The sequence below is a fragment of the Amycolatopsis thailandensis genome (assembly GCF_002234405.1).
Lineage (GTDB): Bacteria > Actinomycetota > Actinomycetes > Mycobacteriales > Pseudonocardiaceae > Amycolatopsis > Amycolatopsis thailandensis.
The window spans coordinates 57,672-114,059 of record NZ_NMQT01000011.1 but is presented as its reverse complement, the minus strand read 5'-3'; the positions used below and the strand labels follow the sequence as shown (position 1 = coordinate 114,059).

Below are 56,388 nucleotides of genomic sequence, written 5' to 3'. Positions count from 1 at the left end.
CGAGCGACTTCCAAGTCGCCGCCAGCGCGACCATCACCGCCCACAGAACGGGCTGCACAACGTCGACGCCGGCAGGCAACAACTCCTGGGCCAGCACATCACGCAGGTTCCAGCCGGTCCACGGTTCCAGTGCCTCGGCGCACTCGTCCAGCCGCGTGGCGAACACCGCGGACGACGCCGCGAGGTCCACCGCCATCCCCGGCCATTGCGAGCCCTGCCCTGGGAAGACGAAGACCGTCTTCGCGTCTTCAGACGCCGGCCCGGCATCGGTGTCCTCCTCGGCCACCCGGGCCAGACCGGTGAGCAGCTCGGCACGGTCACCGCCGACCACGACCGCACGGTGCTCGAAGAGGTGGCGTGTGGTCAGCAGCGAATGCCCGACGTCGACCGGCCGGAGCTCCGGGTGCGCGCCGACGTACTCCTGCAACCGCCGGGCCTGCCCGCGCAACGCGTCCGCGGTCCGCGCCGAGAGCACCCACGGGACGACCCCAGGAGCCTCGGGCCCGGCGGACCGTGCGGGTTCGGGCACGTGTTCCAGGACGACGTGGACATTGGTGCCGCTGAACCCGAACGACGACACCGCCGACCGTCGCGGCCGGTCCGCGTCGGCCCAGGGCCGGGCCTCGGTCACCAGCTCGACCGCTCCCGAACTCCAATCCACACGGGACGTCGGCTCGTCCACGTGCAACGTCGGCGGCACAACGCCATGGCGCATCGCCTGCACCATCTTGATCACCCCGCCCACCCCGGCCGCGGCCTGGGCGTGCCCGATGTTCGACTTCAGCGAGCCCAGCAGCAGCGGGTGCCCGGCGGGCCGCCTGCCGTAGGTGCCCAAGATGGCCGTGGCCTCGATCGGATCACCGAGCCGGGTGCCAGTCCCGTGCGCTTCGACCACGTCGACGTCCTCGGCCGCCAGGCCGGCGTCGGCCAAGGCGTAGCGGATCACCTGCTCCTGCGCCGGACCGCTCGGTGCGGTCAGGCCGTCGGTCGCCCCGTCCTGGTTCGCCGCCACGCCCCGGACCACGGCCAGCACCCGGTGACCGCGGCGACGGGCCACCGAGAGCCGCTCCAGCAGCACCAGTCCCGCGCCCTCCGACAACGCGGTGCCATCGGCCGCGGCGGCGAACGGCTTGCAGCGCCCGTCCGCGGCCAGCGCCAGCTGCCGGATGAAGTCGACGATCGCCTGTGGCGTCGCGAACACCGCGACCCCACCGGCCAGCGCCAGCTCGCAGTCACCCGCGCGCAGGGCCCGGACCGCCAGCTGCAGCGCCACCAGTGACGACGACGAGGCGGTGTCCACCGTCACCGCCGGGCCCGTCAGTCCCAGCACGTGCGAGATCCGGCCCGAGACCATGCTCGTCGTCGCCCCGGTCCTCGCGAACGCCTCGATCTCCTCGGGGATGCGCGCAAGCCTGGCCACGTAAGCGCTGTCCATCGCTCCGGCGAACACGCCGGTGGCGCTGTCCCGCAGGGTGGCCGGGTCGATCCCGGCGTCTTCCAGGCATTCCCACGCCGTCTCCAGCAGCAGCCGCTGCTGCGGATCCATCGCCAGCGCCTCGCGCGGTGAGATCCCGAAGAAGCCGGGGTCGAACTCCGCGGCCGTGTCGAGGAACCCGCTCTCGAACGAGAACGTGCCTTCGGCATCCCCGGCGGCCCGGCCGAAGTATCGGACCAGGTCCCAGCCCCGGTCGGCCGGGAAGGGCCCGATGGCGTCCCGGCCCGAGGCCACGAGCTCCCACAGCTGCTCCGGCGAGTTCGCCCCACCGGGATAGTGGCAGGCCATCCCCACGATGGCGATCGGTTCACTCCGCGGACCCGGCTTCTGGGCGGGCATCGGCTGCTCCTTTCCGGATTTCGTCAGCGGCCGGAGGCCAGGTGGCCTCGATCGAGATCCCGCTTTCGGCCGTCCGTTCGCCGGGCGCGAGGTGCAACCGCGTCCCGGGAGCGCCCGCCGGAAGCAGCTCGTGGCAGGCACAGGTCAAGCTCGGCCAGTCGTCGGTGAACCCGGCGAAGCGGTAGGCGATCTCCATCAACCGGTTGCGCCCGGTCCGGCGGAAGTCACCGACGAGATGTGCGCCGTCGGCGCGGGCCGCGCCGGAAAGCCAGTTCAACAGCGCGGCGCCGGCACCGATCGGCACCAGCCGGCAGGACGTGGCCACCAGGCGCAGGTGCCACACACCGGGGCGCCGGGTCACGACGACGACACCGGCCTTGCCGTAGGCGCCGAACCGGTCGGTGACCTCGGCGATCAGGATGTCGGCCGAGCCGTCGGCCAGGATCGCGCGCAGGTCCTCGTGCGTGTGGACCACACCGGTCGCGTTCATCTGCGTGGTCCGCGCGGTCAGTTCCGCCACCCGGTCGAGATCCGCCGGCTCGGCTACCGCGATCTTCATGACCACGTCCAGGTCGCGGACGAAGTCGGCGTCCGTGCCGTCGAACTCCGTACGGCTCGTTTCCCGCCGGGAGGCGGCCAGGTAGGAACCACGGCGCCGCGCGGACTCCTCGGTGATCACCGCCGGGGTGAACTCGGGCAAGCCCGCCAGGGCGGCGATTTCGTCATGGCGGTAGCACCGCACCGAGGGCAGCTTCCTCGACACTTCCGCGAGCTCGACCGGGTTGTCGTCCACGAACGCCATCGCCGCCAGGTCGAAGCGGAGGTGCTCGGCCACGGTCCGCACCGATCCGGACTTCGGCCCCCACCCGAACTGCGGGAAGAGAAAGTAGTCCGCGATCCCCAAGGCCTCGAGCTTGGCCGAAGCGATGTCACGGTCGTTGCGGCTGGCCACCGAGTGCAGGATCCCTCGCCGGTCCAGGCACGTCAGCAGCTCGATCGCCGCCGGTTTGAGGACGACCTCGTCGGACTCGGCCAGCACGCCGTCCCACAGCGTGTCGTCGAGGTCCCAGACGAGGCACTTGACGATCATCCGTCAGCGCCCCGGGAGACGCCCCCGTGCGCCCGGACGACGTCTTCGGCCAGCATCAGCTCGCAGATCTCGTTGGTCCCCTCGATCAGTTCCAGCACCTTCGCGTCGCGGTAAGCGCGTGCGACGGGTCCGGAGTCTTCGACGCCCGCGGAGGCGAGGACTTGCACGGCCCGCGAAGCCGCATTCACCGCTTCACGAGCGGCCACGTGCTTGGCCAGTACGACGGCGACCGCGGCGTCCGGCTCCCGGGCGTCGAGCGCGCTCGACGCCCGGGAACAGGCGAGCGTGGCGACGTGCTCGGCGACGCGCAATTCGGCCAGGTGCCGGGCGACCAGCTGGTGCCGCGCGATCGGCCGGCCGAACTGGAGCCGGCGGACGGCGTGCCGGGCCGCCGCGGCGAGGCAGCTCCGCGCGATCCCGACGCCGCCCCAGGCGACCGACAACCGGCCGTAGGTCAGGGTCCGGCCGGCCAGGTGGTTCAGCGGAGCCCGTTCGCTGTGCGCCAGCAGCGCGGTCCTCGGCAGTTCGACCGACCGGAGCGAAACGTGGGCGTGCCCGGCCGCGCGGAAACCCAGCGGGGTGCCGGTCGCCGTGATCGTGACGCCCTTCGCGTCGGCGGGCACCACAACCGCCGCGCCTCCGTCACCGCACCGGCCGAAGACCACGAGGTGGCCGGCGTAGGTACCCGCGGTGACCCAGCGCTTTTCCCCCGCGACGGTCACGGAGTCCGGGCCGGTGGTGATCTCGGTCGACATCGCGGCGAGGTCGCTCCCTGAACCGGGCTCGGTGAACGCCACCGCGGCCACGGACCCGGTCTTCGCGAACAGAGACAGGTAGTGCGCCCGTTGCCCGGCGTCACCGAACAGGCGCACCGCGGCCGCAGCCATGCCGTGTGCGGTGAAAACGCTGCGAAGGGAACCGCAAACGATCCCGGCGGCGGCGGTCAGCTCGCCGTTCTCACCGGCGTCGGCGCCGAGGCCGCCATACTCGGCCGCCACCTCCGCGCAGAACAGACCCGACCGGGCCAGCGTGGCCAGGAGGTCCGCCGGGATGGTGCCCGCCCGGTCCCACTGCCCGGGTGCCGCGTCGGCGAGCAGACCGGCGAGCGTGGTCTCGTGCTCACTCGCCATCCCGGCCGCCCCGCAGCCTGCCGACCAGGCCGGCCATCGCCGCCACCGAGCGGAAGTTGTCCAGGGCGAGATCGGCGCCGATCACTTCGACGCCGAACTCCTCCTCGATGCGCACCACCAGCTCCATGGCGAACATCGACGAGATCAGGCCCCGGCCGAAGAGGTCGGCGTCGTCGTCGAGTTCGAGGCCGGTGCGCTCGCGCACGAATTCCCTGAGCCCGGCCCGGATCCGCTCGTCCGCCACGTGCGCTCCCTTCGTCAGAAGTCCTGGTTCCGGCGGACGATCGTCAGCCCGTCGCCAATGGTGAGAACGACCTCCTGTGCCCGTTCGTCCGCTTTGATCAGGCGGTTCACTTCGCGGACCGCCTCGGTTTCCGCGTCGGTGGCGGTGCGATCGGCGACCCGGCCGAGGCAGAACGTGTTGTCCAGGAGCACCAGGCCACCCGGCCGCACCAAACGCATGCACCGCCGGTAGTACGTCGGGTAGGACGCCTTGTCCGCGTCGATGTACGCGAGGTCGAATTCCGCTTCGGTGGCGACGAGCTCGGCCAGGGTCGCGCCCGCGTCGCCTAGCCGGAGGGTGATCTTGCCGGTGACACCGTTGCGATCCCAGTGCCGCTTCGCGATCCGCGTCCACCTCGGCACCGAGTCGCAGGTGGTGATGACGCAGTCCGGCCCGGCGGACAACGCCATCGCCAGGGTCGAGTAGCCGGTGAAGGTGCCGATTTCGAGAACCCGGCGTGCGTCGATCGTCGCGACGAGCAACGCCAGCAGCCGGGCTTGGGCCGCCGACGACACCATCCGTGCGAGCATCGGCATCCGGGTGGTCTCGTCGCGCACCGCACGCAGCGCCGGCGGCTCCGGGGTCAGCGAGTCGACGTAGGCGAGCAACCCGGCGGTCAGGGCGGTCCGGTCGGCCATCACGGCTCCCCGTAGCGGTAGAAGCCGCGGCCGGCTTTCCGGCCGACACGGCCCGACGCCGCCATTTCGGACAGCAGCCGGCACGGTCCGGGGAACTTGGCGCCGTCCTGAGCCGCTTGGGCTTTGATCGAGTCGACGAGGTTGTCGATGCCGATGAGGTCAGCCGTCCGCAACGGGCCCATCGGGTGCCCCAGCGCGGCTTCCACAAGCCGGTCCACGGACTCGGCGTCGGCCAAGCCTTCCTCGACGATCCGCGCCGCGTCGTTGATCATCTGGTGCAGCAGCCGGCTGGTCACGAACCCCACTCCGTCCCCGACGAACACTGGCGTACGGCCGACTTCGGCCAGCAGCGAGCCGACCTTCCGGACGACCCGTTCGGACGTCGCCTGCCCGCGGACCGCCTCGACCGTGCGGATGAGGTAGGCGGGGTTCATGAAGTGCACGCCGATCAGGTCTTCGGCCCGCGGGCACAGTTCGGCGAGGCCGGCGATCCGGAAGGACGAGGTGCACGACACGAAGACGGTGCCGGCCGCGACGATCGGCCCCGCTTCGGCGTAGACCGCGCGTTTGGTTTCGAAATCTTCGGTCACCGCTTCGACGACCACGGCCGTGGAGGCGATCGCGCTGAAGTCGCTCGTGACGGTCAGCTCGCCGGCCGCGTTCGCTTTGGGCAGACCGCCCAGCAGGCGGCCGTGCTTCATCGAGCGGCCGACGCGGCCGGGCAGGCTCTCGCGGCGTTCTTTGTTGCTTTCGACAACGATCACCGGCTTGCCGAACCCCGTGAAGAGCGCAGCGATCCCGGCCCCCATGCTGCCCCCGCCGACGATGGCGACGACGTCGGCAGGTCCCGTGCTGAGGTCGGTCTTTTCGCTGCTCATGTCCCGGCTTTCTCATCCACTCGCCGTATCGGCCAAGGGAAAGGCTCGAAGCCGGGACCGAAGTCGTCCAGGCCCCGTTTCACCTCGCGGAATGATCGCGCCGAGGTATCGCCTTTCGGGCAGCGAACATCGATGGATGGACGCTTCAACGCGCGTTTCGTTTGAGTGGAGAAAGAATCCTTCGATAGTCCTTATCGGACGACGAAAGCTTCCGGAGCGAACGTGGCAGCCGACAGGAGGCCCCATGCCCTCGAGCCTTGAAGAGTTCCGCAAGGCCCTGCTTACGGCGTTCCCCGGCTCGCCGACGTCCGACCGGTCCGGGTTCTCCCGGGAAGACTGGGCTCGTCTCGGCGAGCTGGGCCTGCTCGGTACCTCTGTCCCGGCCGAGCTGGGCGGCGGGGGGCAGACCGCACGGGCGACCGCGGAGCTGCTGACCGTGGCGGGAGAAAGCTGCCACGACACCGGCCTGCTGTTCGCCGCCGCCGCACACTCGTTCGCCTGCACGATGCCTCTGGCACGCTTCCGCTCGAACGGCGTCCACGACCGGTGGCTGAAAGCGATGTGCCTCGGCGAAGCCATCGCCGGCTGCGGAATGACCGAGGCCGACGCCGGCTCGGACACGGCCCGGCTCACGACCACCGCGACTCCGGTCGCGGGCGGGTACGTTCTGAACGGCACGAAAACCTGGGTCGGCAACGGACCGGCCGCGGACGTATATCTGGTCTACGCGACCACGGACCCGGAAGCCGGGCACCTCGGCACGACCGCTTTCCTCGTGGAGCGAACCGATCCCGGTGTGCGCCCCGGCTCGGCGCACGACAAGGCCGGGCTGCGCTCATGTCCGGTGAGCCCGGTGCACCTGACCGACTGCCTGGTCCCCGACGACCGGGTGCTGGGCGCGGTCGGCGCCGGCTCGGCGGTCTTCGCGTATTCGATGCTGTGGGAACGCAGCTGCCTCTTCGCGATCTACGTCGGACTGCACCAGCGCCTGCTCGGCCTGTGTGTCGACCATGCCCGGCGGCGACGCCAGTTCGGTCAGCCCATCGGCCGGTTCCAGGCCGTCGCCGACCGGATCGTGGGGATGAAGCAGCGGCTGGAAAACGGGCGGCTCCTGCTCCACCGCGCGTGCGTCGCCGTCGACGAAGAAGCGGACGACGCCGCCGGCCTGGCCGCCGAAGCCAAGCTGGCGATCTCCGAAGGCGTCGTGGCCTCGGCGCTGGAGGCGGTGAACCTGTTCGGCGGCGCCGGTTACCTGCGTGGCGAACCCGTCGAGCTGATCCTGCGCGACAGTCTCGCGGCCACGGTCTTCTCGGGGACGTCGGACATCCAGCGCCGGCTGATCGCGCGGGAGCTGGGCCTGTGAATCTCCGTGACCTCGTGCCCTTCGCCGCCCGGCGTACCCCGGACGCCCCGGCAGTCGCTGACCTGGCCACGACGCTCACCTACGCAGAACTCGAAGCCACCTCAGCCGCGTCGGCCGCCGCCCTGCACGCGCTGGGGGTCCGGCCCGGCGACCGGGTGGTGCTTTGGGCCGAGAAATCCGCCGAACTGGTCGCCGTGCTGCAAGGAGTGCTGCGCGTGGGCGCGGTCTATGTGCCCGTCGCGCCGGGGAACCCGGTCGAACGCGTGCGCCGGATCATCGACGACTGCGGCGCCGCCTTGCTCGTCACCGATCAGACGCCGGAGACGAACTGTCCGAAAGCGACTCCCGCCCAGGTGTCGGCCGGTCACGGCACGGCGGCGGCACCCGTGCCGGTGGGGCCGGACGACCCGGTGTACATCGTCTACACCTCGGGCTCGACCGGTGCGCCCAAGGGCGTGGTGATGTCCGACCGCGCGGCGCTCACCTTCGTCGAGTGGGCCGTCACCACCACCGGGTTGACGCCGGACGACCGCTTGGCCAACCACGCTTCGTTCAACTTCGACCTGTCCGTCTTCGATCTCTACGGCGCGTTTTCGGTGGGCGCGAGCGTGCACCTCATCCCGGAGGCGCTCACCCACGTCGCTCCCATGCTGGTGGACTTCGTCCGCGACCACGAGATCTCCGTCTGGTACTCGGTTCCGTCCGCACTGGTCAAGATGATCGAGGACGGCGAACTGCTCGCCCGGGGCCCGGGCCGGCTCCGGATGTGCGTCTTCGCCGGCGAACCGGTGCCGTTGCCGGCCTGCCGGCGACTGCTCACGGAGTGGCCGGCCACCACCGTGTTCAACTGGTACGGGCCGACCGAGGCCATCGTCTGCACGTCCCACCAGGTCACCCCGGCCGATCTGGAGCGCAGCACGCCCCTGCCGGCGGGCCGGGCCGCCTGCGGGAACGACGTCCGGCTCACCGTCGACGGCGAGATCGTCGTCGACGGCCCGACCGTGATGCTGGGTTACTGGGGCCGCGAGTCCCGCCGCGGGCCGCACCACACCGGTGACCTCGGCCGCTTCGACGCGGACGGCACCCTGCACTGCCTGGGGCGGCAGGACGACATGGTGAAGGTCCGAGGACACCGGATCGAGCCCGGGGAAGTCGAAGCGGCCCTGTCGTTGCACGAAGATGTCGCGCAGGTCGTCGTGTTCGGCTCCGGCTCCGGCGCCGAAGCACGGTTGCACGCGGTGGTACGGCCCCACGGTGAGCGGCGACCCGGTCTCGGCGCGCTCCGGCAGCACTGCGCTCGGTACCTGCCGCCGTACATGCGGATCGACTTCCTGCACCTGCGCGAGCACTTTCCCCTGAACCCGAACGGGAAAGTCGACCGGCCGCACCTCGTCCGTGAGGTGCTGCGCGAAGCCGAGCGCACCCGACAACGAAATCTGGAGGCTCCCCATGTCGTCTGAGGCCGATCGGGCCGCGGAGCTGCAGGCTCGGATCCTGGCGTTCGTACACGACGAACTCGCCAACGAGGCCGAGCGCGCACTGGTGACCGCGAGCGCGCCGCTGCTCGAAATAGGGGTCCTGGACTCCCTTCGCACCACGAGGCTCATCGCCTGGCTCCGCGAAGAATTCGGCGTGCGGGTGCCGCCGCTGGCGATGACCGGGAAGAACTTTCGAGACGTCGGCAGCATCACCACGCTCGTCCTCGACCTCCGGACCGCGGCATGACCGGCGAGGGAAGCCCGCCGGCCGCCGGCGGCGCGGATTTCGACGTGGCGGTGATCGGGGGTGGCCCGGGCGGCTCCACCGCTGCCTCGTACCTGGCCAAGGCCGGCTTGTCCGTGGCCGTCTTCGAGGCGCAGACTTTCCCCCGCGAACACGTCGGCGAATCCTTGGTCCCGGCGACCACGCCGGTGCTGCTCGAGATCGGCGCGATGGACAAGATCGAAGCCGCCGGCTTTCCCCGCAAGTACGGCGCCGCCTGGTCGGCGGCCACCGGCAACGCCGGCATAAGCCCGCTCGGGTTCCAGGTTCCCGACGACGGCTTCGGCAACGCGGATCTGCTGTTCAACGAGCGCGTGCAGCCAGGAGTGGACCGGGACTACACGTTCCACGTCGACCGGGGCCGGTTCGACCACATCCTGCTGAAGCACGCCGAAGAACTCGGCGCGAAGGTTTTCTCCGGTGTCCGTGTCCACGGCGTCGACTTCACCGACCGGGATCTTCCGGCTCTCGACATCGGGCTCGGGCCGGCACCCAGCCGGGTGCACGCCCGCATGGTGGTCGACGCGAGCGGCCGGTCGACGCTGCTGGGCCGCCAGCTCAAGGTCAAGGTCCCGGACCCGGAGTTCAAGCAGTACGCCGTGCACGCGTGGTTCGACGGGCTCGACCGGACCGCGCTCACCACCGACGAACGCCAAGCCGACTACATCTTCATCCACTTCCTGCCGCTGGAGGACACCTGGGTATGGCAGATCCCGATCACCGACACCATCACCTCGGTCGGCGTCGTGACGCAGAAAGCCAGGTTCAAGGAAGCCAAGGACGACCTCGAGCGGTTCTTCTGGAACTCCGTGGCCACGCGACCCCGACTGTCGGACGCCCTCCGGCGGACCGAACGGGTCCGTCCCTTCAAATCCGAAGGCGACTACAGCTACGGCATGCGCAAGGTCGCCGGGGACTCGATGGTCCTGATCGGGGACGCCGCCCGGTTCGTCGACCCCATCTTCTCGAGCGGTGTGTCAGTGGCGATGAACAGCGCCCGGCTCGCCTGCGCCGACATCGTCGCGGCCGCCGGCGCGGGCGACTTCCGCACCCACCGGTTCGACACCTACGTCGGCAAACTCCGGCGCGCCGTCTCGACCTGGTACGAGTTCATCTCCATCTACTACCGGCTGAACATCCTGTTCACGGCGTTCGTGCAGGATCCCCGCCATCGGCCGGACATGCTGAAGCTGCTGCAAGGCGACGTCTACGACGACGAAGAGCCGAAAGCACTGATCGCCATGCGCGAGTTCCTCGCGGTCGTCGAAGCCGATCCGACGCACCTGTGGCACGACAAGCTCGGCAACCTGCGGGTCAGCCAGGAGTCCCGATGTCTCTTCTGAGTCCCGGCCGCCAGGATCCGGTGCGGACACCTTGACCGCGCCAGTGGGCCAGTTCTTCTTCAGCCTCGCCGTCATCATCATCGCGGCGCGGATCGGCGGGGTGCTCGCCAAGCGACTCGGCCAGCCGCCGGTGGTCGGCGAGATCGTCGTGGGCATCGCGCTCGGTCCCTCGCTGCTCGGCCTGGTCGCCCCCGGTTTGGCCGCTTCGGTGGTGCCGGCGGCGGTAGCCCCGATGATCCAGAGCGTCGCCCAGCTCGGACTCGTCGTGTTCATGCTGCTCGTCGGCCTCGAGATCGACACCACCGCGCACCGCGGGAACACCGTCCTGGTCGCCTCGGCCGGGCTGGGCGCCGCCCTCGTTCCGTTCGGGCTCGGCGCGCTGCTTTCCCTCCTGCTCAGCGCCCGGTACCCGGCCGACGTGTCCGCGGCGGCCTTCACGCTGTTCTGCGGCGTGGCCCTTTCCGTCACCGCTTTCCCCGTGCTGTCGAGGATCGTCGAGGAACGCGGCCTGACCGGCACCCCGCTCGGCACGGTCGCCGTGTCCGCCGCCGCCGTCATCGACCTGATCGCCTGGGCCGCGCTCTCGGTGGTCACCGGACTGGCGGCATCCGGCCACGGGGCCGGTTGGCTACCGGTGCTGGGCGTCGGCTTCGCGCTCCTGATGCTGCTGGGGGTACGGCCGCTGCTGGCGCGGGCAGCGCGGTCCGGGCTTGTCGCCCGGTGCTCCTCGCCCACCCTCCTCGCCAGTGCCTTGGCCGCCGCGGCGCTGGCCGCGTGGTTCACCGAGTCCATCGGCCTGCACATCATGTTCGGGCCGTTCCTGGTCGGGCTCGTCATCCCCCGCACCGGCGACACCGCGCGGTTCCTCACCGACCGGCTCGGCGACGTCTGCGGTCGCCTCCTGCTTCCGGCGTTCTTCGTCGTCGGCGGCCTGGGCGTACACCTCGAAGCGCTGACGGTGAGTGATGCGGCCGTCTTGGGGCTGGTCGTCCTGCTGGCGGTCGCCGGGAAGGTAGCGGGCGGCGCGGTGCCGGCCCGGCTGGCGGGCTGGGACGGGCGCACCGCGACCCGGCTCGGTGTCCTGCTCAGCACCCGCGGTCTCACCGAACTGGTCGTCCTCTCGATCGGTCTCGCCGAAGGCATCCTGACGCACCGCCTTTACACGATCTTCGTGGTCACCGCGATCGTCACCACCGTGATCACCAGCCCGCTCTTGACCGCGCTCGAACGAAAACCCGGCCGCGGACGACGACCCGAGGAGACGATGGCATGCACCGAGCGGAACTGAACGTCCCCGACGCTTTTGCTCGCTATTGGACGGAGCTGGAAGAGGCGCTCGCCCGCACGGAAGCGCGGCGCTCGGCCGCCCCCGGCGGACCGACGCGATTCTCGCCACCGTTCCGGTTCCCGCCCCGCGGCGAGCTGCCGGACGGCGCCACCGCCGCCAGCGCCCTCGCCCTGGGTTCCCTCGGCGAATACCGCGGGAAGCAGTTGCGGTACCTCGATCTCGCGCGCAACCCTGGCACACGCACGACCAAGTCCTTCGGGTCGCTGGCCATCGTCCTGCGCGCGGTGGCACACACCCGCGCCACCGGCGAGCCGATCATGCTGGTCACGCCGTCGTCCGCCAACAAGGCAAGCGCGTTGCGCGACGCCGTCGGCCACGCCTACCAGGTCGGTCTGGCCACACCGCGCACGCTCCGCGTCAGCGTGGTGATCCCCGCGACCGGACTCCCCAAGCTCTGGGCGTCGACGTTGGACACCGACGCGAACCTGCGGTCCTCGAACCCGATCTGCGTCTGCGACGCAGAGGATCCCGAAGTGGTCAAAGAGCTGGTGCGCGAATTCTCCGGTCGCGACGCCGAGCGCATCGCGGGCGAGTCCGGCTTCCGGCTCTGGGAAAGCCAGCACATCGACAACTACCTCGTCGCGGACGTCGTCCGCGGTTTCGCCGAGTTCGACGCGTGGGGCGTCCCGCGGAACCCCCGACTCCACGTGCACGCGGTCTCGAGCGCGTATGGCCTCCTCGGCCACGCACTCGGCGCCCGGATCCGCGGTGCGGGAGCTCCGGCGAACTACCTGCTGATCCAGCACCTGGCGACGCCCGATCTCGTGCTGTGGAGTCACACCGGCCGGATGGACGAGGCCGATCTGCCCTCCTACACCTTCGACCCGACGACGAACCGGTACCGGCAGGACGAGTCGCCGTACTTCCCGCCGACGGTGGAGGACCTCCACGAGTGCGTCGAGCCGACGTTCTACACCCGCCGGCCGCCGACCGTGGACCAGATCGCCGACTGGTTGCCCGGCGCGAAGGGCCGAGGCATGGTCGTCTCCCGGGAGGAGTGCCGGTCCCGGTACCCGGAAGTGGCGGAGCGGCTGGCCGTGCACACCCAGGTCCGGCCCGCCGCCTCAGCGGCGGAAGTCCGCGAGTGGTCCACGATCATGGCCGTCACCGGAGCCATGAACGCGATCGACCGCGGGCTGGTGGCCGAGGACGAGATCGTCATTCACGGCTCCGGCTGCTACGACGCGACCGACGTCGGCACCCGCCCCAGCGAGTTCGTCAGGCCCGTCGCCTCCGCGGCCGACGTCGCCGACATCGTGACCCGCGCCTGCCTGCACCCGGCCGATGACGCCCGGCTGGTCCGGGCCTCGACCAACCGATAACCCCAACCGATAACCGAGGAGAACCCGATGAAGCGAACGTTCCTGCGCTCGAAGATCCACCGCGCGACCGTCACGGCAAGCGACCTCAACTACGTCGGCTCGGTGACCGTCGACATCGGCCTGCTCGAAGCCGCGGACATGCGACCCAACGAGCAGGTGTCCATCGTGGACATCACCAACGGCGCCCGGTTCGAGACCTACCTCGCCGAAGGGCCGCGCGGTTCGGGCGAAGTCGTCATCAACGGCGCGGCCGCGCGGCTCGTGCACTACGGGGACATCGTGATCATCATGACCTACGGCAGTTACGACGAGACGGAACTGGACGACTACGCGCCCACTGTCGTCCACGTCGACGACGCGAACAGGCCGATCAGCGCGCACGAAGCCGAGGACCTGGTCGACAAGCGGGCCGCGCACCCCTCCGTGCCGCGGCGCGACGCGTGAAGCCGGTCTCGCTCTGCGTCGTGGGAACGGGCGCGTTCGCGACGGGCATCTGCGTAAGCCTCGCCCACCAGTTGCGCACTCCCGCGACCCTGACGATCGCCGCACGATCACTCGCCGATGCACAGGCCCTGGCTGTCGAGAGTGGAGTCCGAGCTCGCGCGGCCGGTGGTGACCTGACGGTCGACGCCGAGTCCGTTCGCCTGGATTCCGTCGAGTCGGCGGCAGAATTCATCTCGCGCGTGCGGCCTGACGTCGTGGTCAACGTCGTTTCCCCACAGCCGCCGAGCGAACTGCACGATGCCACCGGCGCCTGGCCGAGCCTGGTCCGGGCGGCGGGCTTCGCCGTCACGCTGCCGCTGCAAGCGGTTCTGGCCGCGCGGCTCGCGGCCGCGATCGCTCAGGCCCGTCCGGATTGTTCGTTCGTCAACGCCGCTTACCCGGACGGCGTCAATCCGGTCCTGCGGGCGATGAAACTGCCAGTCCTGTGTGGACTGGGTAACGTTGCGCTGTTCGACGCCGCACTGCGAAACGGCCTTTCCCGGCCGTTCGGCGAACTGCGCGTCGTCGGTCACCATTGCCACCTGTCGGCGACACCCGGCGTCCCCGAGGCTCGCGCTTGGTTCGGCGAGCAGGAACTACTCGATGTCACCGCGTTGCTGGCCGCCGCCCGTACGCTCCCGCGCGCGACCGCCAATTCGATCGCGGCGTGCGCCGCGGGCACGTTCCTGCGGAAGCTCGTCTCCGACGAGCGCTTCAACACCAGCCTGCCAGGGCCGGACGGGCTCCCCGGCGGCTATCCCGTGACCGTGGACAGCGGCAAGATCTCCGTCGATCTCCCACGTGAGATCACTCTCAGCGAAGCCGTGGCACTCAACGAAGCGTGGTCCCGCACCGAAGGCGCTTGGGTGACCCACAACGGCGAAGTGCGCTTCTCCGGCGTCGCGGCGGACGCGCTCGCCCGTCACGGCCTGGACGACCTCGCCGGCGGTTTCGCGGTGGCCGATCTCGAAGACGTCGCCACCACCCTGGCCGAGGCGCGTGAGACACTGGGCGGGCTCCGTTGATCGGTATTCGTGAGGTTCACCCACAAGATGGCCTTCGCACCAGGCGCAGATGCTCCCGCGCCAACTCGGCGACGGCTTCGGCCGGAGGGATCGAGCGCTCGCTCGCGGTCAGCGTGCAGAGGTTGGGCACCTGCTCTTCCGCGTCCCGCTCCACCGAAGTGGGGTCGTTGAACGCCAGCACGTAGTCCTGAGCCGCGAAGGTGTAGGCGTTCCGCACCTGTTCGGCGTTCCGCTGCGCGGGCGTCAGTTCTCGTTCGTGTACGTACTCGAGAAGGTCCAACCACGGAACGGCCCCGGTCCCGTCAAGCCGACGCCGCCAGTACTGGTCCCGTGTCTCTCTCCTGCCACGCTCCGGGTAGCGCGCGCTCCGGTACCAGGTTTCGAGATCGGCGAAGAGCAAGCGAAGCCATTCTTCACTCATGCCGCCGTCACGCAACGCCGTGCCCACCGAACTCCACTCACGGAGATAGTCGTTGCGCGGCGAACGTGTTCCCCGCAGCACGCCCAGGACGGCTTGGGCATGCTCTTCCTCGATTCCCCAACGCTCGCTGACGTCGTCGTCCGTCGTCCACAGGGTCAGCAGGCGCGCGATCACGGCGAGTCGTTCGGGATCGCCTCCCGGATAGGAGTGGCAGGCGAAAAATTCCGCGTGCCGCAGTGGAACGAGATCACCGGGATAGCCGGGCGGGGTGAGAGTCGCGGCGCCCGCCCACTCCCGCAGGCGCCCCCCCGACATCCGCCAAGAGCGCCGGAGCGGGCCTCGAATCCCACGCCTCGGGGTACCACATCGTCACCTGAACAGGCGGAAAGGTCACCGTCGAACTCATCGTATTTCCCCTTCCCACCGCTGGATTCGCCCGGCCGACCGACTCTTGGCCGGTCGCCGGCAAAGGCTAGGCGGCAGACCGGCGAAGGTGTTACCGCGCGTTCCGCCTCACGAGACGTCGTTTCATCCGATGGGTCGTTTCACCCGGCGGAACCCTCGCTTCACGATTCGGCGGTCAGGTGTCACGGTTCTGTGCGGAGGTGACGCCCATGCTTGCCGGTAAATCAGTGCTCAGACGGCTGCTGTCGCGTCATCCGGCGCGTCGCGGGATCGTCTTCGACCTGCCCGAAGTGGTGTCCGGTGCGCAGGACAAGCTCGCCTCGGCGGGCGACACCTACCCGGTCAGCGTCGTCGGCGGCAGCTTTTTCGACGCGGTACCCGCCGCGGACGTCTACATCGTGTCCGTCGTACTGCACAATTGGAACGACACGGATGCCGGCCGTATCCTCGACAACATCGCCACGGCCGCGCGGGATCGCGCGAAACTCGTCCTGGTCGAGTTGGTGCTCCCGGAGGAAGCCGCCTCCGCGTTCATCGCGACGATCGATCTCACCATGCTGGCCATGCTCGGCGGGCGGGAAAGAACGGCCACCGCTTGGCGGGAACTGCTGAATCGACACGGATTCACCCTCGAGCGCGTCGTGCCGACCCCGACCGCGTTCTCCATCATCGAAGCGACGGCCCCCTGAGCGCGAGATCGCGCGAAAGCCGGGGAGGTGACATGAGAAATCGGTACGCGCGAGCTCGATACCTGAGCGGCCTGGATCCCGAGAAGGACTGCCATGAGATCCACCGGGTGCACTCGCGCCTGGAGTTCCCCTGGGATTACGGGCGCGGGCTGGAGATCGCGCTGTGGAAGGCCTGCTGCGTCCCGGCGGTGTCCGAACAACTCCATCGAAGCGGGCATGTCGAACACCTGAGCCAAAAACGCTACGACGACACCCGGATCCTGCTGGGTGAGATCGTGGCGAACGGGACCGAGTCACTCCAAGGACGCCAGGCCATCCGCCAGATCAACCGGGCGCATCGGGGTGTCACCTATGCCAACGAGGACATGTTGTACATCCTGTCGACCTTCATCTACGAACCGGTGCACTGGATCGACCGCTGGGGCTGGCGGCGGGTCACCGACGCCGAAAAGCTCGGCAGCTTCTACTTCTTCCGCAGGATCGGCAGACTCATGAACATCGATTCCCTGCCGGAGGATTACGACTCTTTTCTCGAGTTCAAGAACAAATTCGAGAAAAGATGTTTCCGTTATGCCGAAAGCAACCGGCAGGTGTCCGAAGCGATTCTCCGGCTGTACGTCTCGTGGTATCCCGGGCCGATCGCCCGGCTCATGTCGCCGGTGTTGCCTGCCCGGCTGGACGAGCGGGCGCGGCACGCGCTGGGCCTTCCGGACCCGGGATCGTGGGCGAGAGCCGCCAACACGGCGATCCTGACCGCGCACGCGTATTTCGAAAGGCTCGCTCCACGGACGGCCGCGAAGCTGACGTCCAGACCCGCGGCGCGCACCTACCCGGGCTACCCGGCCGGTTACGACCTCTCGAAGATCGGGCCGATGCACGACGCCGCAGAACCGTCGAAAGGACGAGATGGTGACCGAGTTCCCGTTCGGCACGGAGTTCTACATCGACGGAAAGTGGATCGAACCGACCTCCACCACCACGGCTGACGTCGTCGATCCGGCCACGGAGCGGACCATCGCACGGGTCAGGCTGGCCGGCGCGGAAGACGTCGACCGGGCCGTGGCCGCCGCGAAGTCCGCCTTCCCGACGTGGTCTCGGACCGACCCACGGGAGCGGTCGGCCCTGCTCCGGAGGATCTCCGAGGTGTACCGGCGCCGGTCCCCCGAACTCTCGGCGGCGATCACCGCGGAGATGGGGGCACCGGTGAAGCTCGCCGGCAAGGCGCAGGTGCCTGCCGGACTCGGGCATGTGCTGACCGGTATCGAAGTGCTGGACGACTACCCCTTCGAACGCCTGCGCGGGTCTACGGTGATCAGGCGGGAACCGGTGGGGGTCTGCGCGCTGATCACACCGTGGAACTGGCCGCTGAACCAGATCCTCTGCAAGGTCGTCCCCGCGCTGGCCACGGGCTGCACGATGGTGCTCAAACCCAGTGAGAGGGCGCCGCTGAGTGCGTCGCTGCTCGCCGAGATCCTCGCGGAGGCGGGTGTGCCGGACGGTGTCTTCAATCTCGTCCACGGCGACGGTCCTGGCGCGGGCACCCTGCTGGCCAAGCACGCCGACGTCGACATGGTGTCGTTCACGGGCTCGACCCACGTCGGCGTGCTCGTCTCCAGGAACGCCGCCGGCACGATCAAACGCGTCTCCCTCGAACTGGGCGGCAAGTCGGCGAACGTGGTGCTCCCCGACGCCGACCTGCCCGCGGCCGTGCGGACCGTGGTGGACGGTTGCTTCCGCAACACGGGGCAGAGCTGCAACGCCACCACCCGGGTGCTCGTCCAGCACGATCAGGCGGCGGAGTTGATCTCACTGCTGGAAAAGGCGGTCGAGGCCATCTCCGTGGGAGATCCCCGCTCACCGGGCACCGAACTGGGCCCGGTGGGGAACAAGGCCCAGTTCGAGAAGGTCCAGGCCCTCATCTGGTCGGGGATCGAAGAAGGCGCCAGGCTCGTCACCGGCGGGCTCGGCGCGCCCGACGGGCTGGACCTCGGCTTCTTCGTCAAACCGACGGTCTTCGCCGACGTCACCCCCGACATGCGGATCGCGCGCGAGGAGATCTTCGGTCCGGTTCTGGCCGTGCTGACCTACGAAGACGAGGAAGACGCCATCAGGATCGCCAACGACAGCGACTACGGCCTGTCCGGCGCCGTCCAATCCGCCGACCCCGAGCACGCTCTCGCGGTCGCGCGCCGCATCCGCACCGGGATGGTGGGGGTCAACGGGGCGGGGAGCGACCTGCACGCTCCCTTCGGTGGGTACGGACAGTCGGGCAACGGCCGCGAGTGGGGCGAGTACGGCTTCGACGAATACACCGAGCTCAAAGCCATCTTGGGCGCGGTAGCCCACGACTGACGACAGGAGCGAACGATGACATCGACGGCACAGCAGCACGAGCACAGCGGGCATGACCACGCCCACGGAGAAGGATGCGGCCACGTCGCCATCCCGCACGGTGATCACGTCGACTACGTCCACGATGGACACTTGCACGTGGGACACGGCGGCCATTTCGACGAATGCGAGCGTCCCGCGCACGAACCGTGCGCATCAGCAAGCGTGAGCGCTCCGCTCCCAAGCCGCAGTGTCGCATCAGGCCTTCCGCCGAGATCGGGCGTTGGCGCTCCTCGCGATGACGACGATCCACCTCGATGGCTTTCGCCACGAGGTCGTCGTCGATCCTGGACAAGCTTGACCGCTTCGTTGGCTGCCGGGATGAGTCGATCAGCTGAGTTCGTGCATCCGAGGGAGCGTCGGGAGCCGTCGACGCGGGCGCGGTCGGCGACGGTGCCGAAACAGCAGGTTGCTCGACAGACGGCGCCGTGCGCGCGATCTCTCGAAGTAGTGTTGGGCCGACGTCGGCCCAACCGATCAGCAGGAGCGGGCCGACCGCGTCGAACAGAGCTCGACCGATCTCCCCCGCGATGAGCGGCTCGGCCACGTTCAGAGCCAGCGTGACGACGCTCGAGACCAGCAGCAGTCGGCGCGCCGGCCGGATCACCTCCGCGGAGGCGCCACGCAGCGACAACTGCCGGATCACGATCAGTAGCGCCAGGACCGACAAGTCCACGGCGGGCGCGACCAACGGAGCGACCCACCCGGATACGCCAAGCCTGAGACCAAACGCCAGGACATTGCCGAAACCGAACAGGAACGTCAACCCCACGATGACGCCAACGATCACCGTGACCAGCTGCAGAACAGCGTCACGTTCAACTGGGAAACCAACAGCTTTGACAGACACGAAGTAGCTCCTCGTAACCAGCAATCGAAGATCAACTGGCGATATTCAGGCGACCAGAACGCGCCGCAACGCGTCCAAAGCCGCCCCAACGAGGAGGAACAGGCGGGGCTTCAGTCGTTAATGGGCGATGGCCCTCGGAGTGGTCTTCACCTACCCGTCACGGAAGGTGGCGTGCGGGTGCGGGAACCACTCCCCCAGCTTCGTCCGCTCGCTCGGGCTAAGTGCGACCGGCGACTTCGGGGATGCCGTCGGCTGGGGTGGGCGAAGCTCGCGGGAACGGTGCGGACGTCGACCGTTGCAGTGCCGGAGGTACTCGGCGAGCACGGCGCGCAGATGCCGCTCGCTCAGCATCAACATCCGGTCGGTGAACTCGGTTCTGGCCGTGAGCACAAACCGTTCCGCGTAGCAGTTCGCCGCGGGCAACGCGGAGGAATCCTTAACGCCTCCATGCCGACGTCGGCCAGGACGGCGTCGAACGAGGACGCGAACTGGCCAGCCCGAATCCATCACGAGGTTCCGGATCTGCCGAGTAGTCCACCAGCCGTCCGGATTCGTGGTCGTGCCCAGAATGTGGACGTAGCGTGACGCGCGTCGGTCAAGGTGAACGACGTGCTCTGGTACAGCGGCGTCGCCCGGGCGCCGGTCGCGGGATCCGGGCGAGCGCCTGCGTGGATCTGCCGGGTTTCTGAAAGGGCCGGGAGGTCATCCACGTTCCACCAGGACGTCGCTCCACCAGCGCTCGGCGACCTTCGGATGCGAACGCAGCCAGCCGACGAGCGCGTTCTCGCCGAACGCCGCGTGCAGCGGATTGTCCGCGTCCTGGCTGACCCCGCTGGCCTCCGCGGCCAGTTCCGGTGGCAGCCGCAAGGGTTCGACGACGGCGTCCAAGCGCGGGCCGAGGAAGAACGGCACCGAGAACCGCTCCACGCCGGCGGGCGGGCTGACCACGCGGTGACGTGTCGCCTTCAGGTAGCCCTGCGTCGCGATCTCCAGCATTTCGCCGATGTTGAACACGAAGCTGCCCGGGATCGGGGTGGCGTCGATCCAGCCGCCGTCGGCGGACTGGACTTGCAGGCCGCCGATCTCGTCCTGCTGCAACAGGGCGAGGTAGCCGTAGTCCTTGTGCGCGCCGACGCCCTGCTCCTGCTCGGCCGTGGGACGGCCGGGATAGCGGATGATCTTGACGTGGGTGGCGGCCTCGTCGTCGAACCAGGCGTCGAAGTAGCCTTCGTCCTGCCCTAGCGCGGCGGCGAGCGCGCGCAGGACTTCGCGGCTGACCCGCAACGCCTCCGCCTGCCAGGCCAGCGTCGTCTCCCGCAGGCCTGGGAGGCCCTCGGGCCATTGGTTGGGACCGATGAGCCGCTGCCAGGCGGGGCCGCCCGGTGGCACGGGCGCGCGTTCCGGGCCGATGTCGATCTGCTCCCGCCAATCGGGCTTACCACCGGTGTATTCGTGACCGGTCCGCGTGTAGCCGCGGAACTGCGGGGAGTGGATGTTCTCGATCGCCAGCCGGTCTTCGGCCGGCAACGCGAAGAAGTCCTTGGCCGTCTGGAAAATCCCGGTAGTCAGCCGCTCCGGCACGCCGTGGCCGACCACATAGAAGAAGCCGACCTCGTGCGCGGCGCGGCGCAACCCGGCCAGGAACTCCTCACGGTCCGCGGCCGGATCACGAAAGCGCGAGATGTCGATCAGTGGCAGGGCGGTGGCCCCTTCGGCTGCCTCGAACGTCGTCACACTCGCAGACTAAGCGTCCCCCGGAGCCGGAAAAGGTGTTCCCACATCGCGGTCACCCCCTGGGCGCGCCGGGATGGTCACCTGACCTCACGATGTTGATCGGCGTCCTCGCAAAGGAAGTCGTCGAAGGTTCGGGGCGGGCGCCCGGTGAGGTCGGCGACCGCGTCCGTGGTCGGGGCGAGCCTGCCTTCGAAATGCTCAAGCCCTAAGCGTGCAAAGAACTTCTGCCCGGCGGGAGAGGATCGCCTGCCCGGAGCCGTCGCCAGGCTTCACGCCGCCGCCGTTGTGCCGCGGGGTCGGCGACCGGCGCGGCCGACAGCAGGCGGCGGGTATAGGGATGCACCGGATCGGTGAGCACCTCCTTCGTCGGACCTTGCTCCACTACGTGGCCGCGATGCATCACCGCGACCCGGTCGGCGAGCCGCTCGACGACGGCGAGGTCGTGGCTGATGAACAGGCAGGCGAAACCGAGTTCGTCCTGCAAGGTCCGCAGGAGATCGAGGATCCGGGCCTGGATGGTGACGTCGAGTGCGCTGGTCGGCTCGTCGGCCACCAGCAGGTCCGGATCGAGAGCCAGCGCTCTGGCGACACACACGCGCTGCCGCTGTCCGCCGGACAGCTGGTGCGGATAGCGACCGCGCAGATCGGGGGAAAGCCGCACCGACTCGAAGAGCCCGGCGACCCGCTCGTCCACCTCGGTCCCGCGATGCGTGCGATGCAGCCGGATCGGTGTTGCCACACTCTCCCCCACGGTGATCCGGGGATTGAGCGAGGACAACGGATCCTGGAAGACCACGCCGATCCGGCGGCGCAGCGCCTTGGCGGTCTTGCCCTTCGTCCGCGCGATGTCGGTCCCACCGATCCGGACCGAGCCCGAGGTGGGCGGGATCAATCCCGTGACCGCACCGGCCACGGTGCTCTTCCCCGACCCCGATTCCCCGACCAGACCGAGGATCTCACCGGGTTCGACGTGGAGGCTCACCCCGTCCGCCGCCCGGACCGCCATCGCCCGGAAGCGGCCGCGATAGGTGACGGACAGGTCTTCCACCACCAGCAACGGTGCTTCCGCCGGGGCGTCCGGCACCGACCGGGTGGCGGGATGGTCGGTCGCGGCGTGATGACGGGCGGACACGACCGGCTCCGCCACGAGCACCCGCTCGACTCCTTCCGTCGCCGCGGCACCGAGCGAGACCACCGAGCCGAGCAGGCGGCGGGTGTAGTCCTCACGTGGCGAGGTGAACACCGCTTCCACGGCGTCCTGCTCCACGACGCCGCCGTCGTACATCACCACGACCCGGTCGGCGATGTCGGCGACCACGCCCATGTCGTGGGTGATGAGCAGGATCGCCGTGCCGAGCCGGTCGCGCAGATCCCGCAGCAGTTCGAGGATCTCGGCCTGCACGGTGACGTCGAGCGCCGTGGTCGGTTCGTCGGCGATCAGCAGTTTCGGTTCGTTGGCGACCGCCATGGCGATCACGATCCGCTGCAGCTGACCGCCTGACAGCTCGTGCGGATACGACCCGAACCGTTGCTCGGGAGCGGGCAGTCCCACCAGGCCGAGCAGTTCGATCGCCCGCCGCCGGGCGGCCTTCGGTGTCAGGTCCTGATGAGTTCGGATCGCTTCGATCAGTTGGTCTCCGATGGGGAACACCGGATTCAGCGCGCTCATCGGTTCCTGAAACACCATGCCGATCTCGTTGCCCCGGACGGCGCGCAGTTCGTCCGGCGTCAGCGTGTAGAGATCGCGGCCGGACAGCAGCGCCTGGCCGGAGACCTCCGCGTCCGGCGACAGCAATCCGAGCAGGGACAACGCGGTGACCGACTTGCCCGAGCCTGATTCGCCGACCACCGCGACGACTTCCCCTGCCGAGACCGACCAGGACACCGAGCGCGCCGCCCTGGTCTGTCCAAAAGAGACACTGACGTCACTTAAGGCCAGCAGGGCGGCCTCGCCGTCCGGCTCCGCCTGCCCACCGGACGGCGAGGCCCCCGTCACTGGATCAGCCCGAACTGGCGATAGTCCGGATACGCCGGGAACCGCCCGATCACGACGTTGCCGAACTTCGATCCGTGCAGGAACGAGTTCCGCGTGTAGATCAGCGGCACCACCGGCGAGTCACCGAGGATCTTCTTGTCCAGCGCCGCCCACTTCTTCCCCGCTTCGGCGGGATCCAGCGTCGCCTGCGCCTCGGTGATCAGCCGGTCGACCTCGGGATTGGCGTACCGCGACTCGTTGACCCCGCCGTTACCGATCTCGGTCGACTGGAACAGCGGCTGGATGTTGGCGTTGGCGGACGGGATGTCCGGCTGCCACGAGGTCAGCGTCAGGTCGTAGTCCGAGATCCCCTTGGTGTCCACTTCGGACGTGTAGGTGTCCTCGTCGAGCGCCTTGATGGTGATCTTGATGTTCGCCCTGGCCAGCGCGGCCTGGATGGCCGCGGCCTTCTCCGGGTAGCTGTTCTCGTTGCGGGTGGCCAGGACCAGGCCGTCGAGACCGTTCGGCAGACCTGCCTCGGCCAGCAGCTTCTTCGCCTTCTCCGGGTCACCGCTCGGCGGAGCCGGGTACAGGTCGAACTGTTCGCGCCCCTGCAGGCCCGGGGTGATCAGTGTGGTCGCGATGTCCCCGGCGAGCTGGGCGTTTCCGGCACTGGCGACCTGGTACGCGGCCTTGTCCACCGCGTACTGGAACGCCTGGCGCACCTTGGGGTCGACCAGTTTGCCGCGCTGGGTGTTCAGCGTGAGGTACGCGAGCGCTCCCGATTCCGAGGTGACGACCCGCGACTTCGCCGAAGGGTTCGCCTGGATCTGGGCCAGCTGCGCGGGAGAGGCGAACGGGATGCTGAACGCGCTCTGGTCGTCACCGCTGTCGTCGATCAGCCGCTTCGAGATGACGCTGGTGTCCTGGCCGAGCTGGAAGACGATGGTGTCCGGGTTGGCCTTGCGGGTGTCATCGGTCGCCCGGTCCCAGTGCGGGTTCCGGACGAGCCTCGCCTCCTTGCCACGCTCGTACTTCTCCAGCACGTACGGACCGGACGCCACCGGATGGTTGCCGTAGTCCGCCTCTTGTCCCTTTCCCTTGGGCACCGGGGAGAACGCGGGCGTGCTCGCGATCCAGTTCCAGTCACCGTAAGGACGGGCGAGATGGAACACGATGGTCTTGTCGTCGGGTGTCTCGATCGAGTCGAGTTCCTTGCCGCCCTCGAACGGGCCCTTGTACGCCAGCCCGGGGGACAGCAGATCCTTGTGATAGGTCAGTCCACCGGAAAACGCAGCCGCGTACGTGCGCTCCAGTCCCCACTTGATGTCCTGCGCCTTGATCGGGGAGCCGTCGTTGTACTTGACGTTGTCCTTCAGCGTGAAGGTCCAGGTCTTACCGCCCTCGGTGGGCCTGCCCGTGTCGGTCGCGAGGTCGGGGATGATCGTGGTGTCCTGCCCTGGCGCGACCTTCCACGAGGTCAATCTGCGGTGCACCAGGCCGAGCGCGGTCACCACGAGGCTTCCGCTCTTGGCCGGGTCGTACTGCTGGGTGGCGCTGTCGTTCAGCAGCCGGACGGTGCCGCCGGGTTTGACCTCGCCCCCGGTCTGCGCCGGTTTGTCGTTGGCGCCGCAGGCGGTCAGCACCGTCGTGGCGGCGACCACCCCGGCCACCGCCTTCAGCAAAGCCTTGCGTTTCATCGTTTCCCCTTCAGATCAGGCGGGCTCGCGGATCGAGCGCGCCATAGCACAGGTCGACCAGGAAGTTCACGACCGTCACGAGGACCGCCGAGAACAAGGTCACGCCTAGCAGCACGGGCAGGTTCATCGAGGCGATGCCGTCGACCAGCAGCCTGCCGACCCCGGCCATCCCGAAGATCCGTTCGGTGATCACGGTCCCGGCGAGCAAGGCGCCGAGGTCGACACCGAACACGGTGACCACCGGCAGGAGCACATTGCGCAGCGCGTGCTTGCCGACCACCTTCCGCTCGCTGAGCCCCTTGGCCCGCGCGGTGCGAATGAAGTCCTCGCCGAGCGTCTCCAGCATCTGGCTCCGCGTCAGCCGCGCGTAGATCGCGGCGTGCAGGAAGGCCAGCACGAGCCAGGGCAAGACGAGGTGCCAGGCCCATTGGACCGGATCCTCGCCGATCGGCACATAGCCGTTCTTCGGCACGACATCCAGCGCGAACGCGAAAATCGTGATGCCGATCATCCCGGCGAGGTAGGCGGGCAGGGAGACCCCGGCCATCGCGACCGCCATGGTGATCCGGTCGGCCGCGCTCCCCCGGCGCAGCGCCGAGAGCACGCCGAGGCCGACGCCGATGACGAGCCAGAGCACCGCGGCGCCGAGCGCCACCGAGAAACTCACCTCGATCCGCTCGCCGATCTCCGTCAGCACCTCGACGTTGTTCTGGAAGTCGTAACCGAAACACGGGGCACCGCACTGGATCGCGGTGACGCCGGTGCCGAACGTCCGCCCGGCGAAGATGCCGCCGAGGAATTCGGCGAACTGCCGGTACCACGGCGCGTCGTACCCCATGAATTCCCTTGCCAGCGCGAGGCTTTCCGGGGAGCAGGGACGACCGCAGGCCATCCGCGCCGGGTCGGCGGGCAGCAGGTAGAACACCACGAACGTCACGAAGGTGACGATCAGCAGGACGAGGACCATGCCGGCGAACCGGCCGAGCACGAAACGCAGGGCACGCATCAGCGCCTGCCTCCCGACCGCGGGTCGAGCGTGTCGCGCACCGCGTCGCCGACGACGTTGAACGCCAAAGTGACCACGAACAGCAGCAGCCCCGGGAACACCAGGTACAGCGGGTCGGTCTCGAAGAAGTCGATCGCGGCGCTGATCGTCCGGCCCCAGCTGGGGGTCGGCGGCAGGACACCGACCCCCAGGAAGGAAAGCGCCGCCTCGCTGCCGATCATCGACGGGATCGACAAGCTCGCCACGACGATCACCGGCGCCCACAGGTTCGGAAGCAGCTCTCGGGTGAAGACGTGCCAGGGTCCCCCGCCCATCACCTTGGCCGCCGACACGAAATCGCGGCCGCTCAGCGAAAGGGTCTGCGCGCGGACGATCCGCGCGACCCGGGGCCAGCCGAAGACGCCCAGTACGACGATCAGGAGGGGCAGCCGCGGGAAGTCCGGTGGTGCCATCGCGCCAAGCGCGATCATGAAGATCAGGTATGGAAAGCCCAGGACCACGTCGGCGGTCCAGGTGACCACCCGATCCCACCAGCCCCCGAGATAGCCGGCACTGGCCCCGATCAACACCCCGAGCACGGTGGCCAGCACCGTCGCGCCGAGCCCGACCAGCAATGACGTCCTGGCGCCGTGGGCGACCAGTGCGAACAGGTCGATCCCGGTCAACGGTTCCACCCCGAACCAGTGGGCTCCGCTGACCCCGCCCAGGGGTCCGGCGGGCAGCCCGGTCGGCCCGAGGTTCGCGATGTCCGGGGTCAGGCTCTGTCCCTCGACGAGGACGAGCAGGTCCGCGGCGGCCGCCATGGCGAGGATCAGCACCACGACGATCGCGCAGGTGAGAGTCCATCCACTGGACCGGACCGCGTGCCACACCGCGGACGGCAGGGAACGCGCCGCCGTCGGCGGGATGCCTTCGGGCAGCAGCAAGGGATCGGGCACAGCACCTACTCGGGTTCATCTGATCGGGTGACGATCAGGGACCCTAAAGAAAGAAAACCGTCCCACCCAGCTCTGACACCGGCATCTCACCAGCTGGACTGTGAGCTATCCGGCACCGAGAAGTCCTCTTTGGACGAACCCGGCGTTTCGCCTACGGACCGTACGCGCGCACGAACGTGTCGACGCCCGATTCCGCGATGGCGTCGAGCTCATCCTCCGGAAGAGTGCGCGTCCCCAGGCGAGAGCGTGACTCCAGCGGCCCGATCAGCAGTGCCAGGAAGTGCTCGGCGGCCCTGGCCGGATCACATGAGCGAAGAGCGCCCGAGAGGACGAGGTGAGCGAACCGGTCGGCCAGCGCCTCGATCAGATGCGCCGACGTGCGTTCCTGCATCGCGACCGCCAGCTCCGGGAACGTGGCCAGTTCGGCGTGTGCCAGGGACCGGAGCGCGTGCGAACGCTCACCAGAGCAGATCCGCAGCAGCCGGGAAGCCGCGGTTCCGAGGGCCGCTCGGACGTCGATCCCCGCGTCACGGAGCGGCTCGATGGCGTCGAGCGAGTCAGCGGCGACGCCATCTGCGGCAGCCGCCATGGCGCCGCGAAACAGCGTCTCCTTATCACCGAAATGGTTGTAGACGGTGGGTTTCGCGACTTTCGCCTCGTCCGCGATCTCCTGGACGGAAGCCCGGGTGTACCCACGGCGCGCGAAGACCGCGAAGGCCACGTCCAAGATCCGTTGCCGCTTCGAAATCCGGTGTTGCACCTGAACCCGCCCGTTCGCTACTTTGAACTCATGGGTTCAAAGTAGTGGAGGAAGTCTTGATCGTCCAGTTCATGCGCTTCGCGTTCCGCGAGGAAAGCACCGAGAAGCAGAAGGCCCGTGCCCTGGAATTGATCCGCCGGACCGCCAAGGTGGAGTCGGTGGCGTACTCGACGGTCGGCAGGCTTCTCGGCGATCCGGCCGAGGGCTACACCCACGGCTATTCCTTCGGTCTCGCCGACCTCGACGCATTCGAGCGCTACATGTACGACCCGGTCCATCTGGCCGGGGACACGGAGATCCTCCCGCACTACGCCAAACTGCACGTCGGGGTCGCCGTGACCGACGACCCCGATCCGGACCTGGGCGCGAAGATCTCCGCTGTCTACGAAGGCAAGCTCGCCCGGTATCCCGAATGGGAACGGCTGATGACGGCGATCCCCGAGGTCCGGTTCGGCTGACCGTGGCTCACCCGCCCTCTTGAGCTGGATACCCGCCCCGGCTGAGGCTCCCGGTCAGCTCTCGAAAAGCACCGCGGCGATCTCGTCGGCCGTGACTTTGGCCAGGTCCACGAAGAAGGGCAATCGTTCGGGGATCATCAGAGCCGTCGTGCCGCGCAATCCGAGAGCGAACCGAGTACGGCCTTCCCCGTCGCGCAGCGGAAGGCCGATCGTGCGGAAACCGGCGGCCAGTTCCTCGTCGTTGAAGGCCCATCCGCGTTCGCGGGTCAGGGCGAGTTCCTTGGCCAGCCCGGCCGGATCCGTGGGAGCGCGTTCGGTTCCGTCGGTGAACGGAAGTCGCGCCAACTCCTCCTCCGACACGTCGGACCACGCGAGCAGTGCCCTGCCCAGCGCGCTCGCGTGGAGCGGGATCCGGAGCCCCTGGAGCTCGTGCCCGTCCGCCTCCCGCCAGCGGCTGGTGCCCAGCAGCACCATGTCGTTGCCGTGCCGGACCGCGATCGACGCGGACGCCCCGGTGGTGGTCGCGAGCTGTTCGAGGTGGGGCTCGACCAGATAGATCCGGTGCTGCCGGTAGGCGATCTGCCCGTACTCCGCGAGAGCGCCCCCGATCCGGTACCGGTTCGACGTCGGGCTCTTCTCCAGGAAACCGGCGCCGATGAGCGCCGTCACCAGGCGATGGGTCGTACTGGCCGGAAGCTCCACCCGGCGGGAGAGCTCGGTGATCCCCAGCTCGCCGCCACCTCGAAAACACCCGAGGACCGCCAGCGCCCTCGCCACGGTCTGGACGCCGTCACCACCTTCTCGCGCCATGCGGCTCAGCGTAACAGTATTCCAAATAGTGGTAGGACTTTCCTCATTCACACCCTCTGTGGCAGACGGGCCGCCCGTGTTTTCCATTCTGTGGAACACCTGGATCCCCTGATGCGGCGTGGTTAGCGTTGCGCCCATCTCGACCGGGCCATCCGAACCGGGTCCCCTCTCCCCAGGAGTCACCTCCATGCCCCGCAGCCGGAATTCCAGACTCACGCTCGCACTCATCGCCCTTCTCGCGCTGACCACCGCGTGTGCCGGCGCCGGCCCGGACACCGGCGGCACCTTCACACTCAAGGTCACCGATCCCGGCAACGCCGGGCCCCTCGCGGTCGGCAAACGGGACGGGACGTTCGACAAGGCACTGGCACCGCTGGGTGCCCGCGTCGAATGGGTGCCCAGCACGCCGGGCTTCAGCTCGAACCTGAAACTGTTCAACACCAAGCAACTCGACGTCTCCGGTGGCGCGTACAGCCCTGTGATCGGCGCACTGTCCAAGGACGTCGGCGTCCGGATCGTCGCCGTCGCCGACCCGGTCGGCAAGGACCAGAACGGCATCCTGGCCACGCCGAAGTCCGGCATCAAGTCGGTCCGTGACCTGGCGGGCAAGCGGATCGCGGTGAACCCGGCGGGAAAGGGCGAGTACATCACGCTGCTGGCACTGGCTCAGGCCGGCGTGCCCGTCGACCAGGTCGAACGAGTGCCGTTGCAGCAAGCGGACGCGACCTCGGCGTTCGCCACCGGCCAGATCGACGCGTGGGCGTCGTTCAACGAGCCTTACCAGGAGGCGAAAGCGAACGGCGGCGTGGAGATCGCCACCGAGGAAAGCATCGGTTCGGTCGACAACACGATCGTCGCGTTCCGCACCGACGTGCTGGACTCGCGGCCGGACGTCGCCGCCAAGTACCTGGAGACGCTGCAGCAGTTGACCCGGCAGCAACGGGAAAACCCGGCGGCCTTCGAAAACGTCTTCGACAAGTCCGGCCCCCGCGCACTGTCGGGCGATCGGCTGCGGCGTGCGCTGGCACTGGGCGGACAGGCCACGGTTCCCCGGTACCCCGGTGAGAAGGATCTGCGCGACCTCGAATCGGTCGCGGACCTGTTCTCGGCGAACAAGGTGACCCAGCGGAAGATCACCGCGGCGGACGTCGTCTACGACCTGCCCGCCAAGCTCGCCGAGCACCAGAAGGCGGCGAAATGAGCGTCGTCACCGCGCCCGGACCGGTAGACACCGAACCACCGGACCTCGTCCGGCCCGAATACCAGGGGCACCGGCGACAGCGGCGCTGGTCGTCGATCCCCTTACGCTTCGCCGTTCCGCTGCTGCTCGTCGCCCTGTGGTGGATCGGCACGGCCACGGGCGGGATCTCCGAGCAGGTGCTGCCCGGACCGCCGAAGGTGTGGAACGCGTTCGTCGAACTGTTCCGGACCGGTCAGCTGGTGGACTTCACCCTCGCCTCCCTGCGACGCGCGGCGGCCGGAGTCGCCCTCGGCGTCGCGTCCGGACTCCTTTTCGGTGTCCTGGCCGGACTTTCCGCACTCGGCGAAGAACTGATCGACGCGACCATGCAGATCAACCGCGCCATCCCGTTCCTCGCGCTCGTGCCGCTGTTCATCGCGTGGTTCGGCATCGACGAGACGTTCAAGGTGCTGCTGATCGCGGTCGCCACCATCGCACCGATGTACGCCTACACCTACCTCGGCGTCCGCAACGTCGACCGGAAGATGCTCGAAGCGGCCAGGAGTTTCGGGGTGCGCGGGCCGCGGCTGGTGTTCGGGACCATCCTTCCTTCCGCGCTTCCCGCCGTCCTGATGGCCCTGCGGATCTGCCTGTCGATCAGCGTCACCGGGCTCATCGCGGCCGAGCAGGTCGGCACCCGCGAAGGCATCGGCTATCTGGTCAGCCTGGCCCAGGAGTACAACCGCACCGACTACATGGTGCTGTGCGTGGTGCTTTACGCCGTGCTGGGCCTGGTGTTCGACGCGGCGGTCCGGGTACTGGAACGGTTCGCGATGCCGTGGCGGGCGGGGGTGGCGGCGCGATGACGGCCACCACCACCGAACTCGCGGTGTCGTTGTCGGGTGTGAGCAAGAGCTTCGGCGACAAGACCGTGCTGGACGGGGTCGATCTGGCGATCAGGCGAGGCGAGTTCGTCGTACTGCTCGGCCCCAGCGGAACCGGCAAGACCACCCTCCTGCGGCTGCTACTCGGGCTCGAACGTCCGGACACCGGAGAGATCCTGGTTCCCCGGAAACGGACCGTCGTCTACCAGGAACCACGGCTGATCCCGTCCAAACGCGTACTGTCCAATGTGGTCATCGGTCAGCCGCACGGCAAGCAGACCAAGGACAACGGACGCCGCGCGCTCGCCGAGGTGAATCTCGCGGACAAGCACCGTGCCTGGCCCGCGACGCTGTCCGGCGGTGAGGCGCAACGTGTCGCGCTCGCCAGGGCGCTGGTGCGCGAGCCGGAACTGCTGTTGCTCGACGAGCCGTTCGCCGCCCTCGACGCGCTGACCCGGTTGCGCATGCAGGATCTCGTCGGCGACCTCGTGGCCCGTCACCGGCCCGCCGTCCTGCTCGTGACCCACGACGTCGACGAGGCGATCCGGCTCGCCGACCGGGTGCTGGTCCTCCACAAAGGACGGTTCGGGCACGACGTCGTCGTGGATCTGCCCCGCCCCCGTCACCGCACCGACCCCGCGGCACTCGACTACCGCGCCGCCTTCCTCGCCGAACTCGGCGTCGGCGGCGCCCCGACCCCCTCGGAGGACACCCATGACCATCGCGACTGAGCAGACCATCGACCAGCTCTGGTACACCCGCTGCCCGGTACCCACGGCCAGCGGTCTCGCCCACAGCCTCGGCTGGCTCTCCGACAACGCGGCCGACCACGGTCTTCCCTTGTCGATCCTTCAGGACGCCGCACCCGAGATCGCCGTCCACCACTACGACCACCGGCTGCGCGGGCTGATCCGCGAAGGCGGCAACGTCCCCGCCCTCGCCGCCCGCGCCCAGGGCTCGCCCACCCGGCTCATCGGGCTGACCTGGATCGACGAGGCACAGGCCATCCTCGTCGCCGGCGACTCCCCTGTCACGGACGCCGCCGGTCTCGCCGGCGCGCGGATCGGCATCCCGGCGTGGGCCGCGGATCAGGCCCGCAGCTTCCCGAGGGCGATGGCGCTGCACGGGTTCGCGAACGCCCTGCGCCTGGCGAGCCGCACCCTCGCCGACGTCACGGTGACCGAGGTCGACGTGAACCGTGATCCCCAGGTCCATGGCCGCGCCACCCGAGGGACCACCTGGGGTGTGGCCGAACTGCTGGCCGGTGACGTCGACGCGATCTACGTCAAGGGTGCCCGGGCGGCCGAAGTGGCGCGGGAACAGGGACTGCGGGTCGCGGTCGATCTCGACACCGCCACCACCCGGCGGGGCCGGGTCAACAACGGCACGCCCCGGCCCATCACCGTGCACGCCGACCTTCTGGAGCACCGGCCCGAGGCAGTGGTGGGCTTCCTCGCGGCGAGCCTGCGTGCCGCGGACTGGGCGGCAGGCCACCTCGACGAGGTCCGCGCCGTGCTCGCCCACGAGACGTTCTCCGGGCCGGAGGGCGTCGTCGCGGCCTACGGCGAGGAGTTCCATCGCACCCTGCATCCGGAGCTGTCCGCCGAGCGGATCGAACTGCTCGGGGTCCAGAAGCAGTTCCTCTACACCCACGGCTTTCTAGCCGCCGACTTCGATCTCGGCTCGTGGGTGGCGCACGAACCCCTGGAGCAGGCGAAGGCACTGGTCGCCGGAGAGCGGGCGGCATGACCCGGTTCCTGTGGGAGCTGCCCACCCGCGGCGACGGCCGCCGCGCGGACCCGAACCTGTGGCAGCGCGCCGGCTTCGAGCATCTGCACCAAGTGATCGATGCCGCTGAACTGTCCGGTTTGGACGGTGTGGTGGCGCCCTACGACCCCCGTGGCGAGGAGTCGTGGATCGTGGCGGGCGGCGCGCTGCGCCACACCCGGCACGCCCGGGTGACCGTGGAGTTCACGCCGTCCTTCGCCACCCCGGTGTACGCGGCGAAGATGTCGTTGACGTTGCAGCGCCTCGGCGCCGACAGGCTCGACTGGCTGGTGCGGGTCGACACCGACCCCGAGGACGACCGCCGACGGGGTGACCGCCTCGGCCGCACCGAGCGGTACGAACGCGCCGCCGAATTCCTCACCGTCGCGCGCGGTGCCTGGTCCGGGCGCGGCGCTTCACCGGGCGGGTTCGACGGCGGGGAGTTCGACCACGACGGCGGCTACTACCACGTGCGGTCAGGCGGCTTCGACGAAGCGGCCGACGGCCGACCGTTCCCGGTGGTGCACCTCTCCGGGACGTCACCGGAGGTGATCGCCCTGTCGGCCGCCCACGGCGACGTGCACCTCTTCCCGGCGTCCACCTCGGACCTGACTTCGAGTGTCCGCGCGCTCCACACCGCCGCCGAGAGCCATGGCCGGACGGTCCGGGCCGGGCTGGTGCTCCCGATCATCGCCAGAGAAGACGAACACGAGGCCTGGGCCCGGGTGCTGCGTCTCTGGCGCGAGATCGACCCGGCCGCCACCGAACACGACGTCCGCTCCCGCGCGCCGGACGGGACGACGTTCGACGGCTTCGACCGGATCGGGCACCGCACTCCGGTCGGGCTGGTCGGCGGCTACCGGGAAGTGGCGGCGCGGTTGGCCGAGTACGAGCGCTCCGGCATCACCACCTTCGTCCTCAGTGGACACCCCGGTATCGAAGAAATCCACCGGGCGGGAGAACACCTCCTTCATCTCGCCGACCCGGCGGGCCGGACACCGACAGGAGCGAGCGCATGACCGTGGACGTCTACTGGCGCATCGGCATGGGCGGCGACCACGCCTCGCTGCGCACTCCGAAGATCCGCAACCGCGGCGACTGGGGCGGGCTCGGCCCCGGCAACATCACACCGGCCCTGCGCGACGGTGAACCCGACGGATACGCCTACATCGACCACGCCGCGGCTGTGGCCAAGGCGTCGGAAGCGGCCGGCTTCCTGGGCGGGTTGCTGCCCTCCTTCCCCGGCACCGAAGACCCGTGGGCGTTGTCGGCCGCACTCGCCAGGGAGACCACCACCTACCGTTTCATGGTCGCGTTCCAGCCGGGGTTCCTGCATCCGCTGCAGGCCGCACGCATGTCGGCGAGCCTGCAACGCGCCACCGGCGGCCGCCTCGTCTACAACATCATCTCCGGCGGTGGCGGGCCCGCACAGCTGTGGTGGGGCGACAAGGTCGACCACGACGACCGCTACGCCCGGACATCGGAGTTCCTCCACGTCCTCAAAGGAGTGTGGCGGGGCGAACCGTACGACTTCGACGGCCGGTTCTTCACCACCCGTGGTGCCGCGCTGCCCGAGCACCTCGTCGGCGAACCCTTCCCGGAGATCTACTTCTCCGGATCGTCGGGGGCGGCGGTGAACGCGGCGGGACTGCATGCCGACTACTACCTGTCGTGGCTGGAGCCGTTCGCCGACCTCGGGCGGAAGTTCGACGGCGTCCGGGAGCACGCCGCGAAACTCGGTCGAACCCCGAAGTTCGCCGTGCGCATCGACATCCTCGCCCGGCACACCGAGGAGGCCGCGTGGGCCGAGATCGAGAAGGGCTGGCGCCACGTCGACCCGGAGATCGCCAACCGGCAGGCACAAGGCGACTCCGTCGGCGCGGGCCGGATCAAAGGCTGGGTGCCGTCCACCATCACCGGGTACCGCGACGTCGAGGTCCAGCCGAACGTCTGGGCCGGGTTCTCCCTGCTGCGCGGCGGCCCCGCGTTCGGCCTCGTCGGCAGCTACGAGCAGGTCGCCGAACGCCTCGACCAGCTGCTCGACCTCGGCGTCGACGCGTTCATCCTCGCCGGCAACCCGCATCTGGAGGAGGCCTACCGCGTCGGGGAAGAGGTACTCCCCCTGCTCGGCCGTTCCCGCTTCACCCGGCCCACCGCCCTGCACGCCCCCGCGTCTGTCGCCTGATCAGGAGGAATGTTGACCAGCACACTCGATTCGAGTATCACCGAGTTCGTCGAGAACGCCCGCCGGGACGCCGAAAGGGCGTTCCGGGTGTTTCGGGAAACCGGCACCACCTCGGCGAACGGCACCGTGAACTTCGTGGAGCGGGTTCCCGGCGAAGAGATCGCCGTGGCCCTCAACGAACCCGGTCCCTGGGCCGACGACCGCGAAGTGGAACCCGTGATCGCCACGTTCGACGGCACCGTGCTGTCCGGGAGCGGACGCGCCGGTTTCATCGGCGGCTACAGCAAGGTCTTCCGCGAGCACCCGGAAATCACGACAGTGGTGCACGTCCACACGCCCTGGCTCGGTGGCTGGGCACAGACCCACCGCACCCTGCCGATCCGCTACGCCGCGTCCCAGCGCCTCACCCTGTCGCGGGAGATCCCGCCGCACATCGACCGCAGCCGGCCCGCGAGCGAGTTCATCCTGGAACGATTGCGAGAGGACCCGCATCTGGTCGCGATCTTCGAGGCCAACGGCGGCGTCAACGTCCTCGGCCGCGACGGCCTGCTGGAAACCGCGAAGTTCATCGTGCTGCTCGAAGAAGGCGCGCAGTTCCAGGCGATCGCCGAGGGATTGGGCGGATCGGTCGAGTTCGATCCGACCAACCTGGTCGCGCAGTGGAGCCGCAGCGGTCTCGTCGACGAGGCACGCCGCCTCGGCCTGATCCCCGAACACTGAGGAGCGCACACCCATGACCGTTCGAGTCGGTTTCTTCCCCCACAACAATTCGCTGTTCGTCCTCCGCCACCGCGGCATCCTGGAGCGCCGGCTGCCCGGCGTCGAATGGGTCGACCTCCGTACCCTGCCCGCGAAACCGCCGGTCGACCCGAAGACCGCGCTGCCGACCCTGCACTCGGACTGGCTGTTCGAACCGGGCGGGTACGACTTCATCGGCACCGGCTTCACTCCGCCCGTGACCGGCCTCGCCCACGGTCGTGATCTCGTCTATGTCGGTATCTCCGGCCCACGGGTGGAAAACGGCAGGCTGGTGGTCAAGCCGGAGTCGCCGGTCCGGTCCGTCGCCGACCTCCGGGGTCGTCGCGTCGGCATCGCGCACGGGTCCTGGCAGACCACGCTCCTGTTGTTCGCCTTGGAGCGAGCCGGGCTGTCCTGGTCCGACATCGAACCGGTCGACACCTCGGTGCACGACGGGCCGTCCGCGTTCCGGTCCGGCGACCTCGACGCCTGGGTCGGGGCCTATCCGGCTTTGGCCGCGGTCGAACAGGAGGGTCCGGTCCGGACCCTGATCGACACCGAAGGCCTCTTCAGCCACCCCTCACTGTGGTTCACCCGGCGCGACTTCGCCGAGAACCATCGCGACGAACTCACCGAAATCGTCCGCTCGCTGCAAGAGTCCGACGCTTGGATCACGGCCGATCCCCGGGAAGCCGCACGCTACTTCGCCGAAGACGCGGGAACGACCTCGCCGTCGGACCTCGATCGGTGGGAACACGCCCTGCGCGGCCGTCCGTTCGGACTCAACCCGGTGACCGAAGAATTCCTCGCCGAACAACACCACGCGGCGGAACTGCTGGCAGCCAACGGACTCCTGCCCCGATCGGTCGATCCGCGGTCCGCGGTCCTACCCTGGCTCAACGATCTGCTGACTCCGCACGTGGCCCGGTAACCCTGCCGCGGTCGACCCGCGCCGGCTGCCGGAGACGCTGTTCGTGTGGGCTCAGGTGACGGTGATCGCGCTGACGGAGGCGGAGTCGGCTAAGACCATTATCGAACGCTCCGGGATGTCCTGAGATAGGCCCGGCATCACTCGTACGCGTACGAGTGATGCCGGGTTTCGCGCAGTAGTCCGACGCGTCCGCGGAGTGGCTATCGCGTGTGCTTGTCCAGTTCGTCCATCGCCTGGTTCGCGGTCTTGCCGATCAGGGCCGGGGTGACGTCGGCGCGTTCCTCGGTGACGGTTTTCACAACGTCGGGCCGTTCGTTCTCGGTGCCGTAGGCGACCATGGCGTCGAAGAGCGCGTTGCTCTGGTCGACCATCTGTTTGGTGACGACGACAGTGTCGCCTTCATCGGTCAGCACGGAGACGAGGGCCGGTGAAAGGGTGGTCATCGTCCTGATGAATTGATCGCGCAGTGCCCTGTCCTTGTTGAAGATGTCCATGATGTCTTTCCCGGTGTCCATGATCACCCGCCCGTAGTGCGTCAGAGCGGGACTGGCGTTGCGCTGCATCAGGTCGCGGACGTGCCCGGCCCCCGCGAGGATGTCGTCGGCGGGGACGTCGATGTCGGGGAACTGGTCCATGTCGGTGTCGCTGATGATGATCGGGATGAAGCAGATGCACAGCAGGAACACATACTCGTGCTCCCGGCCGAGCACGCCGACCTGTTGCCAGGATTGTTGTGCCGCCAGGGTTTCCGGTGTGTTCTGCCCGTACAGGTCCCGGGCCGCCAGCACGGTGGCCTGCGCGGCGCTGAAGAACGCCGAGGTGGGGACGAGGTAGGTGGTCAGCGCGCGGAAGGCGATCTGCTCGGCCCGGTCCTCGCCGATGGCCTGAGCCATGATGACGTAGGCGCGGTTGGCGATCCCGCTGTTGTAGTGCACACCCCCGTTGTCCATGCAGGTGTACACGTACTCGTCCATGTGATCCGGTTGCCAGAACTTGGTTTCGTCGTTCCCGTCGTTGCCGTTGTTCGGATCGGCCATGTTCCGGATGACGCCCGCCGCGGATCCGGCCCCGATCGTCCAGTCGGTGGTGACGACTTTCCCGGTCGCGTGCCGTTGCACCATCTTGCCGAAGATGTCGGCATAGCTTTCGTTGAGCGCGCCGGGTGATCCGAGGTAGTCGAGATTGGCGGTGTACTGGATGACGCCGTGGGTGAGCTCGTGGCCCGTCACGTCCGGGGTCACCATGTTGTCGCCGAAGTACATCGCGTCCCCGCCCCAGCCCGCGTTGACCCAGTCGACCGCGTGGCGGACGTGCGAGAGGATGGTCATTCCCTTGCCGTCGATCCCGTCACGGCCGAACTTGTCCCGGTAGTAGGTGTAGGTGGCGCCGGTCCAGTCGTAGGCCTTGTCCGCGTCGAGCACGTCGTTCGGCCCGACGTGGTGGCCGCCCGCCCATACCGTCTCCGGGTTCGGCGCCTCCTCGCTGTCGGTCCCCTGGTGCTGGTCGTCGAGGACCTTGATGTCGCGGCCGGTCTCGAACTTGTTATCAGACCACCGCAGGTGACCGTTGTGCGCGTCGACGTAATAGTCGTTCGAGGTGTTGCTCGACGGGTCGGACAGCCACACTCGCCACACCAGCCTGGTGTCGGTCTTCCTGTCCTTCGCCGGACGCTCACCCCGGACGAACAGCTGGATCGGCGCGATCAGTTTGCCTTGGGGCAAGGCCTTGCGGGCGACCGCGAGCGCCTTGTCCGCGCCGACGTCCGGGGTGGTGGACACCGGGGTGAGATCGGGCCGGGCACTGCTGCTGATCGCTCGCACGCTTTCGCCACCGGTGTTCAGGTGCATGATGACCACGGCGTTGTGCACCGGGACGCCGTCCACCGTCTGCTGGTAGCGGATGTGCTTCTGGCCCAGCCGGTCGGTGTCCTCCTGGACCTGCCGGAGCTGCCGGGCCGGGTCGGGCAGGCCGAACAGGGCGGCGTGGTCCGTCAGCCAGCCGCCGGTTCCGCTCCTCAAGGAACTGTTGACCCCGATCAGGGACGGCACGTCGAGCTGGGTGTCCATGGCCAGCAGGAAGTCGCTGCCCGATTCCTGGCGCAACCGGTCGATGGCGGCCGCGGTCGCGGACGGGTAGCCGCCCATCGCCGGTCTGCCGCCCGCCGCCACCGTCGTGCTCGCCACGAGCGCGATCACCATCGCGAGCACGGCGAACCTGTGCCGCGGCCCCGCCTGCGGGATCCGGGTGACCGCGATCGCGCAGAGCTTGCCCAGAACCGCGATCACCAGCACCCAGGCACCCGTGAACCCCGCCGCCACCAGCCACGGCGTGCTCAGGGTCAGCAACGCCGGTCCGCCGGTCGTGTTCAAGGTGTCGACGAGCAGCAGGCCACCGCCGACCGTGACGACGTAGCCGAGGCCGATGCCGAGCACGCCGGCGAGACCGCAGCCGCGCCACCGGGCGAGGAATGCCGTGACCAGCAGAGCCGCCGCGGGTCCGAGCAGCACCCACAGCAAAGGCGAGGCCTGGCCCAGCAGTTCGACCGGCCAGATCCGCCCCGTCCAGCCGGTGCCCGCGAACCGCCAGTCGACCGGAGCGCCGAGCCCCGCGCCGAAGGCGGTGAACACTCCCCCCGCCCCGCGGCGAAGCTGGTCGGCCGCCGAGGCGTCGAACCCGGAGCCGGTGGCCGCGATCAGCAAGCCGAGCCAGGTCGCCCCGAGACCGGCGAGCGTCCCGATGACGGCTTTCGCGGCCCCCAGCCCGAATCTCGCGGGCCACGCGTACCCGGCGCGTGATGACGTGTTGTCGTTACGCATTCGCATAGTCCTTGTCCGTAGTCAGGCGTGGAGTTACCGGACCTGCGTGGCGTCCGGCACCCGGCGCCATTTCTGCTGGGCCGATCCCGTGCATGCCGAGATCCGCAGTGCTTCACCGACCGCGGCCGAGGTCAGGCAGCCGCCCGCGCCGTTGGCCAGCTTCAACCAGCCTCCGCCGGCGTCGGCCAGCGACCACCGCTGACCGGCGGCGCCTTCGGAATAGGCGACCAGTTGTGTCTGGTCGTCCGGTCCCCTGCCGAGCACCTTCGAGCCGCCGTAGCCGGTCTCGATCACCCAGCTCCCCGTGCCCTGTTCCCGCAGGAGCCATTGCTGGGGCTGCGGCCACCAGGGTTTGGGTTTGCGTGCCTGGATCTTCGTGCCCGGGGTGCGGTCGCCGAAGTCGAGGTCGACGGCGAAACCGTCACTCGAGACCAGCGCCTCGGTGGGCTGCTTCGTCGGTGGCAGAACGGCACTCAGCTCCGCCGGCTGCCACCGCTGTGCCGCACGGCCGTCGCATTCCGCGGCGACCAGCCCCGCCCCCGCGTTGCCCGCGGTGAGACAGGTGCCATCGGTGTTGTCCATCAGGTTGTACCAACCGGAACCGGCGGGGCGGAACATCCACCCCTGGTACGCACCACCCGGCACGTAGTCGACCAGGTTCGCCCCGTGCGACGCCGAGGTGTCCAGCAGCAGGTCCTTGCCGTCCGGGTTGCCCGAGTTCGTGGCCTGGGTTTCGATCAGCCAGTTGCCGTTGCCCGCGTCGTGGAACGCCCAGCTCTTGTCGTCACCGGCGAACGTGGTCGCGCCCGCGCCGGTGACCGGAGCCCCGGCGTTCGAACCCGGGGCGGCGAGCAGTCCGGTGGCCGACTTCAGCTTGCCCGACTGCCCGTCCTTCACCGGCGCGTCGGCCAGTTGCCCGGGAGTCTTGCCGTCCTCTCCCTTCGCCGGGGTGTTCGGCGCGAAGATCGTGCCGCAGAGCACCTGCCACGTCTCGCACACCGAACTCGGCCCCGATTCCAGGGTCTCGCTGCCCGGCTGAGCCTGGTACCCGTGTTTGCCGAAGCGGGCGAGCTTGCCGTCGCTGATCAGGACGAACTCGCTCCACCCCGAGGAGCACGCCCACTGAGTGGGCACCGGACGGCGGCAGCCGCCCGGGATCCCGATACCGAAGGCCGCGTCGACCTTCTTCCGGAACGTCGTCCCGGCGGGATCGGCCTGCTTGAGCGTGTGCCACATCTCGCCGGTGCCGCGGACGGTGCCCGCCACCGTCTGGAGCGGGAACCCGCCGAACCGGACGTCCACCACCTTGTCACCCTTGATCAGGTAGGCGGTGTCCAGGGACTGGCCATCGGCGAACGCGGCGTCGACCCCGGTGTCGAAACCGGTACCACGCAACGAAGGCCAGCGTTCCGCGATGGGCGCCGGGCCCTCGCGCAACCAGTCGGAGCCGCGGTCCCCGCCCAGGCCGAGAACGAGGTACTGGTCACCGCTGAACAGGTACGCCTGCCGGTTCTCGCCGGGGATGACGAAGCCGCCGTCGATCTTGTTCGCGAACCTGGTCCCCCGGAGAGCGGGCCAGGTTTCGTAGATGCCCTTGACACCGCCGTCGATATGGGTGCTGCCCTCGACCTTCGCGTACGCGGGACCGTGGAACACATACACGTCGTCGTGGTCCAGCGTGAGCGCGGCGTCGATCGGCCGTCCCGGTGTCGGGCCGGGATCGGTGATCGAGCCGAGGCGCACACTGTCCGGTCCCTTACCCGGGGTGCCGACACACTTCAGAGAACTGCCCTTTTGCGTCCGGGCGAACTGGGTGAGGCAGGCACTCAGCGCGCGCTGGCCGAACGCGTTCGGGTGAATGGCCTCCTGCGCCGCACCCTGGAAGTTCGGCTGCGGCAGCCACGGCTTGTCGATACCGGGCACCCAGCGCACCCATTCCGCCTTCTCCGCGGGCAGCGGATTCGCGGCGCTGTTCCCCGCTGCCGCCTGGCTCGCCCTGTCCGCGCACAGTTCGTGGCCGTCGAACGCGTCCCGCAGGTCCAGGAAGTCCGCGCCGACCGAGGAGGCCGCGCCGCGGAGCATCCCGCCGATGGCGGGGATCACCTTGTCGTGCGCCCAGGTCGCGTCGTCGTTGTAGAACGGGCAACCATCCCTGGTGTATCGCTGATAGTTCTCTTCCTTCTCGCGGAACCGGGAGCCCACCGGCATCGGCGCGGGATAGGACTGCAGCACCAGCCGGTAGGAATCGCGCTGGTAGCCGAGATCGGCCATGGTGTCGATGATCTTCTGCAGGGTGGCGTGGATCTTCGGCTGCGTCTCCCGCAGCCCCTTGTCCAGCTTCTCCTGCTGGGTCTTGTTGCACCTCGCGGAGGTGGCCGGGTTGAGATAGTTGGTCGCGCAGGTCGTCACGATGTCCGAGAAGCCGAGATCGTTGCCGCCGACCGAGACGGTGATCAGCTTGACCTCGTTGTCCGCCGCCACCTTCTCCAACTGCTGGATCTGCGGTTTCTCACCCTTGAAGGTCTCCGCGAGGACATGCTGGGTCAGCGCCCCGGAACAAGCCAGGTTGAACCGTCGTTCCGGTGGCACCCCGGCGACGTCGGCACCCTTGATCTCGGCGACATCGGACCGGTCGCATTTGTTGCCACTCTGGTAGCCGGTGTTGTCCACATAGGCGCTCATCCCCCGGTCGGTCCCCCAGACCGAGTCCTTCTCCGGGGTGTTCGCGTTGCCCGCCCAGCGTCCTGCCTCACCGGAGATGTACGAGTCCCCCATGGACACGATCGCCGGGGACCTCAGCGAGCACGAGTAGTCGTCGCCCGCCACCCGGAGGTTCGAGGCGGGTACAGGGAGACACTTGTCCTCTCCGGCTTTGCGGAGGGCCTTGTCGGTCTCCTTGCGGAACACGACCGGGTAGTGATCCGAGTCCGTCGAGGTGATGTAGCTCTGGCGGAATCCGGTGTACTCCTGCCTGTCCCGCTCGGGGGAAGGCATATGCGGAGTGGTGGCGGGGAAACCGTTGGCGATCATGTAGTCGTACTTGCTGCGTTGTTCCCTGCCCACCTTGAAGGTGTTCTTCGTCGAGCCGACCGCTGCCTCACCGGGGTCCAACGGGAGATCCGGGTCGAGGCGGTTCCCGTTCTCGTCGAGATCCCCGAGGACGAGGGTTTCCATTTCCCGGTTGTAGTCCCCGACGACGGCGTAGCGCTCACCGAGCCGCGTGGAGACCGGGGCGACCAACTTGTCCACGTCGTTCTCTTTGTCGCCCTTGGACTCCGCGTGCAGGTTGTAGACCCAAGTGTCGCCGAACTTCAAGCCGAACAGGGGCTTGGCGGCGAACATCAGCCGCCAATCGCCGCGCGTCTTGAGCTCGGGGTACTTCTTGGCGTCCTCGTCCAGTTTCCTCGGCTCGACCAAGGCGGGCTGGATCCGGCACGCGCTGGCCGGCTGATCGGAGATCATCGCCAGCGTCCGCTCGCTGCTCTTGGTCTTCAGCAGGTACACATGGAACGTGTCGCTGTGCGGCGCGGGGAACTCGATCTTGAGGTGCGCGTACCGGGTCTTGCCGAACTCGCTGGTCTTGTACTTGTCGGAGGTGAAGTCGTCCATGCACCCGCGAGGCGAGTCGGCGTACTGATCGTCGGGATCGGCCGAGGTGGTCAAGTCACCGGTACCGTCGTCGGCAGCACCGTTTCCTTCGACGTCGGTGACTTTCGCGCCGGTGTTCTCCAGCGATTTATCCCAGTTGTCCGAGTGTTCCTGCAGTGCCATCACGCGCAGTCCGTGCGCGCGCATCATTCCCGGAATGATGCTTCCCCACTTGTTGACGCCGCTGACACTGCCACGCATGTTCCAGGTGGCCACTCGGAGATCGGTCACCGCGGCGACCGCCGGTGCCGCCGCGGACACCAGAGCGGGGAGCAGGCCCGCGATCAGGGACAGAGCGAGAACCACGGAGACTCTTCGTCTCTGCGCAGGAGCAGGTAACACAAGTCCTCCAAAATCACGGAATCGCCGGCATCAGCGCAGCGAAAAGATCCGATCGGCGCCGGTCGCGACGCTGATCCGGGAATCGACACTCGACGGTGACGCGAAGACAAAAGTGCGAGCCGTGCAATTCACGGCCTTCGCTCAGGAAAGAGGGCTACTTCCGGATCCGGTTTCGCCCGGCGGGGGAATCGTCCGCACAGCACAAGGTCGTTCGCATACAGACTCTCCCGCGTTCCGACGCCCCAGGACGCCGACCGCGCCCAGCGCGCGGTCAGACCTACTCACGGGTCAAGTAAACCGGCGCGCAGGTCGAGCCAAACAGTCAAATGCCCTTCGGTTCAGAGAACTCTGTCCGCCGGGGAAGATCGACTCCTGGCCCGTCCCGCCCACCGGGAACACGCGGCTACTACATCCGTCCCGGAGGCAAACGGGACTACTCCCCCACTTCTCGTGGCAAACCTTTTCACCGTCGCCGCGTTGTACGTAGGCTCGATGGCAGCTGAGATTGCCGGGGTCCGTCGGTCGACGGGGCGCACGGCGGAGGAGACCTCTCGGTTTTACGGGGCATGCCCTTGAACCGGAGGTCGAGTCGAGTGCCGAGTTTTCTGCTTGCAACTGTCGCAGTCGCCGTCGCTGCGCGGACGGCGATGCTGTTTCTGCTGGTCGTGGCCGCTGTCTACGCGGGTCGGGCCGAGCGCCGGTCTGCTGCTCTGAAGGTATTGCGGCTCCTCATGCGTTCCGGCGAGAGGAGTGCGAAGCCGACCTTTGTGGCAGCCAGTTCCTCGGCAGGTAGAAAACCGAGTGCTGCCTGACAGTGGACAACTCGGCAGTCCGCAGCTGGGTCGCCGGGGCGCGGGCAGGCCTATCGGGCACTGTTCCTGATCTTGCGGGCAGGCCTTCGGCTGCAGGACAGCCGGGTAGTGCATCGTGGCGATGCTGCGCAGGATCACCTGGGCAGAGATGGAATCACCGCGGAAACACAAGGAGAGTCAGGACATGATGCTGATTCGTCGCGCCGCGTCAGCGGGTGTGCTCGCCCTCGCGGTAGCCGGCTCTGTGCTGTCGCTGTCCGGCGCGGACGCAGGTTGGCTTGGTCACGACGGAGCCGCGGCGAGCAGCGACCGTGGTGCCAACCTGGCGTCGTTCGACCACGAGCTGCGGAACATCTCGGGCGGTTGCGCACAATTCCCGTGCGATATCTAGCCGGTCTTCTCGTCGATGGGGAGAGGGGCTCAGGTGCGGGCGGTGGACCGACAGCCCGGCTCGTCGGGATCAGCGTCCGCAGTCAGCGCCGCGGAACACGAGGCGTGCCGGCGGCGAGCCAGCGTGCCGTTTGCGGAATCAACGCCAGCAGGAGCGTCATGGCCGCCGCGCCCAGGACCACCGCGAACGGCCAGCTGGAGCCGATGCGCGGAGTGAGTCCGCTGTACGAGACGGTGAAGCGTGAGCTTATCCACGGCACGAGCAGGACCAGCCCGGCGAAGCCGAGCGTGATCCCCGCTCCGATCGCGGTGAGCACCCGCCCAGGGGCTTTGCGCTGGAGCAACAGGATCCCGCCGCTCGCGAGCAGCGCCATGGCCAACAGATCGGTCACCGCGGCGATCGCGAGGAAGACGGGCGCGGCGACGGAGAGATCGATGCCGGGGGCGATCACTCCGACGGCGAGCAGAACAAGGGAATAGGCGCACTCGATGGTGTGGAGCGCGGCAGCTGCCAGGAACACGAGTCCACCGAGAATCGCCAGAACCCCGGCAGCGATCCCGCTCGCACCCTTCGGCTGCGACGTCGCAGCCGAAGGGTGTTCGAGTGTCATCCCATTCCCGATCGCGTGCTCGCCGTCTCTGGAATCACGGTCTCTGGTCCTGACGGGATAAAGCCGCCGGCCGTCAGCAAGCCTTGACGATGACCGAGTGCGCCTTGCCACCGAGGTCGAGGATCTTCACGTTCCGGTTCCCGGCAGGCACACGAACCTCATAGGTGCCGGGATCGACCGGATATCCGAAGTAACTGCCCGCCGGAGCGGCCCCGGTACCCGCGATCATCGAGCCGTTGGTGCGGTGGATCGTAGTGGAGACCGCGCTACCGCAGTTGTTGGAGATGTAGATCTTGCCCTTGGTCGCGGCGGAGGCAGAGCCAGTCCCGAGGACCGAGACGGCCAGCCCTGTTGTGGCCAGAACGGTAAGAACGCGCTGGGTAGTCGTCATGGTGGCTTCTCCGGTGTCGGGTCGGGGTCGGCCACAAGCTACCGGCAGGCGCGGCCACCTGCTGTCGGTCGAACAGACCACAACGGCACCGTTCGACCGGTGATGTCGGTCTCGCCGGCGACCTCGAAGACCCGCGCTGGGCGCATCTTTCGGCGCATAAGGGCTTACTCGACGTCATAGCCCCTGCTCATCCTAACAACCTGGAATGACGCATTTGAGAGTGTAGTTGACCTGCGCGTGGCGTTCGTTGTTTCCCTGGACGGTCATCGTGAACAGCCCGCCGGCTGTGCCGTCGAAGGAATTGGAACCGAAATAGGGAAGGTTCCAGTGGGCGTAGGCATAGCCTTGACCCCCTGATCTGTCGATGGTGTAACTCACCCAGCCTTCGGTGCCGGTGAACGCCCCGCAGCTGTCGGACCGCCAGTAAACCGCGGTACGAGGCTGGATCTGACTGGATGGCTCGACGTTCCAGCACCCATGATCAAGGTGGGACGCCTTGAGGGTCAGGACGTGATTGGTCTGGTTGAACAAGGTCACGTAAGCTTCGAACTCCGACTCCGGTCCCCGGTGTGGGACCGACGCCGACGCCCCGGGGGACAGCAGCGCCGTCAGCAAAAAGACGGCGGGCAGCGCCAGAAACAAACCCATCTTCTTCATGACACTCCTTGGCAATGGACAATTGATCGATTTCGAAACATCATCGACACCGAATAAGCAATATCCGTCCATCCCACACCAGAACCCCGGGCGAACATGATCGCTTCCGGGTCATGAAACGGGCGAGAATCCTTACCCGAAAGGGCAGCCCGCTCCCCGGTTCGATACCGACCGAGCCACACAGCCTCAGCCGGGTTGCCCTTCATGGGAACGTCGCCGTCAAGCTCGGCGTCCGGCCGAACTCAGCCGAACCGGACGTCGTGAACGGCGCCGGGAGCGGCGAAGTCCAGTAACCACAGCGCTTCGGCTTCGATGGCCTCTCGGTCGGCGGCGGAGATCGAGCGGAGCGGGACGACGGTGAGCACACCCGTGCGGTCCCTCGTCCAAGTCGCGGCCACCGTGCCGTCGACGAGCACGGTGGCCGCCACCGCCGCGCCCTGGCAGACCTGACGCCGGATCGGCTCGGTCATCACGCGCGTGCGATCGGCGTGGGCGAGCAGGGTCGCGTCGAACTCCGCGAGGAGCCGGACGGGCGCCGGCAGGTCCGGCGAAGGGATCTCGTGGTCCGGCAGGTCGAACAGCTCGCGCCCCGCTTCGTCGGTGTATGTCCGCAGTTCCGGCCGCAGCTGCTCGAAGACCTCACGCAGTCCGCTCACCCCGGACCAGGTCCGGGCGTCGGCGACGGTGGCAGGCCCGAAAGCGGCGAGATAGCGCCGGACCAGCTCGCGCACGTCGTCGGCGGTGGCGGCTTCGGGAACACCGGGGAAGACGGCGAACGGGGTCGCGCCGCGTTTGCCCCACGTTCCGCTCGGGGCGGGGTGCACCAGCGCGAGCAGGTACTGCACGGTCCAGCCGAGTGCCTGCGCGTCGGCACCCGGGCGGGTTCGCGCGAGCGCCCGCCCCAGCTCGGGCCGGGTGAGGACGCCGCCGCCTTCGAGCAGTTCGGCCGCGTCGGCGACCAGTTCGCCGAGGTCGACGCCGGTGGTGCGGCCGCCGAAGGCGTTGCGCTGCACCCGCCGCAGCAGTGGTGCCAGCACCGGCCGGACGAGCCGGAAGTCGGCGGCCGACATCAGGTGCTGGGTGGCCCGCATCATCGTGGACCGCACCAGGACACCACGCTCGATGGCGACGGTGAGGTCCTCGATGGTGAAGCGTTCGAGCCGGTTCCAGAGCGCGAAATACGCGAGATCCGGGTCCTGCGCGTTCAGTCCGAAGAGGTGCTCGGTCGCCTCGGCCACCCCGAGATCGACACGGCCGAGAAGGAGTTGCCTGCCGAGAAGGGCGCGGTTGAGCGCCCGCGGGCTCAGCACCGCGGTCCCGCGGGCGCCCATCTCAGCGCACCTTCCGGAAGAACACGCGGACGTCGTCGACCAGCGCGCCGGGAGCCTCCATGGCGAGGAAGTGCCCGCCGTGGCCGAGTTCGGTCCAATGCACGACGTGGTGGTCGCGCTCGGCCCAGCGACGGACGGTCACATCGTGCGCGGACACGAGCACACCGGTGGGCACCGTCGGCGCCGCGGCGTCGCTCCAATCGCCGGATCCCCAGTCACCGGAGTCGCCGCCGCTCCAGTCGTTCGCCGAAATCTCCTCGTAGTAGATCTGGGCGGCCGAGCCGGCGGTGCCGGTGAACCAGTACAGCGAGATCGTGGCGAGCATGCGGTCGCGATCCACGCATTCCTCGGGCAGCGCGTCTTCGGGCATGGTCAGTTCCTTGAACTTCTCCACGATCCACGCGAGCTGACCGGCGGGCGAGTCGTGCAGGCCGTAGGCCACCGTCTGCGGACGCTTGGAGTTGCACTGCAGGTAGCCGTCGTTGAAGTTCTGCATCGACGCCCAGCGACGCTGGTCGGCCTCGGGAAGGTCGTCCAGTTCGCCCTCCGCGCCGATCGGGAACGTGATCATCGCGTTGAGGTGCACGCCGAGCACGTGCCCCGGATCCTGCTTGCCGATCTCCGGCGCGACCCACGAACCCGTGTCGTAGCCGTGCACGCCGTACCGCTCGTAGCCGAGCGCGGCCATCAGCCGGGTGAACAGGCCCGCCATCTTCGCGGCGCTCATCCCCGGTCCGGCCAGCGGCGTGGAGAACCCGAACCCCGGCAAGGACGGGATCACCAGGTGGAAGGCGTCGGCCGGGTCTCCCCCGTGCGCTCGCGGGTCCGAAAGCGGCCCGATCACGTCGAGGAAGTCGGTCACCCCGCCCGGCCACCCGTGCAGCAGGATCAGCGGCGTGGCGTCCGGCTCCGGTGAGCGCACGTGGAGGAAGTGCAGGCGCTGACCGTCGATGGTGGTGACGGACTGCGGATGCGCGTTGATCGCGGCCTCTTGCGCCCGCCAGTCGAACCCGGTGCGCCAGTACTCGGCCAGTCCGGCGAGGTAACCGGCGGGCACACCCCGGCTCCAGCCGACGTCCGGCAGTTCGCCCGGCCAGCGGGTGGCGGCCAGGCGCGCGGCGAGGTCGTCGAGGTCGGCCTGCGGGATGTCGATCGAGAAAGGGTGGATGTCCTGTGTCATGAGACCACGCTAGAAACCGGTTAGGACGACTTCGGTCCTAACCGGACGGCAGAATGAAAACCATGCTGGAGACCTCCGCACGACTGCTGAAGCTCCTTTCGCTGCTGCAGACCCACCGCGACTGGCCGGGTACCGACCTGGCCGAACGCCTCGGCGTCACCACGCGGACCGTGCGACGGGATGTCGAGCGCCTGCGAGAACTCGGCTACCCGGTGCACGCGCTCCAAGGCACGCCGGGCTATCGGCTCGGCGCGGGCGCGTCCCTGCCACCGCTGCTGCTCGACGACGACGAAGCCGTCGCGGTGGCCGTCGGGCTGCGCACCGCCACCGGCAGTTCGGTCACCGGTATCGAGGAGACCGCGTTGCGCGCGCTCACCAAGCTGGAACAGGTACTGCCGTCGCGGCTTCGGCATCGGGTGAACACGCTCCAGACCGCGACCGTACGCGCCGGGGAGGCGCCCGGTCCGAAGATCTCGGCGGACACGCTGATGACCATCGCGGACGCGTGCCGCCGCCACGAACGCCTGCGCTTCGACTACCTCAGCCCGCGCGGCGGTGCCTCCCGGCGGCACGCCGAGCCCTATCGCTTGGTCAACTTCGGCAGGCACTGGTACCTCGTCGCCTTCGACGTCGACCGCGACGACTGGCGCACCTTCCGCGTCGATCGCCTCACCCCGCGGCCGCCCGCCGGCGCCCGGTTCACGCCCCGCGAGCCGCCGTTCGACGACGTCGCGGCCTATCTGGCGCAGCAGCTTTCCGCGCGCGCCTGGCCGTGCCAGGCGACGGTCGAGCTGCACGAATCGGCAGCCGCGGTGGCCGACCGGGTGTGGCCGGGAATGGGCGCCATCGAGGCCGTCGACGAGCAGCGCTGTCTCCTGCACCTCGGCGCCCCGACGACGTCCGACCTGGTGTGGATGATCACGTCGGTGCAGACCGATTTCACCCTGGTCAGCGGACCGCCGGAACTCGAAGGCGCGCTCCGGCAACAGGCGGAACGGTGCCTGCGCGCGATCGAGGCTTGACGCGGCGGTTTCCCACGCCCGGCGCCCGTCCAGGCCCAGTCTTGGCTTCGGCGACAAGCCGGGCACGCGGTCACCAGCAAGGCGCCAAGGCCTGTCTCCGTTCCCGGACGGCCAGCGCGACCGAGGCCGCGGCCAGCCCGCTCATGACCACCATCGCGGCCGCCAGCCGTCGGAGCCGCCACGCGGATCGGTTCGCGCGGGCCGTCTCTTCATCACGGGCCTGGATGCTCGCGTCGAGGAACCGATGTTCCCGGAGGGTCAATCTCGTCCATCCGGCCAACGCGATCGCTTCGTCGAGCTGGCTGCCCCGGTAGAGCGGCGCCGGATCGCGGTTCGCGCGTTCCCACACCCCGGTGGCCTCGGTCAGCCGCCGGTGCAGGTACAGGGCGCCGCGGCCGGTGGACAGCCAGCTTCGCAGCCGCGGCCACTCCCGGATGAGCGCGTCGTGCGCGAACTCCAGCCCGTCCGCACCGGCGGTCACGAGCCGGGCGTCGATCAGCCGGGCGAGCACCGGCGCGGCGGCCGGGTCGAGTTCGTGCGCGGGGACGCGCCGCCGGGTGTCGTGGCCGTCGGTTCCCAGCGCGGTCAGCCGGAGGAACACGTCCCGTGCCTGCTGCCGCCCGAGTTCGTCGAGCTCGCCGAAGACCTCCTCGGCCGTGTCGGCCAGGGCACGCGTCATCCCGCCGGCCGCCTGGTACGCGGCGAGGGTGAGCGTGGCGCCGTGAGGGCGTTGCCAGGTCCGGCGCATCGCCTGGGAGACGAGCGGGAGAACGCCGTGCCCGCCCGCCGTCTCGGCCATGATCGTGGCGACCAGCGCGCCTTCCAGCTGGTGTCCGGCGGCGATCGCCGGGCGCATGATCGCCGAGCGCAGCTGCTCCGCGGTCATCGGCCCGGTGTCGACCCGGTTCCCGGGGCGCAGCGCCGCGGCGAGCGCCGGGTACCGGCCGCAGTGTCCGATGAAGTCCGAACGCACGCCCACCACGAGCCGGGTCCGGCTGTCCGGTTCCTGGACGGCGTGCAGGAGCACCGCGACGAAGGCGTCACGCTCCTCCACGGTCCGGCAGCGGGTGAAGACCTCTTCGAACTGATCGACGACGAGCAGCAGTTCCGCGTCCGCGTCCCGTCTCGCCAGGAACTGACGGACACGCAGATGCAGTCCAGCCGGATCCGCCTTCAGCTCTCCGTGCAGCCGGACCGCCGATCCGCCGCTCACCGCGGCCAGCTGGATCGCGCTTTCCCGGAGCGGATGCGGTCCGGGAGTGAGCCGCAGGATCGTCCGGTCCCTGCCGGATCTCCGGACACCCGCGATCAGCCCGGCCTCCAGCAAGGAGGACTTGCCGGATCCCGACGCGCCGGAAACCGCGAGGAGTCGCCGTTCGGTGACTTGGCGCGACAATTCTTCGACAAGGCGCTCTCGGCCGAAGAAATAGCCGGCCTGATGCTCACCGAATGCGTCGAGACCCGGATAGGGGATCTCTTCGTCGATTTTTTCGGGCTCCGGTGTACGGTTCGTCGCGGCTGTCCCGTACCAGCGCTCCTCCCACTCGGCGAGGTCGCCTTCGCAGGCCCGGACATAGGCCAAGGTCACCGCCAGGGTCGGCAGTTTTCGGCCACCCGCCGCGTCGGACAGGGTGCTCGCCGCGTAGTGGGCCCGCTTGCTCAATTCCCGGTACGGCGGGCTTCCGGCCTTCTCACGCAATCGTCGCAGATCCCCCGCGAACTGTGACAATGAATCTTCGTCCGTAACGAACGGACGTTCGTGCCGTGGCATCAGCCACCCCCCAGGTGTCTGCTTTTCTCCATTGTCCGGAAGTTTGTCGTTCGCTGTCCACTCCCCGGCACAGAACACCGCCGGCGCACTAGACAGGTGACAGCGGGTGCCGCGCTTTTACGCGGCCCTCGCTCTCGAAAACCGGAAATGATCACTGGAGGGGAAATGAATAACGTGGGGATCCGCGGAATCGCGGTGGCGGCGGGGGCCGTCGCACTCACCGGGGGCATCCTGCTGGCAGGCGCCGGCTCGGCGTCCGCCGACACCGAGGTGAAGCATCACTCGGCGATCGGCGGGGAGGTCGGCACCAGTCACGTGGGCAGGTGGACGACCACCTACTACGACGGCGTCGCCTGGAACGCCACCGTGTTCGTCGACTACGGCCGCAGTGGCGCCTACACCAAGTGCTCGGACGGCCACCGGGTCTACGGTCCGCTGGTGGGACCGGGCACCTGGCTGTGGGGCGGCGATTGCTACAACCACGGCACCATCGTCGACTACGGCTGGTACGACGGCTGACAGCAGCCTGAACAGCGGCCCGCTCCCTTCTCGGGGGCGGGCCGCCGTCACCATGGCGAGGGGTTCAGTTCCCGAAGAGCTCCGTCAGCCAGTCGTTCAGCGCGGCGGCGGCGGACTCCGCGTGCCGGGTCAGCAGGGTGTAGTGGTTGCCGGGCAGATCGACGGTCCGCGCGCACAGCGCGGTCGGGAACTGTTCGTCCGCGGTGAACGACGGCAGGCCCGGGAGGGCTTCCGAGGCCCGCAGGTGCGGCGTCGGGGTCCGGATCGGGACCGGCTCCCAGGTGTCGAACAACGTGACATACCGGCCCATCGCGCCGAGCCGGCTCGCCATCGAGCCCGCTTTCCCGAAGAGTTCCTGCCGTCCTGCTCGCTCTTGCATGAACCGCCCGCGTACCTCGTTCAAGCGGTGCCGTCCGCCGCGGCGGCGATCTGTCAGGCGCGCTCGGTTCGCGCCGGTGCACGCCGCGCTTCGACGGCTCCGTCCGGACCGGGCTGGTCGGTGGCGAAGCCGGCGGACCGGAGGATCCGCAGGGCGGCCTGGTTCGACTCACGAGTCGACGCGCTCAGCGCCGCCACGCCGGACGCCGACGCCTCGCCGATCAGCAGTCGCACAGCCTCGGCACCGACGCCGCGGCCCCGTGTCGACCGGGCGAGCCAGATCCCCAGTTCAGCGGCCGCATCGCCGGTGGGACCGGCCGCGAGACGCACCGCCCCCACGATCGTTCCTCCGGCACGAACCGCCCAGGTACGTTCCCGGCAAGGTCCAGCCAGACCTGATCGACGGTCCCGATGATAGGCGCGCAGCCAAGCGACCCGCTCGTCGCTCCACGAGCCGTCCGCTGTCAACGGCGGCGTCACGTCGTCAGCCGAGGCATCTTCGACCGCGACCTTGACCAGAGCGTCGAGCACCGCGTCGTCCACCGCGACGAGTTCCACGGCGTCAGAACGCTTCAGCGTCATGGGAGGCACTCCTTACGATCCAGGCACGGCAAGGAGCCGACCATAACGGGCTACGCCACGACCGTCGAACGGATACTCGCTCGTCACCGGGATTCCTGCCGCCGCCGTCGCCGCCGATCCCACCAGTCGACCAGGAGTCCACCGGTGAACGGACCCAGCCCGACGATTCCGTGAAACCAGACGTCCGCGCGACCGAACAGGTAGTTGATCCCGACGGCGGCCAGGTAGCACAGTGCGGCGAGCCCCACGAGAGACGCCACTACCCGGGCGCGTCGGCGACGCGATCTCACCGGTACTCGTTCCCGGTCCGGAGAAGGCACGCTCTCCAGCATGCCTTGCCCGCCGAGGGGGCGCACGGAAAACATGTGTGAAAAGCGGCTTTCCGGGGAAGACACGACCATGAGCGACCTGACGAACGTTCGTGCCGGGATGACCGAGACCGCCGGACGACCCGGCCAGATAGCCGCCATGCGGCGGATGCTGCTCGCTTTCGGGGTCGGCGGAGCGCTGGGTTGCCTGACCTGGATGGCGATCTGGCTCGCGATGCAACTGTGAGTGTTCCCCTGGGTTTGGCATAGCCGGGTTCTTGTTCGCCGGGCGACGTGATTGACACCGCCTTCTCGCGGGTAATCGTCCTCAGTGGCCGAATCTCCTATCGCCGTCCTGGACATCGACGGGACGCTCATCGATTCCAACTACCACCATGCGCTGGCCTGGTATCGGGCCCTGCGCCGCCTCGGTGAGATCTATCCGGTGTGGCGGTTGCACCGGCTGATCGGCATGGGCGGGGATCAGCTGCTCACGGCTCTCGGTGGTGAAGATCTGGAACGTCGCGTCGGTGACCGCGCGCGGGAATTGCAAGGCGAGGAAACCGACTCGATGCTCGGCGAAATGGCGACGTTGCCCGGCGCCCGCGACCTGCTGCTCGCGATCAAGGAGCGCGGCCATCGGCTCGTCCTCGCCAGCTCCGGTCAGCAGCGGCACGTCGAGGTTTTCCTGGACAAACTCGACGCCCGTGACATCGCCGACGCCTGGACAACCAGCGCCGACGTCGAGGCCTCCAAGCCTGCGCCGGACCTGCTCCAAGTGGCCTTGAAGAAGGCAGGCGTCTCGTCCGGCACGCCCGCCGTCATGGTCGGCGACTCGGTCTGGGACGTCGAAGCGGCGCGCGCCGCCGGGATGCCCGCGATGGTCGTCCGCTCGGGCGGATTCGGTGACGACGAACTCCTCGAAGCCGGGGCCCTCGCCCTCTACGACACTCCCGGAGACCTCGCGAAAGCCCTGGATCGCACTCCGCTCGCGTGACATCGCATCGTCGGGGGCCTGAAGAACGGTTTCAGTTCAAGGTGTCCAGGCCGTGCTGCCACCGTTGGCGTCGTTCCGCGCGATCCTGTTCCCACCACGGGGTACCCCGCTCCCCCAAGGCGACCTTGGCGGCGTGCACCCGTGCCCTGGCGTCCCGTTCGGCTTCGGAATCCTGAGCACGGCGGGCCGCGCCGACGTCCCGGCGGGCGCGCATCAGCAGACTTCGCAGCCGAGCCGCCGCTTCCTCCGGGATATCCGGGTCAGTCGCTCGCCAGCGCCTGCCGTCGATCACGACGAAGCGCCCATCGGGCGTGCGCTCCGGCTCAGCCATGGGCGCGCTCCGGCAACCGGATCCTGATCGGCCCCGCCCACTCCTCGTCCGGATCGAGTGAACGTCCACGCTGGGTCAGTCGCACCTCTCCGGCCCTCGCGAGTTCACGCGCCAGTTCCTGGGCTCGAGGCAATAATGGACGCCACTCGTCCGCCAAGGCCCTTGCCGCGTCGGAGGGACAGGTGCTGCTGTCTTCGCCTCGCGCGGAAGCCAAGGCGACGATCGCCGCCCGCAGCCGATCCGGAAGCGGACCGGAACCCAGTGCGATGCGGGAATGAGCCGCACCCGGTCCGGCGCTCTCCCGGATCCGCTCCAGTTCTCGTCGTGGTCCCGGCCGATCGGTCACGGACTCAGGGTCGCACCGATCGCGCCGTTCCGCCGTCTGGGTCGGCAACCGCGAAGGTCGCCTGGACGCCGTCGACCGTCCGCCACGGCGGACGCGCGAGCGGGGCGGGCCGTCGGAGGACGCCCCCGCGAACCTGCACCTGTCCAGGTCACGTCAACGAGGGACTTTTCGTCCACTTAGGACTTTCCTGAGAGGCAGAGCGAATATGGCGTGATCAAGCCTCTTGCCTTCGCGGCACGACCTGAGCTGACCCAAGGGAGCCGGTCGCAGGCTCGACTGTCCACAAGAGACGCTCCCTCCGACTGGAATGCCCGTTTTGGGAACTTTGCGTGGCTTTGCGAAGGGGTCGTGAGTGATAAAGATGGTTAGAACCCTCTTTGCCACTCACGACCCCACGCAGAACCGGCCATACAAGCATAAATCAGACACTCAACTGCCACTAGGTGTCCCATGTGGACACTCGGCCACGACCGGCCTGGGCCAGTCCGGAACCCTGCCCTCAAGGCAGCGAAGAAGGCATGCTCAGCAGGATCGGCCATGCACCGTCTCGATTCGCGCGTCCTGTCAGAGGTGGACGTCGTGGCGGGACGAGGCGTTCAGCTTGCGACGGACCTTGACCACGTACTCCTCGACCGTGCGACGGGACAGGAACAGGGCTTGGGCGATTTCCCGGTTGGTGTGGCCGCCTGCCAGGAGGCGGGCGACATCCCGTTCACGAGGCGAGAGTTCGCTGCCGTAGCCCCGTCTGCCGCGGGGTGACGGGGTGGCTGTGCCGGTACTGCGGGCGCGATGACGGCAGCGGGCGGCGTCGACCGTGGCGCCCAGGGCGTCGTAGGTCTGGGTCAGGGCTTCGAGCACCGCCGCGTCGGTGATCGTTTCGCCCTCGGCCTGCTCGGCGAGCTGGGTGGCCCGGTACGACAGGCCCAGGTCCCAGTGCAGGTCGATCGCCTCCCGGTAGAGCCTGTCGGCCTCGTCGCGGTCGTCCGTGACCGCGGTCAGCCGCGCACGGCAGGCGGCCAGGCTCGCCTGGGCCAGTGGGGCGTCGACTCCACGGAGACCGGTGGCTGTTTCCGAGACGAGCAGCCGTGCGGCGCCGACGTCGCCGACCGCCAGGTAGTAGTCGACGGCCTGGGGAAGGATATCGCCCGACCACACCCACGCGCCCTTGCTCCGCAACATCGTCACGCCGCGTCGCACGTGCTCCTCCGCCGCGGCTGCCTTGCCCCGGCTGAGGAGCATGCCCGCCATCCCGCCCGCCGCCGAGATGCCCACCGGGAACACCTGCGCCGCCGGGTGCGCGCCCGTCGCCGCCTGGAAGGCTTCCTCCGCCCGCACCCACTCGCCTCGCGCCGCCGCCAGCCAGCCTCGCGTGAGATGCAGGTCCGTGGTCAGCAGCAGGTCCGCATAGGTCTCGATCAGCCGGTCGAGGCGCTGCCCCAAGCCCTGCCATCGTCCGCTGAGCCAGTCGAGCCGGACCGCCGTGGCCTCGGCGGTGCCGACGACGTAAGAGGAGCCGACCCGTTTGGCCAAGACGATCCCGTCGCGCAGGAACTCCCGGGCCCTGGCGTAGTGCCCGATCCACGAGCACGCGTCCGCCAGATTGCAGTGGGCCCGGGCCAGGTGATGGAGTTCCTCG

The 56,388-nt window shown here is 68.7% G+C and carries 54 protein-coding genes and 2 pseudogenes (2 of these 56 running past the window's edge); 25 read left to right on the top strand and 31 right to left on the bottom strand.

Annotation, left to right across the window (positions count from 1 at the left end):
• The 6 genes and pseudogenes from CFP71_RS02950 to CFP71_RS02925 all read right to left on the bottom strand — a co-directional run.
• A pseudogene (locus CFP71_RS02950) lies at positions 1-1,804 on the bottom strand (type I polyketide synthase); its annotated part reaches 3,401 nt to the left of the window's first position; the annotation flags it as partial.
• On the bottom strand, positions 1,803-2,924 hold the full coding sequence (locus tag CFP71_RS02945) for an HAD-IIIC family phosphatase (RefSeq protein ID WP_093932274.1): 1,122 nt from the start codon (positions 2,922-2,924) through the stop codon (positions 1,803-1,805). The gene CFP71_RS02945 and the pseudogene CFP71_RS02950, both read right to left, overlap by 2 nt.
• The gene (locus tag CFP71_RS02940) at positions 2,921-4,054 is read right to left on the bottom strand and encodes an acyl-CoA dehydrogenase family protein (protein ID WP_093932273.1); all 1,134 of its coding nucleotides are present in this window, start codon (positions 4,052-4,054) and stop codon (positions 2,921-2,923) included. Before CFP71_RS02940 ends, CFP71_RS02945 begins: the two co-directional genes overlap by 4 nt.
• Positions 4,044-4,298, bottom strand: coding sequence for an acyl carrier protein (locus tag CFP71_RS02935; protein WP_093932272.1), 255 nt, complete (start codon positions 4,296-4,298; stop codon positions 4,044-4,046). Before CFP71_RS02935 ends, CFP71_RS02940 begins: the two co-directional genes overlap by 11 nt.
• 14 nt (positions 4,299-4,312) lie before the next feature.
• Positions 4,313-4,975: an O-methyltransferase gene (locus CFP71_RS02930; protein ID WP_093932271.1), complete on the bottom strand. Its 663-nt coding sequence runs from the start codon at positions 4,973-4,975 to the stop codon at positions 4,313-4,315.
• Positions 4,975-5,853, bottom strand: coding sequence for a 3-hydroxyacyl-CoA dehydrogenase family protein (locus CFP71_RS02925; RefSeq protein ID WP_093932270.1), 879 nt, complete (start codon positions 5,851-5,853; stop codon positions 4,975-4,977). Before CFP71_RS02925 ends, CFP71_RS02930 begins: the two co-directional genes overlap by 1 nt.
• Before the next feature lie 244 nt (positions 5,854-6,097).
• Here CFP71_RS02925 and CFP71_RS02920 point away from each other — a divergent pair, with 244 nt between their 5' ends.
• From CFP71_RS02920 to CFP71_RS02885, 8 genes are read left to right on the top strand one after another with little or no spacing between them, the layout of a single operon-like run.
• A complete protein-coding gene (locus tag CFP71_RS02920) occupies positions 6,098-7,216 on the top strand; it encodes an acyl-CoA dehydrogenase family protein (protein ID WP_093932269.1) in 1,119 nt (372 codons plus the stop codon).
• On the top strand, positions 7,213-8,676 hold the full coding sequence (locus CFP71_RS02915) for an AMP-binding protein (protein WP_093932268.1): 1,464 nt from the start codon (positions 7,213-7,215) through the stop codon (positions 8,674-8,676). The genes CFP71_RS02920 and CFP71_RS02915 overlap by 4 nt, the downstream gene beginning before the upstream one ends.
• The gene (locus CFP71_RS02910) at positions 8,666-8,941 is read left to right on the top strand and encodes an acyl carrier protein (protein ID WP_093932267.1); all 276 of its coding nucleotides are present in this window, start codon (positions 8,666-8,668) and stop codon (positions 8,939-8,941) included. The genes CFP71_RS02915 and CFP71_RS02910 overlap by 11 nt, the downstream gene beginning before the upstream one ends.
• Complete coding sequence (locus CFP71_RS02905) at positions 8,938-10,320, top strand: NAD(P)/FAD-dependent oxidoreductase (protein WP_093932266.1); 1,383 nt, start codon at positions 8,938-8,940, stop codon at positions 10,318-10,320. The genes CFP71_RS02910 and CFP71_RS02905 overlap by 4 nt, the downstream gene beginning before the upstream one ends.
• Before the next feature lie 31 nt (positions 10,321-10,351).
• On the top strand, positions 10,352-11,608 hold the full coding sequence (locus tag CFP71_RS02900; RefSeq protein ID WP_167405977.1) for a cation:proton antiporter: 1,257 nt from the start codon (positions 10,352-10,354) through the stop codon (positions 11,606-11,608).
• Positions 11,590-12,990: a DUF6002 family protein gene (locus CFP71_RS02895; protein WP_093932264.1), complete on the top strand. Its 1,401-nt coding sequence runs from the start codon at positions 11,590-11,592 to the stop codon at positions 12,988-12,990. The genes CFP71_RS02900 and CFP71_RS02895 overlap by 19 nt, the downstream gene beginning before the upstream one ends.
• A gap of 27 nt (positions 12,991-13,017) precedes the next feature.
• Complete coding sequence (gene panD, locus CFP71_RS02890; RefSeq protein WP_093932263.1) at positions 13,018-13,434, top strand: aspartate 1-decarboxylase; 417 nt, start codon at positions 13,018-13,020, stop codon at positions 13,432-13,434.
• Entirely contained in the window at positions 13,431-14,498 is a 1,068-nt protein-coding gene (locus tag CFP71_RS02885; RefSeq protein WP_093932262.1) for a hypothetical protein, read from the top strand. Before panD ends, CFP71_RS02885 begins: the two co-directional genes overlap by 4 nt.
• A 16-nt stretch (positions 14,499-14,514) precedes the next feature.
• On the opposite strand, the gene CFP71_RS02880 is transcribed toward CFP71_RS02885, so the two are convergent.
• Positions 14,515-15,234: a terpene synthase family protein gene (locus CFP71_RS02880; RefSeq protein WP_093932261.1), complete on the bottom strand. Its 720-nt coding sequence runs from the start codon at positions 15,232-15,234 to the stop codon at positions 14,515-14,517.
• A 299-nt stretch (positions 15,235-15,533) separates the two neighbouring features.
• Here CFP71_RS02880 and CFP71_RS02875 point away from each other — a divergent pair, with 299 nt between their 5' ends.
• The 3 genes from CFP71_RS02875 to CFP71_RS02865 are packed head-to-tail and all read left to right on the top strand — an operon-like array spanning position 15,534 to position 18,365.
• The gene (locus CFP71_RS02875; protein ID WP_093932260.1) at positions 15,534-16,013 is read left to right on the top strand and encodes a methyltransferase; all 480 of its coding nucleotides are present in this window, start codon (positions 15,534-15,536) and stop codon (positions 16,011-16,013) included.
• A 32-nt stretch (positions 16,014-16,045) separates the two neighbouring features.
• Entirely contained in the window at positions 16,046-16,999 is a 954-nt protein-coding gene (locus CFP71_RS02870; protein ID WP_143267033.1) for an oxygenase MpaB family protein, read from the top strand.
• Positions 16,920-18,365, top strand: coding sequence for an aldehyde dehydrogenase family protein (locus tag CFP71_RS02865; RefSeq protein ID WP_093932258.1), 1,446 nt, complete (start codon positions 16,920-16,922; stop codon positions 18,363-18,365). Before CFP71_RS02870 ends, CFP71_RS02865 begins: the two co-directional genes overlap by 80 nt.
• On the opposite strand, the gene CFP71_RS02855 is transcribed toward CFP71_RS02865, so the two are convergent.
• The 9 genes and pseudogenes from CFP71_RS02855 to CFP71_RS02815 all read right to left on the bottom strand — a co-directional run bounded on the left by CFP71_RS02855 (position 18,331) and on the right by CFP71_RS02815 (position 27,328).
• A complete protein-coding gene (locus CFP71_RS02855; RefSeq protein ID WP_244199542.1) occupies positions 18,331-19,254 on the bottom strand; it encodes a hypothetical protein in 924 nt (307 codons plus the stop codon). The genes CFP71_RS02865 and CFP71_RS02855 overlap by 35 nt on opposite strands.
• Before the next feature lie 150 nt (positions 19,255-19,404).
• On the bottom strand, positions 19,405-19,644 hold the full coding sequence (locus tag CFP71_RS44775) for an integrase core domain-containing protein (protein ID WP_244199539.1): 240 nt from the start codon (positions 19,642-19,644) through the stop codon (positions 19,405-19,407).
• 176 nt (positions 19,645-19,820) lie between these two features.
• Positions 19,821-19,964, bottom strand: a pseudogene (locus CFP71_RS45565) (O-acetyl-L-homoserine sulfhydrolase); the annotation flags it as partial.
• Complete coding sequence (locus tag CFP71_RS02840) at positions 19,957-20,988, bottom strand: isopenicillin N synthase family dioxygenase (protein WP_167405976.1); 1,032 nt, start codon at positions 20,986-20,988, stop codon at positions 19,957-19,959. The gene CFP71_RS02840 and the pseudogene CFP71_RS45565, both read right to left, overlap by 8 nt.
• A gap of 205 nt (positions 20,989-21,193) precedes the next feature.
• Entirely contained in the window at positions 21,194-22,984 is a 1,791-nt protein-coding gene (locus CFP71_RS02835) for an ABC transporter ATP-binding protein (protein ID WP_093932256.1), read from the bottom strand.
• Positions 22,981-24,663, bottom strand: coding sequence for an ABC transporter substrate-binding protein (locus tag CFP71_RS02830; RefSeq protein WP_093932255.1), 1,683 nt, complete (start codon positions 24,661-24,663; stop codon positions 22,981-22,983). Before CFP71_RS02830 ends, CFP71_RS02835 begins: the two co-directional genes overlap by 4 nt.
• Before the next feature lie 10 nt (positions 24,664-24,673).
• Entirely contained in the window at positions 24,674-25,669 is a 996-nt protein-coding gene (locus tag CFP71_RS02825) for an ABC transporter permease (RefSeq protein ID WP_093932254.1), read from the bottom strand.
• On the bottom strand, positions 25,669-26,607 hold the full coding sequence (locus tag CFP71_RS02820; RefSeq protein ID WP_093932253.1) for an ABC transporter permease: 939 nt from the start codon (positions 26,605-26,607) through the stop codon (positions 25,669-25,671). The genes CFP71_RS02825 and CFP71_RS02820 overlap by 1 nt, the downstream gene beginning before the upstream one ends.
• 151 nt (positions 26,608-26,758) lie before the next feature.
• Positions 26,759-27,328, bottom strand: a complete 570-nt coding sequence (locus CFP71_RS02815) for a TetR/AcrR family transcriptional regulator (RefSeq protein ID WP_244199538.1) — start codon at positions 27,326-27,328, stop codon at positions 26,759-26,761.
• Between the two features lie 95 nt (positions 27,329-27,423).
• On the opposite strand from CFP71_RS02815, the gene CFP71_RS02810 reads away from it, so the two are divergent.
• Positions 27,424-27,825, top strand: coding sequence for a Dabb family protein (locus CFP71_RS02810; RefSeq protein ID WP_093932282.1), 402 nt, complete (start codon positions 27,424-27,426; stop codon positions 27,823-27,825).
• 54 nt (positions 27,826-27,879) lie between these two features.
• On the opposite strand, the gene CFP71_RS02805 is transcribed toward CFP71_RS02810, so the two are convergent.
• On the bottom strand, positions 27,880-28,635 hold the full coding sequence (locus CFP71_RS02805; RefSeq protein WP_093932251.1) for an IclR family transcriptional regulator: 756 nt from the start codon (positions 28,633-28,635) through the stop codon (positions 27,880-27,882).
• Between the two features lie 187 nt (positions 28,636-28,822).
• On the opposite strand from CFP71_RS02805, the gene CFP71_RS02800 reads away from it, so the two are divergent.
• The 8 genes from CFP71_RS02800 to CFP71_RS02765 are packed head-to-tail and all read left to right on the top strand — an operon-like array spanning position 28,823 to position 36,320.
• The gene (locus CFP71_RS02800; RefSeq protein ID WP_093932250.1) at positions 28,823-29,836 is read left to right on the top strand and encodes an NrtA/SsuA/CpmA family ABC transporter substrate-binding protein; all 1,014 of its coding nucleotides are present in this window, start codon (positions 28,823-28,825) and stop codon (positions 29,834-29,836) included.
• A complete protein-coding gene (locus CFP71_RS02795) occupies positions 29,833-30,681 on the top strand; it encodes an ABC transporter permease (RefSeq protein WP_093932249.1) in 849 nt (282 codons plus the stop codon). The genes CFP71_RS02800 and CFP71_RS02795 overlap by 4 nt, the downstream gene beginning before the upstream one ends.
• Complete coding sequence (locus tag CFP71_RS02790; RefSeq protein ID WP_093932281.1) at positions 30,678-31,430, top strand: ABC transporter ATP-binding protein; 753 nt, start codon at positions 30,678-30,680, stop codon at positions 31,428-31,430. Before CFP71_RS02795 ends, CFP71_RS02790 begins: the two co-directional genes overlap by 4 nt.
• Positions 31,414-32,448 carry an ABC transporter substrate-binding protein gene (locus tag CFP71_RS02785; RefSeq protein WP_093932248.1) on the top strand — a complete coding sequence of 345 codons (1,035 nt, stop codon included), beginning with the start codon at positions 31,414-31,416 and terminating at the stop codon, positions 32,446-32,448. Before CFP71_RS02790 ends, CFP71_RS02785 begins: the two co-directional genes overlap by 17 nt.
• Positions 32,445-33,485, top strand: a complete 1,041-nt coding sequence (locus CFP71_RS02780) for an LLM class flavin-dependent oxidoreductase (RefSeq protein WP_093932247.1) — start codon at positions 32,445-32,447, stop codon at positions 33,483-33,485. The genes CFP71_RS02785 and CFP71_RS02780 overlap by 4 nt, the downstream gene beginning before the upstream one ends.
• Positions 33,482-34,651, top strand: a complete 1,170-nt coding sequence (locus tag CFP71_RS02775) for an LLM class flavin-dependent oxidoreductase (protein WP_093932246.1) — start codon at positions 33,482-33,484, stop codon at positions 34,649-34,651. Before CFP71_RS02780 ends, CFP71_RS02775 begins: the two co-directional genes overlap by 4 nt.
• 12 nt (positions 34,652-34,663) lie before the next feature.
• Positions 34,664-35,371, top strand: coding sequence for a class II aldolase/adducin family protein (locus tag CFP71_RS02770; protein WP_208635862.1), 708 nt, complete (start codon positions 34,664-34,666; stop codon positions 35,369-35,371).
• Between the two features lie 13 nt (positions 35,372-35,384).
• Positions 35,385-36,320, top strand: a complete 936-nt coding sequence (locus CFP71_RS02765; RefSeq protein WP_093932244.1) for an ABC transporter substrate-binding protein — start codon at positions 35,385-35,387, stop codon at positions 36,318-36,320.
• Positions 36,321-36,520: 200 nt separating this feature from the next.
• Here the strand turns inward: CFP71_RS02765 and CFP71_RS02760 are convergent, their stop codons facing one another.
• Both CFP71_RS02760 and CFP71_RS02755 read right to left on the bottom strand, forming a co-directional pair.
• On the bottom strand, positions 36,521-39,136 hold the full coding sequence (locus tag CFP71_RS02760) for a M4 family metallopeptidase (RefSeq protein ID WP_167405975.1): 2,616 nt from the start codon (positions 39,134-39,136) through the stop codon (positions 36,521-36,523).
• A gap of 33 nt (positions 39,137-39,169) precedes the next feature.
• Positions 39,170-43,090 carry a GDSL-type esterase/lipase family protein gene (locus tag CFP71_RS02755; protein ID WP_093932242.1) on the bottom strand — a complete coding sequence of 1,307 codons (3,921 nt, stop codon included), beginning with the start codon at positions 43,088-43,090 and terminating at the stop codon, positions 39,170-39,172.
• 963 nt (positions 43,091-44,053) lie between these two features.
• On the opposite strand from CFP71_RS02755, the gene CFP71_RS02750 reads away from it, so the two are divergent.
• A complete protein-coding gene (locus CFP71_RS02750; RefSeq protein ID WP_093932241.1) occupies positions 44,054-44,329 on the top strand; it encodes a hypothetical protein in 276 nt (91 codons plus the stop codon).
• Positions 44,330-44,411: 82 nt separating this feature from the next.
• On the opposite strand, the gene CFP71_RS02745 is transcribed toward CFP71_RS02750, so the two are convergent.
• The 5 genes from CFP71_RS02745 to CFP71_RS02725 form a co-directional block, all read right to left on the bottom strand.
• Complete coding sequence (locus CFP71_RS02745; protein ID WP_093932240.1) at positions 44,412-44,939, bottom strand: hypothetical protein; 528 nt, start codon at positions 44,937-44,939, stop codon at positions 44,412-44,414.
• 73 nt (positions 44,940-45,012) lie between these two features.
• Complete coding sequence (locus CFP71_RS02740; RefSeq protein WP_093932239.1) at positions 45,013-45,330, bottom strand: hypothetical protein; 318 nt, start codon at positions 45,328-45,330, stop codon at positions 45,013-45,015.
• A gap of 192 nt (positions 45,331-45,522) precedes the next feature.
• A complete protein-coding gene (locus CFP71_RS02735; RefSeq protein ID WP_093932238.1) occupies positions 45,523-45,987 on the bottom strand; it encodes a hypothetical protein in 465 nt (154 codons plus the stop codon).
• 242 nt (positions 45,988-46,229) lie between these two features.
• A complete protein-coding gene (locus CFP71_RS02730; protein ID WP_093932237.1) occupies positions 46,230-47,318 on the bottom strand; it encodes a winged helix DNA-binding domain-containing protein in 1,089 nt (362 codons plus the stop codon).
• A 1-nt stretch (position 47,319) separates the two neighbouring features.
• Positions 47,320-48,498, bottom strand: a complete 1,179-nt coding sequence (locus tag CFP71_RS02725; protein WP_093932236.1) for an epoxide hydrolase family protein — start codon at positions 48,496-48,498, stop codon at positions 47,320-47,322.
• A gap of 62 nt (positions 48,499-48,560) precedes the next feature.
• On the opposite strand from CFP71_RS02725, the gene CFP71_RS02720 reads away from it, so the two are divergent.
• A complete protein-coding gene (locus CFP71_RS02720) occupies positions 48,561-49,520 on the top strand; it encodes a helix-turn-helix transcriptional regulator (RefSeq protein WP_093932235.1) in 960 nt (319 codons plus the stop codon).
• Positions 49,521-49,590: 70 nt separating this feature from the next.
• Here CFP71_RS02720 and CFP71_RS02715 read toward each other — a convergent pair whose 3' ends face one another.
• On the bottom strand, positions 49,591-51,249 hold the full coding sequence (locus CFP71_RS02715) for an nSTAND1 domain-containing NTPase (protein ID WP_208635861.1): 1,659 nt from the start codon (positions 51,247-51,249) through the stop codon (positions 49,591-49,593).
• A gap of 207 nt (positions 51,250-51,456) precedes the next feature.
• On the opposite strand from CFP71_RS02715, the gene CFP71_RS02710 reads away from it, so the two are divergent.
• The gene (locus tag CFP71_RS02710; RefSeq protein WP_208635860.1) at positions 51,457-51,810 is read left to right on the top strand and encodes a hypothetical protein; all 354 of its coding nucleotides are present in this window, start codon (positions 51,457-51,459) and stop codon (positions 51,808-51,810) included.
• 64 nt (positions 51,811-51,874) lie between these two features.
• Here the strand turns inward: CFP71_RS02710 and CFP71_RS02705 are convergent, their stop codons facing one another.
• From CFP71_RS02705 to CFP71_RS44010, 3 genes are all read right to left on the bottom strand, one after another.
• Positions 51,875-52,189: an alpha/beta hydrolase family protein gene (locus CFP71_RS02705; protein ID WP_143267032.1), complete on the bottom strand. Its 315-nt coding sequence runs from the start codon at positions 52,187-52,189 to the stop codon at positions 51,875-51,877.
• A 53-nt stretch (positions 52,190-52,242) separates the two neighbouring features.
• The gene (locus CFP71_RS02700; RefSeq protein ID WP_093932231.1) at positions 52,243-52,770 is read right to left on the bottom strand and encodes a GNAT family N-acetyltransferase; all 528 of its coding nucleotides are present in this window, start codon (positions 52,768-52,770) and stop codon (positions 52,243-52,245) included.
• A gap of 83 nt (positions 52,771-52,853) precedes the next feature.
• Complete coding sequence (locus CFP71_RS44010; protein ID WP_167405974.1) at positions 52,854-53,030, bottom strand: hypothetical protein; 177 nt, start codon at positions 53,028-53,030, stop codon at positions 52,854-52,856.
• Between the two features lie 139 nt (positions 53,031-53,169).
• Here CFP71_RS44010 and CFP71_RS44005 point away from each other — a divergent pair, with 139 nt between their 5' ends.
• Both CFP71_RS44005 and CFP71_RS02690 read left to right on the top strand, forming a co-directional pair.
• Entirely contained in the window at positions 53,170-53,325 is a 156-nt protein-coding gene (locus CFP71_RS44005) for a hypothetical protein (RefSeq protein ID WP_167405973.1), read from the top strand.
• Between the two features lie 84 nt (positions 53,326-53,409).
• Positions 53,410-54,075, top strand: a complete 666-nt coding sequence (locus tag CFP71_RS02690; protein ID WP_093932229.1) for an HAD family hydrolase — start codon at positions 53,410-53,412, stop codon at positions 54,073-54,075.
• 31 nt (positions 54,076-54,106) lie between these two features.
• Here CFP71_RS02690 and CFP71_RS02685 read toward each other — a convergent pair whose 3' ends face one another.
• From CFP71_RS02685 to CFP71_RS02675, 3 genes are all read right to left on the bottom strand, one after another.
• Positions 54,107-54,406 carry a hypothetical protein gene (locus tag CFP71_RS02685; RefSeq protein ID WP_093932228.1) on the bottom strand — a complete coding sequence of 100 codons (300 nt, stop codon included), beginning with the start codon at positions 54,404-54,406 and terminating at the stop codon, positions 54,107-54,109.
• Positions 54,399-54,752: a DUF3253 domain-containing protein gene (locus tag CFP71_RS02680; protein ID WP_244199537.1), complete on the bottom strand. Its 354-nt coding sequence runs from the start codon at positions 54,750-54,752 to the stop codon at positions 54,399-54,401. The genes CFP71_RS02685 and CFP71_RS02680 overlap by 8 nt, the downstream gene beginning before the upstream one ends.
• A 564-nt stretch (positions 54,753-55,316) precedes the next feature.
• Positions 55,317-56,388: the end of an ATP-binding protein gene (locus CFP71_RS02675; protein WP_093932227.1), read on the bottom strand. 1,727 nt of this gene lie beyond the right edge of the window; only the last 1,072 of its 2,799 coding nucleotides appear in the window; its start codon lies off the right edge, out of view — the gene reads right to left on this strand; the stop codon is at positions 55,317-55,319.

What these genes read in the sequence shown, in the direction of transcription:
- CFP71_RS02880 (WP_093932261.1), bottom strand. Translation starts at nt 15,234, where the DNA reads ATGTCGGGGGGGCGCCTGCGGGAGTGGGCGGGCGCCGCGACTCTCACC.
- CFP71_RS02705 (WP_143267032.1), bottom strand. Translation starts at nt 52,189, where the DNA reads ATGCAAGAGCGAGCAGGACGGCAGGAACTCTTCGGGAAAGCGGGCTCG.
- CFP71_RS02725 (WP_093932236.1), bottom strand. Translation starts at nt 48,498, where the DNA reads ATGACACAGGACATCCACCCTTTCTCGATCGACATCCCGCAGGCCGAC.
- CFP71_RS02785 (WP_093932248.1), top strand. Translation starts at nt 31,414, where the DNA reads ATGACCATCGCGACTGAGCAGACCATCGACCAGCTCTGGTACACCCGC.
- CFP71_RS02945 (WP_093932274.1), bottom strand. Translation starts at nt 2,924, where the DNA reads ATGATCGTCAAGTGCCTCGTCTGGGACCTCGACGACACGCTGTGGGAC.
- CFP71_RS02765 (WP_093932244.1), top strand. Translation starts at nt 35,385, where the DNA reads ATGACCGTTCGAGTCGGTTTCTTCCCCCACAACAATTCGCTGTTCGTC.
- CFP71_RS02930 (WP_093932271.1), bottom strand. Translation starts at nt 4,975, where the DNA reads ATGGCCGACCGGACCGCCCTGACCGCCGGGTTGCTCGCCTACGTCGAC.
- CFP71_RS02700 (WP_093932231.1), bottom strand. Translation starts at nt 52,770, where the DNA reads ATGACGCTGAAGCGTTCTGACGCCGTGGAACTCGTCGCGGTGGACGAC.
- CFP71_RS02775 (WP_093932246.1), top strand. Translation starts at nt 33,482, where the DNA reads ATGACCGTGGACGTCTACTGGCGCATCGGCATGGGCGGCGACCACGCC.
- CFP71_RS02795 (WP_093932249.1), top strand. Translation starts at nt 29,833, where the DNA reads ATGAGCGTCGTCACCGCGCCCGGACCGGTAGACACCGAACCACCGGAC.
- CFP71_RS02940 (WP_093932273.1), bottom strand. Translation starts at nt 4,054, where the DNA reads ATGGCGAGTGAGCACGAGACCACGCTCGCCGGTCTGCTCGCCGACGCG.
- CFP71_RS02685 (WP_093932228.1), bottom strand. Translation starts at nt 54,406, where the DNA reads ATGGCTGAGCCGGAGCGCACGCCCGATGGGCGCTTCGTCGTGATCGAC.
- CFP71_RS02895 (WP_093932264.1), top strand. Translation starts at nt 11,590, where the DNA reads ATGCACCGAGCGGAACTGAACGTCCCCGACGCTTTTGCTCGCTATTGG.
- CFP71_RS02925 (WP_093932270.1), bottom strand. Translation starts at nt 5,853, where the DNA reads ATGAGCAGCGAAAAGACCGACCTCAGCACGGGACCTGCCGACGTCGTC.
- CFP71_RS02800 (WP_093932250.1), top strand. Translation starts at nt 28,823, where the DNA reads ATGCCCCGCAGCCGGAATTCCAGACTCACGCTCGCACTCATCGCCCTT.
- CFP71_RS02865 (WP_093932258.1), top strand. Translation starts at nt 16,920, where the DNA reads ATGGTGACCGAGTTCCCGTTCGGCACGGAGTTCTACATCGACGGAAAG.
- CFP71_RS02740 (WP_093932239.1), bottom strand. Translation starts at nt 45,330, where the DNA reads ATGACGACTACCCAGCGCGTTCTTACCGTTCTGGCCACAACAGGGCTG.
- CFP71_RS02805 (WP_093932251.1), bottom strand. Translation starts at nt 28,635, where the DNA reads ATGGCGCGAGAAGGTGGTGACGGCGTCCAGACCGTGGCGAGGGCGCTG.
- CFP71_RS02720 (WP_093932235.1), top strand. Translation starts at nt 48,561, where the DNA reads ATGCTGGAGACCTCCGCACGACTGCTGAAGCTCCTTTCGCTGCTGCAG.
- CFP71_RS02870 (WP_143267033.1), top strand. Translation starts at nt 16,046, where the DNA reads ATGAGAAATCGGTACGCGCGAGCTCGATACCTGAGCGGCCTGGATCCC.
- CFP71_RS02825 (WP_093932254.1), bottom strand. Translation starts at nt 25,669, where the DNA reads ATGCGTGCCCTGCGTTTCGTGCTCGGCCGGTTCGCCGGCATGGTCCTC.
- CFP71_RS02905 (WP_093932266.1), top strand. Translation starts at nt 8,938, where the DNA reads ATGACCGGCGAGGGAAGCCCGCCGGCCGCCGGCGGCGCGGATTTCGAC.
- CFP71_RS02780 (WP_093932247.1), top strand. Translation starts at nt 32,445, where the DNA reads ATGACCCGGTTCCTGTGGGAGCTGCCCACCCGCGGCGACGGCCGCCGC.
- CFP71_RS02760 (WP_167405975.1), bottom strand. Translation starts at nt 39,136, where the DNA reads ATGCGTAACGACAACACGTCATCACGCGCCGGGTACGCGTGGCCCGCG.
- CFP71_RS02745 (WP_093932240.1), bottom strand. Translation starts at nt 44,939, where the DNA reads ATGACACTCGAACACCCTTCGGCTGCGACGTCGCAGCCGAAGGGTGCG.
- CFP71_RS02730 (WP_093932237.1), bottom strand. Translation starts at nt 47,318, where the DNA reads ATGGGCGCCCGCGGGACCGCGGTGCTGAGCCCGCGGGCGCTCAACCGC.
- CFP71_RS44005 (WP_167405973.1), top strand. Translation starts at nt 53,170, where the DNA reads ATGAGCGACCTGACGAACGTTCGTGCCGGGATGACCGAGACCGCCGGA.
- CFP71_RS02920 (WP_093932269.1), top strand. Translation starts at nt 6,098, where the DNA reads ATGCCCTCGAGCCTTGAAGAGTTCCGCAAGGCCCTGCTTACGGCGTTC.
- CFP71_RS02735 (WP_093932238.1), bottom strand. Translation starts at nt 45,987, where the DNA reads ATGAAGAAGATGGGTTTGTTTCTGGCGCTGCCCGCCGTCTTTTTGCTG.
- CFP71_RS02710 (WP_208635860.1), top strand. Translation starts at nt 51,457, where the DNA reads ATGAATAACGTGGGGATCCGCGGAATCGCGGTGGCGGCGGGGGCCGTC.
- panD (WP_093932263.1), top strand. Translation starts at nt 13,018, where the DNA reads ATGAAGCGAACGTTCCTGCGCTCGAAGATCCACCGCGCGACCGTCACG.
- CFP71_RS02830 (WP_093932255.1), bottom strand. Translation starts at nt 24,663, where the DNA reads ATGAAACGCAAGGCTTTGCTGAAGGCGGTGGCCGGGGTGGTCGCCGCC.
- CFP71_RS02910 (WP_093932267.1), top strand. Translation starts at nt 8,666, where the DNA reads ATGTCGTCTGAGGCCGATCGGGCCGCGGAGCTGCAGGCTCGGATCCTG.
- CFP71_RS02875 (WP_093932260.1), top strand. Translation starts at nt 15,534, where the DNA reads ATGCTTGCCGGTAAATCAGTGCTCAGACGGCTGCTGTCGCGTCATCCG.
- CFP71_RS02790 (WP_093932281.1), top strand. Translation starts at nt 30,678, where the DNA reads ATGACGGCCACCACCACCGAACTCGCGGTGTCGTTGTCGGGTGTGAGC.